The organism is Paenibacillus terrisolis, assembly GCF_056171975.1.
On sequence record NZ_JBKFGG010000016.1, the window covers coordinates 1 to 57,671 of the forward strand.

The 57,671-nt window shown below is 52.9% G+C and carries 47 protein-coding genes and 1 riboswitch (1 of these 48 running past the window's edge); of the genes, 18 read left to right on the forward strand and 29 right to left on the reverse strand.

The window, feature by feature from the left end; genetic code table 11:
* The first annotated feature begins 166 nt into the window (after window positions 1-166).
* Window positions 167-991: a TatD family hydrolase gene (locus ACI48K_RS14715; RefSeq protein ID WP_475028363.1), complete on the forward strand. Its 825-nt coding sequence runs from the start codon at window positions 167-169 to the stop codon at window positions 989-991.
* A 47-nt stretch (window positions 992-1,038) separates the two neighbouring features.
* On the opposite strand, the gene nfsA is transcribed toward ACI48K_RS14715, so the two are convergent.
* Together nfsA and ACI48K_RS14725 are read right to left on the reverse strand one after the other, a co-directional pair.
* Window positions 1,039-1,791, reverse strand: a complete 753-nt coding sequence (gene nfsA, locus ACI48K_RS14720; protein WP_475028364.1) for an oxygen-insensitive NADPH nitroreductase — start codon at window positions 1,789-1,791, stop codon at window positions 1,039-1,041.
* Between the two features lie 119 nt (window positions 1,792-1,910).
* The gene (locus ACI48K_RS14725) at window positions 1,911-2,582 is read right to left on the reverse strand and encodes a LysE/ArgO family amino acid transporter (protein WP_475028365.1); all 672 of its coding nucleotides are present in this window, start codon (window positions 2,580-2,582) and stop codon (window positions 1,911-1,913) included.
* A gap of 588 nt (window positions 2,583-3,170) precedes the next feature.
* Here ACI48K_RS14725 and ACI48K_RS14730 point away from each other — a divergent pair.
* The 4 genes from ACI48K_RS14730 to ACI48K_RS14745 all read left to right on the forward strand — a co-directional run bounded on the left by ACI48K_RS14730 (window position 3,171) and on the right by ACI48K_RS14745 (window position 6,482).
* Window positions 3,171-4,622 carry an aminotransferase-like domain-containing protein gene (locus ACI48K_RS14730; RefSeq protein WP_475028366.1) on the forward strand — a complete coding sequence of 484 codons (1,452 nt, stop codon included), beginning with the start codon at window positions 3,171-3,173 and terminating at the stop codon, window positions 4,620-4,622.
* 149 nt (window positions 4,623-4,771) lie between these two features.
* Window positions 4,772-5,626 (forward strand): SPFH domain-containing protein, encoded by an 855-nt coding sequence (locus ACI48K_RS14735; protein WP_475028367.1) that lies wholly within the window; start codon window positions 4,772-4,774, stop codon window positions 5,624-5,626.
* A gap of 18 nt (window positions 5,627-5,644) precedes the next feature.
* The gene (locus ACI48K_RS14740) at window positions 5,645-5,839 is read left to right on the forward strand and encodes a type II toxin-antitoxin system antitoxin (protein ID WP_475028368.1); all 195 of its coding nucleotides are present in this window, start codon (window positions 5,645-5,647) and stop codon (window positions 5,837-5,839) included.
* Window positions 5,826-6,482: a hypothetical protein gene (locus ACI48K_RS14745; protein ID WP_475028369.1), complete on the forward strand. Its 657-nt coding sequence runs from the start codon at window positions 5,826-5,828 to the stop codon at window positions 6,480-6,482. Before ACI48K_RS14740 ends, ACI48K_RS14745 begins: the two co-directional genes overlap by 14 nt.
* A gap of 95 nt (window positions 6,483-6,577) precedes the next feature.
* On the opposite strand, the gene ACI48K_RS14750 is transcribed toward ACI48K_RS14745, so the two are convergent.
* The 7 genes from ACI48K_RS14750 to qoxA all read right to left on the reverse strand — a co-directional run bounded on the left by ACI48K_RS14750 (window position 6,578) and on the right by qoxA (window position 14,388).
* Entirely contained in the window at window positions 6,578-8,803 is a 2,226-nt protein-coding gene (locus tag ACI48K_RS14750) for a heavy metal translocating P-type ATPase (protein ID WP_475028370.1), read from the reverse strand.
* 79 nt (window positions 8,804-8,882) lie between these two features.
* On the reverse strand, window positions 8,883-9,083 hold the full coding sequence (locus tag ACI48K_RS14755; RefSeq protein WP_475028371.1) for a copper ion binding protein: 201 nt from the start codon (window positions 9,081-9,083) through the stop codon (window positions 8,883-8,885).
* A gap of 36 nt (window positions 9,084-9,119) precedes the next feature.
* A complete protein-coding gene (locus ACI48K_RS14760) occupies window positions 9,120-9,533 on the reverse strand; it encodes a metal-sensitive transcriptional regulator (protein WP_475028372.1) in 414 nt (137 codons plus the stop codon).
* A 1,016-nt stretch (window positions 9,534-10,549) separates the two neighbouring features.
* Entirely contained in the window at window positions 10,550-10,840 is a 291-nt protein-coding gene (qoxD, locus tag ACI48K_RS14765) for a cytochrome aa3 quinol oxidase subunit IV (protein ID WP_475028373.1), read from the reverse strand.
* Window position 10,841: 1 nt separating this feature from the next.
* Entirely contained in the window at window positions 10,842-11,438 is a 597-nt protein-coding gene (gene qoxC, locus ACI48K_RS14770) for a cytochrome aa3 quinol oxidase subunit III (protein ID WP_475028374.1), read from the reverse strand.
* Window positions 11,435-13,408 carry a cytochrome aa3 quinol oxidase subunit I gene (qoxB, locus tag ACI48K_RS14775; RefSeq protein WP_475028375.1) on the reverse strand — a complete coding sequence of 658 codons (1,974 nt, stop codon included), beginning with the start codon at window positions 13,406-13,408 and terminating at the stop codon, window positions 11,435-11,437. Before qoxB ends, qoxC begins: the two co-directional genes overlap by 4 nt.
* A gap of 44 nt (window positions 13,409-13,452) precedes the next feature.
* A complete protein-coding gene (gene qoxA, locus ACI48K_RS14780; RefSeq protein WP_475028376.1) occupies window positions 13,453-14,388 on the reverse strand; it encodes a cytochrome aa3 quinol oxidase subunit II in 936 nt (311 codons plus the stop codon).
* 476 nt (window positions 14,389-14,864) lie between these two features.
* Here qoxA and ACI48K_RS14785 point away from each other — a divergent pair, with 476 nt between their 5' ends.
* The gene (locus tag ACI48K_RS14785; RefSeq protein ID WP_475028377.1) at window positions 14,865-16,568 is read left to right on the forward strand and encodes a copper resistance CopC/CopD family protein; all 1,704 of its coding nucleotides are present in this window, start codon (window positions 14,865-14,867) and stop codon (window positions 16,566-16,568) included.
* A 28-nt stretch (window positions 16,569-16,596) separates the two neighbouring features.
* Entirely contained in the window at window positions 16,597-17,307 is a 711-nt protein-coding gene (locus ACI48K_RS14790; protein ID WP_475028378.1) for a YcnI family copper-binding membrane protein, read from the forward strand.
* A 69-nt stretch (window positions 17,308-17,376) separates the two neighbouring features.
* On the opposite strand, the gene ACI48K_RS14795 is transcribed toward ACI48K_RS14790, so the two are convergent.
* The 3 genes from ACI48K_RS14795 to ACI48K_RS14805 form a co-directional block, all read right to left on the reverse strand.
* On the reverse strand, window positions 17,377-18,588 hold the full coding sequence (locus ACI48K_RS14795; RefSeq protein ID WP_475028379.1) for an SLC45 family MFS transporter: 1,212 nt from the start codon (window positions 18,586-18,588) through the stop codon (window positions 17,377-17,379).
* Between the two features lie 4 nt (window positions 18,589-18,592).
* A complete protein-coding gene (locus ACI48K_RS14800) occupies window positions 18,593-19,330 on the reverse strand; it encodes a glycerophosphodiester phosphodiesterase (protein WP_475028380.1) in 738 nt (245 codons plus the stop codon).
* 179 nt (window positions 19,331-19,509) lie between these two features.
* Window positions 19,510-20,055, reverse strand: a complete 546-nt coding sequence (locus tag ACI48K_RS14805; RefSeq protein ID WP_475028381.1) for a flavodoxin family protein — start codon at window positions 20,053-20,055, stop codon at window positions 19,510-19,512.
* 256 nt (window positions 20,056-20,311) lie between these two features.
* Here ACI48K_RS14805 and ACI48K_RS14810 point away from each other — a divergent pair, with 256 nt between their 5' ends.
* Both ACI48K_RS14810 and ACI48K_RS14815 read left to right on the forward strand, forming a co-directional pair.
* Window positions 20,312-20,536, forward strand: coding sequence for a PspC domain-containing protein (locus ACI48K_RS14810; protein ID WP_475028382.1), 225 nt, complete (start codon window positions 20,312-20,314; stop codon window positions 20,534-20,536).
* A 29-nt stretch (window positions 20,537-20,565) separates the two neighbouring features.
* A complete protein-coding gene (locus tag ACI48K_RS14815) occupies window positions 20,566-21,228 on the forward strand; it encodes a PspA/IM30 family protein (protein ID WP_475028383.1) in 663 nt (220 codons plus the stop codon).
* Between the two features lie 96 nt (window positions 21,229-21,324).
* Here ACI48K_RS14815 and ACI48K_RS14820 read toward each other — a convergent pair whose 3' ends face one another.
* The 10 genes from ACI48K_RS14820 to ACI48K_RS14865 form a co-directional block, all read right to left on the reverse strand.
* Window positions 21,325-22,257, reverse strand: a complete 933-nt coding sequence (locus ACI48K_RS14820; RefSeq protein ID WP_475028384.1) for an SPFH domain-containing protein — start codon at window positions 22,255-22,257, stop codon at window positions 21,325-21,327.
* Window positions 22,257-22,691 carry an NfeD family protein gene (locus ACI48K_RS14825; protein ID WP_475028385.1) on the reverse strand — a complete coding sequence of 145 codons (435 nt, stop codon included), beginning with the start codon at window positions 22,689-22,691 and terminating at the stop codon, window positions 22,257-22,259. The genes ACI48K_RS14820 and ACI48K_RS14825 overlap by 1 nt, the downstream gene beginning before the upstream one ends.
* Before the next feature lie 478 nt (window positions 22,692-23,169).
* Complete coding sequence (locus tag ACI48K_RS14830; RefSeq protein WP_475028386.1) at window positions 23,170-23,880, reverse strand: hypothetical protein; 711 nt, start codon at window positions 23,878-23,880, stop codon at window positions 23,170-23,172.
* Window positions 23,877-24,443, reverse strand: coding sequence for a hypothetical protein (locus ACI48K_RS14835; RefSeq protein WP_475028387.1), 567 nt, complete (start codon window positions 24,441-24,443; stop codon window positions 23,877-23,879). The genes ACI48K_RS14830 and ACI48K_RS14835 overlap by 4 nt, the downstream gene beginning before the upstream one ends.
* A complete protein-coding gene (pilM, locus tag ACI48K_RS14840) occupies window positions 24,440-25,405 on the reverse strand; it encodes a type IV pilus biogenesis protein PilM (protein ID WP_475028388.1) in 966 nt (321 codons plus the stop codon). The genes ACI48K_RS14835 and pilM overlap by 4 nt, the downstream gene beginning before the upstream one ends.
* Window positions 25,372-26,052 (reverse strand): prepilin peptidase, encoded by a 681-nt coding sequence (locus ACI48K_RS14845; RefSeq protein WP_475028389.1) that lies wholly within the window; start codon window positions 26,050-26,052, stop codon window positions 25,372-25,374. Before ACI48K_RS14845 ends, pilM begins: the two co-directional genes overlap by 34 nt.
* A 12-nt stretch (window positions 26,053-26,064) precedes the next feature.
* On the reverse strand, window positions 26,065-26,505 hold the full coding sequence (locus ACI48K_RS14850) for a prepilin-type N-terminal cleavage/methylation domain-containing protein (RefSeq protein WP_475028390.1): 441 nt from the start codon (window positions 26,503-26,505) through the stop codon (window positions 26,065-26,067).
* Window positions 26,506-26,529: 24 nt separating this feature from the next.
* A complete protein-coding gene (locus tag ACI48K_RS14855; RefSeq protein ID WP_475028391.1) occupies window positions 26,530-27,738 on the reverse strand; it encodes a type II secretion system F family protein in 1,209 nt (402 codons plus the stop codon).
* A gap of 1 nt (window position 27,739) precedes the next feature.
* On the reverse strand, window positions 27,740-28,789 hold the full coding sequence (locus tag ACI48K_RS14860; RefSeq protein ID WP_475028392.1) for a type IV pilus twitching motility protein PilT: 1,050 nt from the start codon (window positions 28,787-28,789) through the stop codon (window positions 27,740-27,742).
* On the reverse strand, window positions 28,786-30,474 hold the full coding sequence (locus ACI48K_RS14865) for a GspE/PulE family protein (protein WP_475028393.1): 1,689 nt from the start codon (window positions 30,472-30,474) through the stop codon (window positions 28,786-28,788). The genes ACI48K_RS14860 and ACI48K_RS14865 overlap by 4 nt, the downstream gene beginning before the upstream one ends.
* Window positions 30,475-30,748: 274 nt before the next feature.
* Here ACI48K_RS14865 and ACI48K_RS14870 point away from each other — a divergent pair, with 274 nt between their 5' ends.
* From ACI48K_RS14870 to ACI48K_RS14880, 3 genes are read left to right on the forward strand one after another with little or no spacing between them, the layout of a single operon-like run.
* The gene (locus ACI48K_RS14870; protein ID WP_475028394.1) at window positions 30,749-31,222 is read left to right on the forward strand and encodes a type IV pilus modification PilV family protein; all 474 of its coding nucleotides are present in this window, start codon (window positions 30,749-30,751) and stop codon (window positions 31,220-31,222) included.
* A complete protein-coding gene (locus ACI48K_RS14875; RefSeq protein ID WP_475028395.1) occupies window positions 31,223-31,720 on the forward strand; it encodes a prepilin-type N-terminal cleavage/methylation domain-containing protein in 498 nt (165 codons plus the stop codon).
* Between the two features lie 14 nt (window positions 31,721-31,734).
* Window positions 31,735-33,000, forward strand: a complete 1,266-nt coding sequence (locus ACI48K_RS14880; RefSeq protein ID WP_475028396.1) for a hypothetical protein — start codon at window positions 31,735-31,737, stop codon at window positions 32,998-33,000.
* Between the two features lie 778 nt (window positions 33,001-33,778).
* Here the strand turns inward: ACI48K_RS14880 and ACI48K_RS14885 are convergent.
* From ACI48K_RS14885 to ACI48K_RS14895, 3 genes are all read right to left on the reverse strand, one after another.
* Window positions 33,779-34,624, reverse strand: a complete 846-nt coding sequence (locus ACI48K_RS14885; RefSeq protein WP_475028397.1) for a sugar ABC transporter permease — start codon at window positions 34,622-34,624, stop codon at window positions 33,779-33,781.
* Window positions 34,621-35,919: a carbohydrate ABC transporter permease gene (locus ACI48K_RS14890; protein WP_475028398.1), complete on the reverse strand. Its 1,299-nt coding sequence runs from the start codon at window positions 35,917-35,919 to the stop codon at window positions 34,621-34,623. The genes ACI48K_RS14885 and ACI48K_RS14890 overlap by 4 nt, the downstream gene beginning before the upstream one ends.
* 106 nt (window positions 35,920-36,025) lie before the next feature.
* Complete coding sequence (locus ACI48K_RS14895) at window positions 36,026-37,348, reverse strand: sugar ABC transporter substrate-binding protein (protein WP_475028399.1); 1,323 nt, start codon at window positions 37,346-37,348, stop codon at window positions 36,026-36,028.
* A 968-nt stretch (window positions 37,349-38,316) separates the two neighbouring features.
* Between ACI48K_RS14895 and ACI48K_RS14900 the strand changes: the two genes are divergently transcribed.
* From ACI48K_RS14900 to ACI48K_RS14915, 4 genes are all read left to right on the forward strand, one after another.
* Window positions 38,317-40,062, forward strand: a complete 1,746-nt coding sequence (locus ACI48K_RS14900) for an alpha-glycosidase (protein ID WP_475028400.1) — start codon at window positions 38,317-38,319, stop codon at window positions 40,060-40,062.
* Window positions 40,063-40,350: 288 nt separating this feature from the next.
* Window positions 40,351-41,385: a LacI family DNA-binding transcriptional regulator gene (locus tag ACI48K_RS14905; protein WP_475028401.1), complete on the forward strand. Its 1,035-nt coding sequence runs from the start codon at window positions 40,351-40,353 to the stop codon at window positions 41,383-41,385.
* A 158-nt stretch (window positions 41,386-41,543) separates the two neighbouring features.
* A complete protein-coding gene (pgmB, locus tag ACI48K_RS14910; protein ID WP_475028402.1) occupies window positions 41,544-42,203 on the forward strand; it encodes a beta-phosphoglucomutase in 660 nt (219 codons plus the stop codon).
* A gap of 94 nt (window positions 42,204-42,297) precedes the next feature.
* Entirely contained in the window at window positions 42,298-44,622 is a 2,325-nt protein-coding gene (locus tag ACI48K_RS14915; RefSeq protein ID WP_475028403.1) for a glycoside hydrolase family 65 protein, read from the forward strand.
* A 662-nt stretch (window positions 44,623-45,284) separates the two neighbouring features.
* Here the strand turns inward: ACI48K_RS14915 and pulA are convergent.
* The 3 genes from pulA to ACI48K_RS14930 form a co-directional block, all read right to left on the reverse strand.
* Window positions 45,285-47,252 carry a type I pullulanase gene (gene pulA, locus ACI48K_RS14920; RefSeq protein WP_475028404.1) on the reverse strand — a complete coding sequence of 656 codons (1,968 nt, stop codon included), beginning with the start codon at window positions 47,250-47,252 and terminating at the stop codon, window positions 45,285-45,287.
* Between the two features lie 6 nt (window positions 47,253-47,258).
* Window positions 47,259-49,307, reverse strand: a complete 2,049-nt coding sequence (locus ACI48K_RS14925; protein WP_475028405.1) for an amylo-alpha-1,6-glucosidase — start codon at window positions 49,305-49,307, stop codon at window positions 47,259-47,261.
* A 1,097-nt stretch (window positions 49,308-50,404) separates the two neighbouring features.
* Window positions 50,405-53,884: a DUF6359 domain-containing protein gene (locus ACI48K_RS14930; RefSeq protein ID WP_475028406.1), complete on the reverse strand. Its 3,480-nt coding sequence runs from the start codon at window positions 53,882-53,884 to the stop codon at window positions 50,405-50,407.
* A 182-nt stretch (window positions 53,885-54,066) separates the two neighbouring features.
* On the opposite strand from ACI48K_RS14930, the gene ACI48K_RS14935 reads away from it, so the two are divergent.
* Entirely contained in the window at window positions 54,067-55,422 is a 1,356-nt protein-coding gene (locus tag ACI48K_RS14935; RefSeq protein WP_475028407.1) for a metallophosphoesterase, read from the forward strand.
* Window positions 55,423-55,555: 133 nt separating this feature from the next.
* Here the strand turns inward: ACI48K_RS14935 and ACI48K_RS14940 are convergent, their stop codons facing one another.
* Entirely contained in the window at window positions 55,556-56,992 is a 1,437-nt protein-coding gene (locus ACI48K_RS14940; protein WP_475028408.1) for an NAD(P)/FAD-dependent oxidoreductase, read from the reverse strand.
* A 59-nt stretch (window positions 56,993-57,051) separates the two neighbouring features.
* Window positions 57,052-57,151, reverse strand: a riboswitch (purine riboswitch).
* Window positions 57,152-57,430: 279 nt separating this feature from the next.
* Here ACI48K_RS14940 and ACI48K_RS14945 point away from each other — a divergent pair.
* A protein-coding gene (locus ACI48K_RS14945) for a hemolysin family protein (protein ID WP_475028409.1) crosses the window boundary here: on the forward strand, window positions 57,431-57,671 show its 5' portion. 1,088 nt of this gene lie beyond the right edge of the window; the window shows 241 of its 1,329 coding nt (coding positions 1-241); its start codon is at window positions 57,431-57,433; its stop codon lies off the right edge, out of view.

A 57,671-nucleotide genomic window follows, 5' to 3' on the forward strand; every position in this document is an offset into this window, starting at 1 on the left:
ATAATTGTTATTGTACGACACGAGTATAAAGGCCAATATTCTAATAAATCTCAACGAAAAAACAAGATCACACCTATACTCTAATCAACCGGATCACTGACGAGGAAACCGGAAAAAGATATAATAGAGACAAGAAGAAGCTTCTCGAAGGAAGAAGGTAAGGCTCATGGTCTCTATGCAGCTTGAAGTACCGCTTGGTTCGCAGCTCCCCTTGATCGACGCCCACATTCACCTGGATTTGTACGACGAGGTGACAAGGGAGCGCTTGCTGCAGGAATTGCCGGCTTGTGGAATTGAATCCGTGATCGCCGTCTCCATGAACCTTTCGTCCAGCCAAATCAACCTTGCGCTGGCAAAACGGCATCCGCAGCTTGTCCATCCTGCCTTCGGTTATCATCCCGAACAGCCCGTTCCGCCCGAGACGGAAAGAAACCGGCTGCTGAAATGGATGAGAGAGCACGCCGAAAACATGATTGCGGTTGGAGAAATCGGGCTTCCCTATTATTTGCGAAAAGCAGCAGCCGAACGGGAAGAAGCATTCGATCTGGAGCCTTATCTCCTTTTGCTGGAGAATCTCCTCCAAACGGCTAAAAGTTTGAAGAAACCTGTGGTCCTTCACGCCGTATACGAGGATGCCGATATTGTCTGCGACTTATTGGAGCGCCATCATATTACCGACGCCCATTTTCATTGGTTCAAAGGCTCCGATCAAACGGTTCGGCGCATGGCGGATCACGGATACTACATCTCTTTTACGCCGGATATTTTATATGAGCATGAAATTCAGAATCTCGCGCGGATGTATCCCGCGGATCGGGTGATGGCCGAGACCGACGGACCATGGCCTTTCGATGGACCATTTTGTGGTCAAATTACCCATTCCCGTATGGTTAGAAACGTCAGCGCGGCATGGGGAGACCTTCACGGCATTTCTACTGAAAAAGCCGTCTCCATGTTGTATTCGAACACCTGCCGTTTTTACGGACTATAGACAAAAAAAGAGAGCGCTAGCATTTCACTTTCGCCCCCTCTCATTATTCAATTTAAATCAAAACCCCGCCGCTTCAGAAACTCCCGCATATGAAGCCGGGACGGCTGGGTCAATTTTTCCCCCATCAATTCGGACCAAGGAGTATCTTTAACCCCGCCGGTTCGTTCCCTTAAATATTTCACCATGCGCTCATCGTAGCGCTCAATCGGTTGTTTCGTTTGGGAGTTATCGTAGGAATCCCAATGCAGCACGGCTTCCACCGGCAGTCTAGGACGTTGCCCCGGCTCTTGATCCGGGTAATCCGGGTAGCCCACGCACATGCCAAACGCCGGATATACCCACTTCGGCAAGCCGAGCAGATCGGCAACCTCTTCGCTCCGATTGCGAATCCCGCCGATATATACGATGCCAAGCCCCTGAGACTCGGCGGCAATCGCCGCATTTTGCGCCGCAAGCGCCGCGTCCACCGTCGCAATGATAAAATTCTCCGTCGTTCCCTCGTAAGATATAGCTTGCGGACGGTAGCGTTCCGCCGCATCCTTGATCCGGGACAAATCGCCGCACCATACTAAAAATACGGGGCATTGTTCCACATAAGCCTGGTTGCCGCATAGCTCAGCCAGCTTTTTTTTACGTTCGGGATCGATCACAGCAACGACGCTATAGGCTTGCATATTGCTGGAGGTGGAAGCCATCTGCCCCGCCGCTATGATCGCTTCTACCTGCTCGCGGCCCACCGGTTCCCCGGTAAATTTCCGGATGGAACGGTGAGACATGAGCAAAGACATGGTCTCGTTCATGAAATGTCACTCCCGCATTAAAATCTCTAGTCTTGTTTCTGGATTATTCTTTCCAGCGCACAGTTTCATTATGGGACATTTCATGACAAGTTGGCAAGGAAAACCAGTGCTTCTGTCGGCTATTGGCGCTCGGCTAAATTGCCATTTCCTTGGTTATTCTGAACCATGCCGAATGAATCTAATCCTTTAAACAACATATAAAAAGCCATAAACCAAACGATAAATGCGGACGCCTGGTTGATTCTTTTCAATACGGCTCCGCTCCGGTCAATGCTGCCGATGGTTCTTCCCGCCATCGCCAATCCGAAAAACCAAAACCACGACACCAGAATCGTAGCGGCCATGAACGCCCATTTGGCGTTTCCCGCATAGCTAAGCGAACTGGCTCCGATCACGCCAACCGTATCCAAAATGGCATGAGGGTTCAAAAACGTAACGGAAAGCGCAAATAGAACCTGCTTTTGGGCGGACATTCCGGATTCGGCGTTATCGCCATCGACCGCTTGCGGGCGGCTGCGAAAGATCGTCCATCCCATATAAATCATAAAACATGCGCCCAATACGAAAAACACCGTTTTGAGCCATGCCAAAGAAAAGACCACAAGCGAAACGCCCAGCACGGCAAGCGTAATCAATACCGTATCTCCAAACGCCGCGGCGAGGACGGCCGGCAAAAAGCCGAAAAGCGTTCTTTTCGCGGCCCCTTGATTGAAAATAAACACATTCTGAGCACCCAGCGGCAATATTAAGCCAAGCGCCAGCACAAACCCGTGAATGGCGGCGGTAAGCATGATGATTCCTCCTAAAAGTTTTGTGAGCGTTGCTTCTCCGAATGGGCTTCGAACAAAACTTGCTTCGAAAGTTGAATTAAAGAGGCTCAACTAAGAAATCAGGGCTTGACGGGGCTGATCGAAGAGGAAGCGTCTTCCTTTTTCGGCTAACGAACTGTAGGGCTCTTATTTATCTTAAAAGACAGAGTTTCATGTTCTAACGGACCCAGGAATCCTTATTCATCCCAAAACAGCACCAAATGCGTGCTTTCAGGTCAAATAAGGGCTGTGGGGTCCGTTACATTTCTCAAGCGCTTGATTTCGCCAGAATAACGGTATTTCAATTCGTTAGAAGGTTGACGTTCGCTGCATCTTCTTGTTAAGCACCGTTTTCGGTATGGAACGGCTGCCCCTGTACAAATTCAATCTTTATTCAACTTAAAAAGTTAAATCTTCGTACAGAACTTGCTTTGGAAGCATTCCGGAAGTTCTGTGAGTAGGTTTCATTGTAACCGCGATTCGCCAAATTGGCTCCATCCATTTGGATGGATGTTGAACCAACCAAACTGTATAATGAAAGACAATCAACCAAATCCCGGGAGGATTGTTATGGATAACATCTTTTGGCAGCCCAATCGCACCTCTCCGCTTCCGCTGCATCAGCAAATAACGGAGTATCTTCGCGATAAAATCGCCGGCGGTGAATGGCCCGTAGGCACACGAATTCCTTCGCAGCGCTCCCTTGCGGCCAGCTTTGGCGTGAACCGCAGCACCGTCGTCGACGCGCTGGACGAGCTTACCGCGGCCGGGATGATCGAAGGCAGCAAAGGCGGGGGCACCAGGGTCGTCAATCAGACCTGGGGCGTCCTTGCCTCCACGCCACCTCCGGATTGGAGCGCCTATGTTAGCTCCGGCATTCACCAGCCCAATCTGCCGGCCGTGCAAGAGATCAACAGAGCCGAATTCCGACCCGGCATCATTCGACTCGGAACGGGTGAGATATCGCCCGAGCTGCTGCCGCAGGCAGAAATGGGCGAGCTGCTGCGTCGCATGGCCGACAATGTGCCCAGTCTGGGCTACGGAGAACCAAACGGCGACCTAAGGCTGAGAGAGCTACTCTCCGCGCGAATGGAATCCCTGGGAATCGCCGCTTCCCCCTCCTCCATCCTCGTCGTTTCCGGCGCGCTTCAAGCGCTGCAGTTGATCTCGGTCGGGCTGCTGCAGCGGGGCTCCACCGTACTGCTTGAGCGCCCGTCATATTTATACTCGATTCCCGTCTTCCAATCGGCCGGAATGAAGCTCAGAGGGATTCCGATGGACGAAGCAGGACTACGGGCCGATCTTGTAGGCGCATATGCCAAACAGTACGCGGGAGCGCTTCTGTACACCATTCCTACATTTCATAATCCCACGGGCACCGTGATGAGCGAAGCTCGGCGCGAAGCGCTGCTGGAGGCCTACGAGGGCGCCAGACTGCCGGTCGTCGAAGACGATGTTTACCGCGACTTGTGGCTGGACGCTCCGCCACCTCTGCCGCTTAAAACACGGGATTCCAGCGGCAGCGTGTTGTATGTCGGCAGCCTGTCCAAAACGCTTAGCCCCGGGCTCCGCATCGGCTGGATCGCAGGGCCTCAGCCCGTCATTGAAAGGCTCGCCGACATCAAAATGCAAAGCGATTACGGCTCCAGTGCCTTATCGCAACAGGCTGCCGCGGAATGGCTCGACAGCGGCCTTTACGACAAGCATTTGGAATCCTTGCGCGTGCAGCTGCGATTAAGGCGGCAAACGGCTCTGGATGCGCTGCAGGCTCATTTTGCCGGGCTCGCAAGCTGGTCCGCCCCGCAAGGAGGATTTTACATCTGGCTGAAGCTCAATAAAGCTCCCACTCCAAGAGGACTGTTCGATGCCGCGCTGAAAGAAGGAATCCTGGTCAATCCGGGACACTTGTACGACCGAGAAGCCAATGACCGCCTGCGTCTATCGTACGCCTACGCAACCATCGACGAGCTTAAAGAAGGAATCGCCCGGCTGGCCGCCGTCGTCAAATCTTTGGCGGAATAGGCCATAAATTGGGCTTATCTCCCGCTGCATCCGTCTTACGGCTCTCAAAATTTTAGGAGCCTCGTTTAACGCAAAACAATTTACAATTAATTCTAATAGTGATATCATAAAAATATCAAATAAATATTGCTTTTAAGGAGTGTTCCGGTATGTTTAAAGAAAAAGAATTATCGTATCTGAACGGGTTTGTCGCATTTTTGTTTATGCTGGTTTTCGTGGGGGGAGGTATATATCTCATTACGCTTGTAGACGCTCTTCCGCTTACAATTGGGATCGTTGCGTGCGTCATTGGGTTTCTCATTCTTACGGGCCTGACGATTGTACAGCCGAATCAAGCCTCGGTCGTCACCTTCTTCGGACGGTACCTTGGCGTAATTCGCAAAAGCGGCTTTTATCTCGCCGTTCCTTTTTCGAACCGAAAAAAAGTTTCGCTGCGCGTCCGCAACTTCAACAGCGCCAAGCTAAAGGTTAATGACGTGAACGGTAATCCGATCGAAATCGCCACCGTTGTGGTGTTTGCGGTCATCGACTCGGCCAAGGCCCTCTTCGAAGTCGACGAATATGAGACATTCGTTGAGATTCAAAGCGAAACCGCGCTGCGCCATGTGGCAAGCAAGTACGCTTACGACCAGCCGGACAACAGCGGGTTCTCGCTGCGCAGCAACACGGAAGAAATCGCCCTTGAACTGACGGAAGAGCTGCAAAAACGCCTTGCCATCGCCGGTGTCAAAGTAATCGAGTCACGCTTGACCCATTTGGCGTACTCCACGGAAATCGCCAGCGCGATGCTGCAGCGCCAACAAGCCGAAGCAATCATTGCTGCCCGCGAAAAAATCGTCGACGGCGCCGTAACGATGGTGCAAATGGCGATTGACCGCCTGCAAAAGGATCAAGTCGTCGAGCTTGACGATGAGCGCAAAGCCGCCATGATCAACAATCTCCTCGTCGCCGTCGTATCCGACCGTTCCGCCCAGCCGGTCATTAACGCCAGCACGCTGTACTAATAAGGAACGCCATTCACGATGGCCAGCAAGAAAAGCTTTCCTCTTCGTCTTGACCCGGATCTTTATAAAGCTTTGGAACGCTGGGCAGCGGACGAATTCCGAAGTGTGAATGGTCATATTGAATACCTGCTGCGCGAGGCGCTGCGCAAAGAAGGCCGCTTGCCTTCAGTACGGGGGCCTGGCAGGGAGGAGGAAAAGCATGACACCGACTAAAAAGACCGAGAAACATTGGTGGGTGCCTAAAAAGACGCTCCTGCTACAGGATTATGCGAATCATTGCGGGGGAACTTACGTACCTGCTGTTTTTCATGGCTGGAAGTACACCGATCAGCATGTTCGCGTTGAGTTGGGGCATGACATGGGGACATGTTACGTTACGGTCACGGCTGCCGATTCCGGTTCCGGCAGCCAGGCGCTTGTGATCGGCATCAAATATATCTATCGTCCCCGCCGCAAGCTGGAATTCGAGCTATTTTCGGCAACGCGGCCCATTTTCGGTTTGTTCCGGCGCAATCTGCGGCAAGTAACGCTGCCTCATTCCGCCATGAATAAACGGTTTCGGGCCAAAGCTTCCCAGCCCAGCCTGCTGCGGACCATTCTCAAATTGGAAGGGCTTCCGGAGGCGCTGGATCAGCATCACGGGGTTTATGTCAACGTTCGTCTCAAAGAACTCAGAGCAACTTTGAGTTTAAAAGAAATCAGCAAAAAGCCGGATGTGCAATCTCTGATATCCAACATGGAATTGATGAAGCTTTTCATCAAAGCGCTTCAGGAACAAGGCATCATCTACGAGCTTGCGCAGCCCGCCATCTCCAAAACGGGGGCATCGGCAAGAAAACACGGCAAAGCCAGATAATTCGCTTATAGCAAAAAGCCCTCGGCGAGACGCGTTAAGCGACTCAGGTCCGAAGGCTTTTCTTTTTTTTCATATATGGTTTTACAAGGGTCCGATTACAATTTTACCCGCTGCAAGCGAAGCGCGTTCAGGACGACGGATACCGAGCTTAGCGCCATAGCGGCCCCGGCCAGCCAAGGAGCCAGGAAGCCCGCCGCTGCAACCGGAATGCCGACGGTATTGTAGGCGAGCGCCCAGAACAGATTCTGCCGGATGTTCCCCATCGTGCGTTTGCTCATCAATACCGCGTCCGCGACGCCGTTCAGGTCGCCGCGCATCAAGGTCACGTCCGCGGCTTCCATCGCCACGTCCGTCCCCGTGCCGATCGCGATGCCGACGTCGGCAACGGCCAGCGCCGGCGCATCATTGATGCCGTCTCCGACCATCGCAACCTTGCGCCCGCTTTCCTGCAGCTTCTTCACTTCCGCGGCTTTGCCTTCCGGCAGCACTTCCGCCAGCACCTCGTCGATGCCGACTTCAGCGGCGATCGCTTTGGCGGTCCGTTCGTTGTCGCCGGTGATCATCACGACGCGGAGTCCCAGCGCTTTAAGCCGAGCAACCGCATCCCGGGACGTGTCCTTGACCGTATCGCTGACTGCGATCATTCCGGCGAAAATACCGTCCAGCGCCACCAGCAGTACGGTCTGGCCGGCAGCCTCCAACGCCGCCATCTCGGCGAGAGCGGCGGACGCGTCCACCGCCTCGCGCGCCATCAGGCGCCGCGTGCCGGCGAGCACCCGGCGACCCTCCACGGTCGCCGCAATGCCATGCCCCGGCACCGCCTCGAAGGCGGAGGCCTCGGGCAGGTCCAGGCCGCGTGCCCGCGCCCCGGCAACGACCGCATCCGCAAGCGGATGCTCGGAGCCGCGTTCGGCCGCGCCCGTCAGCCGGAGCAGTTCGAGGTCATTCACGCCTGTGGCGGGAATGACGCTGCGCAGCTCCGGCTGCCCGCGGGTGATCGTGCCGGTCTTATCCAGCACGATCGTGTCCAGCCCTTGGGCGGCTTCCAGGTGCTCGCCGCCCTTAAACAGGATGCCGTATTCCGCGGCGCGCCCGGAACCGGCCATGATCGAGGTCGGCGTCGCCAGACCCAACGCGCAAGGGCATGCGATGACCAGCACCGCGATCGCTTTTTCAAGCGCTTCGGCGAAGCTTCCCGGATCGACCAGGAAGAACCAGACAAGAAACGTCACAACGGCGATCCCTACGACAATCGGAACGAAAATGCCGGAGATGACGTCCGCGACCCGCTGGATCGGCGCTTTGGAGCCCTGCGCTTCTTCCACGACGCGGATAATTTGCGCCAGCGCCGTCTCCTGCCCCACCTTGGAGGCCCGGATGCGCAGTACCCCGTGCTTGTTCACGGTTGCGCCGATCACCGGGTCGCCTTCCTTTTTCTCCACGGGAATGCTCTCACCGGTCAGCATCGACTCGTCTACGGACGAGGCCCCGCCAACTACTTCGCCGTCAACCGGAATCTTCTCGCCGGGTTTAACGATAAGAAGGTCTCCCGGTACGACCGATTCAATCGGTACGACTGTCTCCACGCCATCTTCGAGAACCAGCGCCGTTTTCGCCTGCAGACCCATCAGCGTTTTGATCGCCTGCGAAGAGCGCCCTTTGGCCAGCGCTTCAAACCATTTGCCCAGCAGGATCAGCGTGATCAGGATCGAGCTTGTTTCATAATACAGCTGGGGGGTATGCCCATGCGGCATTGACAAGGAATCAAGGCTCAAATATAGGCTGTAAAAATACGCCGCCGACGTCCCAAGCGCCACCAGCACATCCATATTGGCGCTGCGGTTCCGCAGGGCTTTGTACGCCCCGACGTAAAAACCGCCGCCGATGATAAACTGAACCGGTGTCGCCAGCACGAGCTGGAACCATGGGTTCATGAACAGCTCCGGCGTCCAGATCCATGACGTAAACGAGAAATGCCCCGCCATGGCCCACAGCAGCGGCAACGACAGTACCGCCGATATGATCAGCTTGTTTCTTTGCTTAACGATTTCCCGCGCGCGGATGTCCTCCGATTCTTCTTCCGACGGTTTGGGAATCGCCCCGTAACCAAGCTGGCTTACTTTATTTAAAATCTGCTCGAGCGACACTTGACCCGGGTCGTACGTTACCTGCGCCGTTTCCAGCGCCAGGTTCACGTTTGCCTGCGCCATGCCGGGGAGGCGGTTAAGCCCTTTTTCGATCCGGTTTGCGCATGCCGCGCAGGTCATCCCGGTAATCTGCAGTGTCATCTGATCGCTTGGAGCCGATAGTGCTTTTTCCATGGTAAAACCTCCAGTCACGCATTAATACCCCTTAGGGGTATATTCGAGACGGCAGAAAACGGCGTTTCTGCACGGCCTATTAAACGACGTCATACCCTTGGTCTTCGATCGCTTCTTTGATTTGTTCCACCGTCAGTTTGCCTTCGTCATAAGTAACGTCCACTTTCTTGGCGGCAAGATCCACTTTGCCCGTGGCGCCCAGTTTGGATACGGCTCCTTCTACGGATTTCACGCAGTGATCGCAGGACATGCCTTCTACGTTTAAAGTAATATTTGTCATTTTTTTCTCCTCCTAAAAATAGTTGATTTGAGATGGTTATTTCATCAATTTATTAACGGTAACGAGCAGTTCGTCGAGGACTTCCGTCTCGCCCGCTTGAATCCTTTCGACAACGCAGCTTCGCATATGCCCTTCCAGCAGCAGCCTTCCCACGCTGTTCAGCGCGGATTGAGCGGCGGCAATCTGGTTCAGCACATCGTCGCAATAAGTATCCTTCTCGATCAAGCCTTTGATCCCGCGAATTTGTCCTTCGATCCGGTTCAAGCGGCTGATCAGATTATTTTTCGTCGCTTCCGAATGGTGGCTGTGCCTTTCCTGCTTCGCGCTTTGGACATCGGCACCGTTGTCGCCGCTATTATCATGGCCCGCATAGCCAATCCCGCCGCTTTCGCTGCTGCCGCCAAACGTCAACTCATGACTGGTTTTATGATCATGTACCTGCTCCGGCATCCTTATCACTCCTTCCCGGAAGGTATATCGCCTTCCTGATGAATTTATTATAATATACCCCTATAGGGTATGTAAAGAGAATCTTTCTCACTTTAGTATTCAGCGCCGATCATCGGTGGAGAATTGCCGAAACGGACCGGGTGGATCCGGCTTAGATCGGGCTTGACCGGGTCGCTGCGTACTAACGAATCTGAGAGACGCTATTTCGCGTTTATTCGCAAGTTTCAAACTCTAACGGACTCAGGAATCGTTATTGGGCCAGTTTGCATCAGACGGAGGCATTTTTATGCCAAATAAGGTCATCTCGATTCGTTACATTTCTATTATCCGCATTTTGGGCAAAATAACGCATATAGGATTCGTTAGAATGTTTTTCGTGCAATGTAGCCGAGCAGTTCGCTCTACAGCATTCAGTTCAACAGCATTCAGTTCAACAGCATTGGATTCTGTAGCATTGGATTCTGTAGCATTGGATTCTATAGCATTGGATTCTATAGCATTGGATTCTATAGCATTGGGTTCTATAGCATTGGATTCTATAGCATTGGATTCTATAGCATTGGGTTCTATAGCATTGGGTTCTATAGCATGCGGTTCTATAGCATTGGGTTCTATAGCATGCGGTTCTACGGCATTCGGTCATACACAGTATTCAGCTCTTCTGCATTTTAATCTTCTGCATTCAGCTCTTCTCCATTCAGCTCTTCTGCATTTGGCTCTTCTGCATTCAGCTCTTCAGCATTTGGCTCTTTTGCATTTAGTTTTCCCGCCTCCCTTCCCCTATCATCGCGTCATCATTCGAACCTCCCGCACTTTATCTTCTAACCTTTATTTCCATCCCCCATCTCCATACCCCACTTCCATAATTCATTTCCATTTACCGTCCCCACACTCCATCCCATGCGCCACAAGCTCCGTGCCGGTGCATGCCGCTCAGCCGGCAGCGCAAAAACCCGCCGCCACTTTCGTGACGACGGGTTTTGCCGAACTCCGGCCCACAATATGCCGGCCGCTATTTATTTGAGCTGATATCCCCAGATCATGGTAAACAATGTCCCGAACACCGTAATCAACCCGACGAACAGCGCATAGGCCAGATTGGTGTACAAAGCGGTTTTCGTGCCGCCTTCGCCGATGTGCATGAACAAAAACAGCTGCAGCGACATCTGAACCACCGCGCAAAGGATCAGAATGACCAGTCCCGCGGTCAGAGACAAGTCAAAGAAAATGACGGACAATGCGACAACCGACAAAATCAGGGAAAATACATATCCCATGACGTGCTGTACAGGGAACAGTTTTTTCATGTCACATCAGTCCTTTCAAATAAACAAAGCTGAAGATGAAAATCCAGACAACGTCGAGGAAGTGCCAATACAGCGAGAAAATGAACGACTTGTTGGCCGTGGCCGCCGTAAAGCCCTCGCGTTTGATTTGGATCGCCACGCCGCTGCCCCACAGGAGGCCCATCGTTACGTGCGCTCCGTGCGTACCGAGCAGAACGAACAAGCTGGACAGGAACGCGCTCGTTTGAATTGTGGCGTCTTCGCCCACATAAGTCACGAACTCGCTGATTTCCACGCCCAGGAACACGAGGCCAAAGGCCAAGGTGATCAGGAAAAACACCACAAACGGTTTGCGCAGGCCCAGCCGCATGGCATGGATCGCCAGCCCGCAGGTGAAGCTGCTCGTCAGGAGCACAAAGGTCTCGATCAGCACCGGTCCGATTTCAAAAATCTCGTGTCCGTCAGGACCGCTGCCCGTTCGATTCCACAGCGTCAGGTATACCGCGAACAACGTGGAGAACAGGACGATTTCCGCGCCCAGGAAAAGCCAGAATCCGAAAATCTTATTGCTGTTTTCTTCCGTGCTGTATTCAAGCGGCAGCGTATGATCTATTTTCATGCGTGTTCACCCCGCAATTTCGTATCCGAATTCATCCGGCTCGCCAAGGCGTTTTCGGTTTTGATGATTTCGCTCACCGGAATATGATGTCCGTGGTCGCGTTCAAACGAACGCACCGCCAGCATGATAATCACGCCGAGACCGGCCACAATCGCCGGAATCCACCAACTGAACACCATGAAAAATCCAAAGAAGAAGAAGATTCCGCCCAGAATAACCGGCTGCCCGCTGTTGTTCGGCATATGGATCTCTTCGTATTTCCCCTCAAAAATCGGTTCTCCGCCTTTCTTGGCCTCCCAAAACGGATCCAGTCCGCTGACTTTAGGAGTGATAGCGAAGTTGTATTCCGGCACCGGACTATGCGTGCTCCATTCCAGGGTACGCGCGTTCCAAGGGTCGCCGGTCGTATCTCTTTCCGCATAGCGGAAGCTCCAATAGATGTTGTAAACCAGGTAGATGAAGCCTACGGCCAGACCTACCGCGCCGATCGAAGCGATCAGGTTAAGCGGTCCGAATCCCGTGTCCGCGGAGTAGGTATACATCCGGCGTGTCATGCCTTTCAGTCCCAGGAAGAACAGCGGCATAAAGGTCACGTTGAAGCTGATCGCAATGATCCAGAAGGCGATTTTGCCCTGTTTGTCGTTCAGCCTGAATCCGAACAGTTTCGGGAACCAGTAGTAGAAGCCGGCAATTACGGCAAATACGGTACCCGGAATCAGCACGTAGTGGAAGTGAGCGACCAGGAACATCGTGTTGTGGTACTGGTAATCGGCGCTGGCCATGGCCAGCATGACGCCGGTCACGCCGCCGATCGTAAAGATCGGAATAAAGGCAAGCGAATACAGCATCGGCGTCGTAAATTCGATCCTGCCCTTTTGCAGCGTAAACAGCCAGTTGAAGATCTTAACCCCGGTAGGCACCGCGATCAGCATAGTCGTAATCGAGAATACTCCGTTTACCATCACGCCATGACCCATCGTATAGAAGTGATGCGCCCATACGAGGAAAGACAGCAGCGAAATGACGACCATACTGTAAACCATCGACCGGTAGCCGTACAGGTTTTTGCGCGAGAAAGTCGCAATGATTTCACTGTAAATCCCGAAGGCCGGCAGAATAACGATATATACCTCCGGATGGCCCCAAACCCAAAATAGGTTGGCCCAAAGCATATCCATCCCACCGTTCGCCATCGTAAAGAACTGTGTGCCGAACAGCCGGTCGAACATCATCAGCGCCAGTGCGATCGTGAGCGCCGGGAAGGCAAACAAAATGATGACGCAGGTAATGAGCACGGACCAGGTAAACATCGGCATCTTCATCAGCGTCATGCCTTTCGCCCGCATCTTGAGGATGGTGACGATGAAGTTCACGCCGGTCATCAGCGTACCGATCCCGGCGATTTGCAGCGCGATCGTGTAATAATTGTTCCCTACCGTCGGGCTGAACTCGATGCTAGCCAGCGGGAAATACGCCGTCCAGCCCGCGTCCGGAGAACCCCCGATGACGAAGGAAATGTTGAACAGCATCGCTCCGGCGAAAAACAGCCAGAAACTGACGGCGTTCAGCCTCGGAAACGCCACGTCACGGGCACCGATCTGCAGCGGAATGACCACGTTCATAAGCCCGATGATAAACGGCATCGCCATGAACAGGATCATGATGACCCCGTGCGTCGTAAAGATTTCGTTATAGTGCTGCGCGTCGAGCAATCCGTTCTCCGGTATTGCCAGTTGAGCCCGCATCAGCAGCGCATCCACGCCGCCGCGGAACAGCATCAGCAGCGCGGAAATGATATACATAATACCGATTCGCTTATGGTCAACGGTCGTTAACCATTCGCGCCACAGGTAGCCCCATTTTTTAAAATAGGTAAGTCCGATGAGAATCGCCAAGGATACGACCACGATGCTGACCATCGCGCCATAGATCATCGGTTCTCCAGTGACGAAAAATTCGTCCCATTTCATGTCAAGCTGCTCCCTTCTTTATTCCTAAGGTTACGATTGGTTTGTTATTTGCCGTCTTCGGAACTCATGTCCATTTGCGAATGGTCCATGCCTTCCATATCATCCCCGCCGGATGAGCCGTCAGCTTCCGTTCCGCCGTGGTTATGCCCGGCATTTTCTCCTTCCGGAGCGGGTCTGAAGTCAAGATGCGTCGAGGTGTAGGTTTTGCGGCCGACGAATTCGGTGTTCAGCAGCTTGTCGAATTCCTCTTCCGTAAGTTTAGGCGCCGAGCCTTTCACGTCTTTCACCCAATCGTCGTAATCTTTCTGTTTCATAGAGAGAACCTCAAACTCCATCTGAGCGAAGCCTTTGCCGGAAAAGTTCGAGTTCTTGCCCAAGAATTGGCCTTCATTCTCGGCAACAAGATGAAGCGTGTTCACCATGTCGCTCATTGCGTATTTCTGTCCGCCCAGCTGCGGCACCCAGAAGCTCGTAATCGGTCCAAACGAGTACAAACGGAATTCAATCGGCCTATTCACGGGAATGTTAACGTAGTTAACCGTCTCGATTCCCTCCTCCGGATAACTGAAATGCCATTTCCAGTTGGAAGAAGATGCGTAAATGACCAGCGGTTTCTGATTTTCATAGCCATCCGGCACTTTTTCTACCGCGTAGGTGCTTCGAACGGTAACGACGGACAGGACCGCCACGATAATGACCGGAATAATCATCCAGGTGAATTCCAGCCATTTGCTGCCCTCGATATGAGGCGGTTCGTAATCCGGAGCCGCTTTGGAAGCGCGGTACTTCGTCAGCATGTAAATGTACAAAACGTAAACAACCAATAGGATAAACGCCATTACCAGGATAGAGAAAATAATGACGTTAGATTGGGTCTTGGCCACCGGACCTTGCGGATTCAATACGGTCAGCGAATTACAGCCGGTCAAGAGGACAAGAAGTGCTGAAAATAGTGCTAGCAGCAACCCTTTCCTTTTCATAGGATACCGATACCCCTTTCTCAATTGTGAACATCATCCGGTACAAGCCGCGGATGAATTCGTTTTCCAGTTAAGAATTATGTTAGGTAAGCCTTCATCGAATAACAATTCATAGACAATGTAATTTATGTAAATATTTACTAATTGATGATGTGATAATTGTCCTATTCGGCATGCAATATGGTCAAAATAAGCCGTTTAAGTCGGAATAACGGCAAATAACGCGATTTTGATAAATGTTCACAAAAGCTTTCGCGACATGATAGTTCGCAAAATCGTCATATTTAATCCTCTTTTTTGTGATTAAATTCACTTTTTAATGTATGTTTTCATTCATTTTTAATAATTCACGATTTCGTCATATTTCACATGATTTGTACATTTATCTTCCGAATAGTCATGTTCATAAAACAATAATCATTGTAAAATGAGATCGATTATCAATAAATGGCGGATGCGCAAAAGGTGGGATCAACATGAATCGGCGTTTGCCCAAATGGCCTAAATGGATCGGTATGCCGGTTCTATTCTATATCTTGATGCTGGTATGTTCCGCGTCCGTATCCGCCCATGCCTACGTCGTTTCTTCTTCTCCTGCGGCGGATGAAATTGTTGAAGAATCTCCCGGCAGCGTTTCCATTCTGTTTAATGAACCGATCGAGACGGCCTTCCATTCGCTGACGGTTACGGGCCCAAGCGGCAAATCGGCCGATATGAATGACGCCGGGATTGATCCGGACAATCCTTCCCGGTTAGTCGTCCGTTTACAGCCGGATTTGGCAAACGGGATTTACAGCACCGATTGGAATATCGTTTCCGGAGACGGTCATCCGGTGTCGGGAACGTTTGCGTTTCAAATTGGAGACGGGCAATCGGGCACAGCTCTCTACCATTCCCCCTCCGGCAGGGATGAAGGATTCCCCGGATACGGACTAATCGCCGTCCGTTTTTTGTTCTACGCCGGGATCGCCATATACATCGGAATGCTTCTCTTCGAACCGGTTCTTCTTCCCGAGTATAACCGGAATGAAGACGGACAATTGCGTCGGCGCAGTCTTGGCGGACTCTGGCTGGGGTTCGTTATGACGACGGCCGGTATATTGTTTAGCCTGCCGCAGCAAACCGCGGACGACGCGAGAATCGCGTTTAAGGATGCCTGGAGTTCGGACTTACTGCAGGAAACGCTTAGATATACCACCTTCGGCGAGGTATGGAAATATCAGGCCATGATTCTCCTTGTCATGCTGGGAGTTACCGTTTTTCTACCCTTTATTGACGTTGAAACGGCTGAAAACCGGGGAAAAAGGATTACGGGAGTGCTCTTACTGAGAGGCTCGGCGCTGCTGGGCGCCGGAGGTCTGCTGCTGTCCAAAGCCTTTATCGGCCATGCGTCGACATCCGACTGGAAAAGCTTCACCGTGACGGCGGACTTTCTGCATCTGGCCGCATCCCTGACATGGGTTGGAGGTTTGCTTGCCTTGGCATGGCTGCTCCCGGCGGCCGCAGTTACCAGGCCGGATCCGGCCCCAAAAGCGGTGTATTGGCAAGCCATCCGCCGGTTCTCGATGCTGGCCTCGGCTTGCGTCACCGTCCTCCTGTTGACGGGCCTCTTCGGAAGCCTTATGAATGTTCCTACCTGGTACAGTCTTTTTTCTACGACTTATGGACAGGTGCTCTTGGCCAAAGCGGCTTTGACGCTGGTCATGCTGGCATTGGGCTTTTCCGCTTTTCGGCGCGGACGGAAGCAATCGCGGCCGCTTGGCCCCGGCATATGGGTAGAGTTCGCTGCCGGCATCGGCGTGCTGCTGCTCGCAGCGCTGCTCGCCAATTTGCCGACTGCGGCGTCGAACCCGGGGCCGGCTCATTTGACCGGCTTTACCGCCGGCGGTTACCGGATTCACGTTGACATTACCCCAAACCGGCCGGGGAACAACCTTTTCACGGTAGGCATTGATGATCCGGCCGGACATCCACTTAAGGAGTACGAGCAGATTACGCTAACTTTGACCTCGAAAGACATGAATATGGGGAAAATCGAAATCATACTCCCGGGAAGCAAAGCGCCTCAGATCGAGGAACTGCTAAACATGGGCGGACGCTGGAATGTTCACGTACACGTCCTGCTGAAATCCTTGGATGCCCTGGACCTGGATTTATCGCTCAGAGCCGGTTATTCATAACAAGATTATATGAGGGAAGGAGATTTCCATGTCCAGAACGAACTTATTTTCCCGTTTCGCAGCCATGAGCGCCGCCGCAATAGCCGGTTTGCTGCTGTTTGCCGGAATCGCATCCGCTCACGTCACCGTATCGCCGGGCGAATCCGCTCCGGGAGCTTGGGAAACGTACTCTATCAAGGTTCCCGTGGAAAAGGACATTTCGACCGTCAAGGTTACGCTCAAAATGCCGGAAGGCTTGGAATTCAAGCAGTACCGTCCTATCGCGGACTGGGATATTCAATTGACCAAGGACGAAACCGGGCTGGTTACGACGGTGACTTGGACGGCGGATGGGGACGGCATCGCTCCGGGTGAGTTCCAGCAGTTTGATTTTGTCGCCAAAAATCCGAACGAGGAAGTTAAGCTTGCCTGGGACGCTTACCAATACTACAGCGACGGCAGCGTGGTGGAATGGACCGGCGACGAAGGCAGCGACGCGCCCCATTCGCTGACGGAGCTTACCGCTAAAACGGGCACCGGAGAAACGGCCTCGGAGGGGCATGATCATGACGGCGAGACGGGAACAACCGGCAGTGCTGCTGTAGAGACCGGAAATAGCGGCGCCGGAGACCCCGTTGCGGCGCAGCCAAGCGGCTCCACCGCGAACAGCGAAACAGGCGTTATCCTGTCGGCCGCCGCTCTGCTCGTATCGCTCGGGGCGCTTGCGATTTCCGTGCGAACCGCGCGAAAAAAAGCCTAAACCAAACCTCCGGGCACCCGCAGCCTTAGCTGCCGAATGCTCGGAGGTTTTATTATTTACAGGCGTATGCTACTCCGCCGTCAGCGCCGATGTATCCTGCGGATCCCGACCGGCGGTTTTGGACTCCGGGGCAACGCCCAAAAGACACAGAAACGCAAGAAGCATTCCCAGGGACGCGCTGATAAACAGCGCCGAATAACCGAAAGTATCGATAAGCAAACCGAGGAGCGGCGGAGAAGTGATGGCGGCCAGCGAGGATACGAAATAATAGATGCCGGTCCGAGTGCCGATGCTTTCCTCCCGCCCCGTTGAGACAATCCAAGGATAGGAATTAATGTTGATGCAAGCCCAGAAGACCCCGCCGATGACCAGCAGAACGCGAAGCAGCGGAATGGATTCCACGAAAATCATCACGCCGAAAATCAGGACCAAGCCCACGAGCCCGGTCGAGATGACCGCCTTTTTGCCAAAGCGGGCACCGAGCCAGCCGCTGGGCAGTGCGAAAACCAGAAACGCCAGCGAAAAAAACGTAAGCGAGAAAGAAGCGGCGCTGTCGCTCATGCCGAGATGCTTCGTTCCGTACAAGGTAAACAGCGCCTCTACCCCCTGATAGGCTACAAACCAGAAAAAGATGGCCGCAAGGATCAGCGAAGTCGTTTTGTCCAGCTGTTCCTTGATCCGTACCGGTTTTTTCGGTTCGGCGGTTTCCTCGCCATATTCCTTCGCCGCCGGCTCCTTAATGACGAGCTTCAGGACGACAAGAGAAATCAGCATGATGATGCCGGCAAACAAAAACGGTACGTAAGAGCCGATTCCGTACAGCATCGAACCGACGCCGAAAGCCAGCACCGAGCCGATTCCGCCCATAAAGTTGATGACTCCGTTTGCTTTCGTCCGCTGTTTTTCCGGGGTAATGTCCGGCATCAAAGCGACGGTCGGAGCGCGGAACACGCTCATCGACAAATTCATTAATACCATAAACAAAACTAGGGTAACAAAACCCGTATGTAAAGGAATCAAGGCGGCAAACACGGCCCCCAGCGGCATGCCGATCAGCAAATAAGGCATTCTGCGCCCGAATCTGGTGTTTGTCTTGTCGCTGCGGTGACCGATCCATGGCTGCAAAATAAGGGCAAAATAATTGTCAATCGTCATCATAAACCCGATCATGGCGGCGCTTTTCAAATAATCTTCCAAGAAGAGCGGAACAAACGCGTTATATAACGCCCAGGTCAAGCTGATGCTGAAAAACCCGAGTCCCAGCAGCCATGTTTTTTTCATCCGCTCACACTCCCTGCTTGGCGATCAGTTCGGCGAGACGATCCGGATAATCGGTAATAATTCCGGCAACCCCGGCTTTGATCAGCGCTTTCATAACGCTTTGTTCGTTGACCGTAAAAGGATGATAGACGATTCCATGCTGCGCCGCTTCGTCGACCAGTTCCGGCGTCAAAGCGTATTGGTACGCATGCAAGGCGCCCGCTCCAACCTTTTTGGCGTATTCCCACGGCTCGTACAAGCCTTCCATATACAAAATACCGGTGCGAATATCCGGCGCCAGCTGTTTGCATTCGACCAGAGAATAATGATTGAAGCTGGATAAAATAATTCGATCCTCGATGCCGAAGCGCCGTACGGTTTCGATCACCTTTGCTTCGATGCCGGGGTATCTGACGATTCCGTTTTTCAGCTCCACATTGACGATCGTATCCTTGCCTTCTACAAGCTCAAACAGCTCTTCCAGCGTGGGGATCCGGGCGCCTCGAAAATCCTCATGGAACCAGGAACCCACTTCGCAATTTTTCAATTCCGCCAGCGTCAGGTCTTTGACCCATTCCGGCGTTCCCCCGGTGCGAGTCAGCGTCTCGTCATGGATCAGCACGAGCTGCCCGTCCTTGCTCATCTGCACATCCGTTTCGATCCCGGTGGCCCCAAGCTCCAAAGCCCGGGCAAAGGAAACTGCCGTATTTTCCGGACAGTGTCCCGCCGCTCCCCGATGCGCAAAATTAATGATCTCGCTCAAAGAAACAACCTCCCTCAATTTATTTAAAATTAGTATTATCCATCCCTCTACTATATTCCTTCAATGTTAGGGCAAAATAAAAGACGTCCCGTGAAACAATGACGGATGCCCGGAAATATTGCCCCCGCCAATATTTTCACAAAGACGTCAAAGGAGAAACGGATTCTCCGCCGTTTTCATTAAAGCTGCTTCCTTAACTCCACATTTAGCAATTCAGCTTCCCGGATCGCCATGGCATCCTGAAAAATGTCCCCCGGTTTGCTGGCTTTCCCGATCACATATCCCGCCAACGGCATGCCGACAAAATCAAATGCATACTGCAATTGTTGAATAAGGGGAAGCGCCTTGATTCGAGGGTTGTCGCCTCCGACAATGATTGCGTAAGCCGTTTTTTGTGCAATGGCTTCCTTGAAGTTATACCCGGGGTCCCGCAGACTTTGTGACCAGCGGTCCATGAAGTTTTTCAAAAGCCCCGACGTCCCATACCAATAAACCGGCGTAGTAAAAATCAAAATATCATGCTCCAGCACTTCCTGGATCAAATCGTCATAATCGTCTTCGACCGGATCAAATCCACCCTCGTCATGCCTCTGGTCATGAATCGGGACGATACGTTTCTCCCGCAGGAAAAAGTCCGTGTGAGGGATGCCGTCCAAAGCCAGCTTGGTAAGCTGCTCCGTATTCCCCCCTTCTCGTGAGCTGCCGTGCAATATCGCGATGGTCATGTCGCCACTTCCTTTCTTTAATGTGTTCCTCCGTTAAACGGCTGCCCTATTGTTATACTATGCACTCCGCCCGAAATGCTACCCTCAAGTGTCCGTCCCCCCGACTTCCTGACGAGGAAGCAACCCGACCAAGGTCCAGTTCACAAACCGTCCCAAGCCCGTTATGCGCCGCCATTAATCCAGCTACAATAAAACCATGAACAGCAAACCAGATCGTAAACACGATTACAAATAAAAGAAAGCGAGTGGATTCTACATGAAAAGATTATTTCGTTCGGCAACGGACAAACAAATCAGCGGCCTGTGCGGAGGTATTGCCCGGTACCTGGGACTCGATTCGACCTTGGTCCGCCTGATCTCCGTAGTCGCCGTATTCATCAGCTTCGGGACTGTGGTTGCCCTGTACATCATCGGCAGTATCATCGTACCGAAGGAAACGGTGGGCACTTTCGGTTACGATGATCCTTTTTCAAACTTCTAATTCATTATTCACCAAAGGAGAGAAAAAAAATGAGCCTATTTGACAGAATCGCCAACTTAGCTAAAGCCTCGATCCATGAAGTCCTGAACAAAATGGAAGATCCGGTGGTTATGACCGGGCAGTATTTGCGAAACCTGGAAGATGATATCAATACCCTGGAAAACCTGCTGAAAGAACAGAAAATGACTGTAAGCGTCAAAGAACGCAAAAGCGCCGATATCGCCCACCTGTCCAAACAAAGCGAGGTTCGCGCATTAACCGCCCTGGAAAGCGGAGATGAAGCTACCGCTCGCCACGCGGCGGCGGAGAAAATCCGCTACGAGGAACAGGCAAATCAATACGAAGCGGAAGCCAAAGCCGCTCGCGATCATGTTCTGGAGCTCGAACTGCGCCTGAAGGAAGCCAAAGAAGAATATGCGAACTTGAAGGAAAAAAGAAATGAACTGGCGGCCCGCGCCCGCAAAGTAAGCGAGCACGCTCAAGCCGAACGGCCAAACGTCAGCCGCGGTATTGAAAGCGGCGCAGCCGCCCGCGGATTTGAACGTATGGAAGAGAAAATTCTGGAGTGGGAAGCTGGCGAACAAGTTCGTTCCGGTGCCGCCTTCGGCAGCGGAACCAATTCCACAGCCGATACGCCGGCCGTTAACGCTGAATTAGAGCGGCTGAAAAATCAGCTGTCGTCGCGGGAATAACTCCGGTAGCAATCCAGGTTATCCATAAGAAACGAAAAACCAGCGAGTCCCCGGCCTAAACCGGAAAGGGACTCGCTGGTTTTTATTTTAAGAAGGTTACTTGCCTTCCTTGGTTTTGAAAACTTCTCCGATCGCCCCGAGCGTACCCAGCGTTTCGATCGCGTTCGATGGAATAAACACCTTGTTGGCAGGCCCTTTCGCGACTTCTTTCAAGGCCTCGAAAGATTGGTAAGCGAGTACCTGTTCATTCAACGTAGCTTCGCGCAGGAACTCGATCCGCACTTTCTCGGCTTCAGCTACGGATTGAATTGCCGCCGCTTTACCAAGCGCTTCAAGCTCTTGCGCCTGACGCAAGCCTTCGGCTTCGCGAATACGCGCTTCCTTGTCGCCTTCCGCCTTGAGGATTTTACTTTGCTTATCCCCTTCGGCGCGAAGAATCATATCCTGCTTAGCGGCTTCGGCTTCAAGGACAATGGCCCGTTTGTTCCGTTCCGCCTTCATTTGTTTGTCCATCGCTTCCTGAATATCGAGCGGCGGTTTAATGTCGATAACTTCCACGCGCTCGATCCGAACGCCCCATTTTTCCGTTGCTTCATCGAGCGCAATCCGGATTTCCGTCGAGATTTTCTCCCGGCCGGACAGTGTTTCGTCAAGCTCCAGTTTACCGATGATTTGCCGCATGGTTGCGGTGGAAATGTTGCGTACCCCATAAACGTAATCGGAAATCCCGTAAGTCGCTTGTTCCGGCCCGACAACCTGATAGAAAATGATCGAGTCGATCTGTACCTGAACGTTATCCTTCGTAATTACCGTTTGCGGCGGAACATTGGCTTGTTGAATCCGCAGATCATGATACAAACGCACCTGGTCAATCACCGGAATCAAAATGTTCAACCCCGGATTCAGCAGCCGGTGAAATTTCCCGAGCCGTTCAACAACCCCAACCCGCTGTTGAGGTACGACCTTGACCGTAAGCGAGATAAAGACGACGACAACGATAACAATGACGGCGATAATTGCCCATTCCATTAAGAAATTTCCTCCCATCGTTCTACTTCGATAATCGTACTGCTTCGGTGAATCACCCGGACCAGATCATCCTTCAGGAGGGAACTCGTGGAGGTCGCACTCCAGGTATCCCCGCCGACCTTCACGATTCCGAATTGTCCCGGCTCGATCGGTTCGACGACCACGCCTTGCTTTCCTACCAGTTCGGTACCGGTATCTTTAAATCCTTTGGATGCCCGAAATTTTCTTACGAGCGGTTTGGTAAATACGGTCAGAACCACGGCCACCAAACAGCCCGCCAACACTTGCAGCAAAAAAGCGTCCGGAGCCGCAAGCGCGATAATCGCCGCTACTCCCGCACCAATTGCCAGCCAAAGGAGATAAAAAGTAAGCGACATCATCTCAAAGACGAGCAAAACGCCCGCGATGATCAGCCAAACTACCCATGCATCCATCCCAGCAGATGCACCACCTTTCCGCATTATACTAATATATACGGTGACCATACCAAAAAGTATCAAACAATGAAAGCTAATTGTTCATAAGACTCTTCAAATGACGGGGGATCCGGTTCCCCGGTGTTCCGAAAAACGGGTGCTAGTCACTGCTGCTGTTTGTTTTGTCCTTTGAAGCTGGGGCTCGAACCGATTAAGGGCAATTATTGGCGCTATTTTGCCGTTTTGGCATATGTTCAAAAAAATAAGGGACTTTAATATCGCTATTCTTCGCATTTCTCGCAAAAATCGTCTGTTTGAGACAGTCTGGCCTGGAATAGCGCCATTTTGTTCCCCTATTTTCTCAATTCGGCTGTTCATTTATGAAATAACGCCCTTATTGTCCTCTATTGGCGGCCGGGTTTATTCCGGAAATTTAAAAACCGGCATCTACGCCGGATGCCGGTTTATTAATGGGATACTTTAGCCGCAGCAGCCATTAGGATTGGGATATCGGCCGATAAAACGCAACTAGTTTTAGGAGAGCCGCCGACCCGCCGGCGCTTGGATCCTCCCCGAACTGGAAGGCGCTAACGATGTACAGCCGTCCCGCCTGCTGCAGATTTGCGGCAAAACGTTCGAGATTCGGCAGCGTGCCCCCAAGCTTGATGTCCAGCCATATCGGCGTAAGTCCGCCGGCGGCCCAATTCGCCTCATTCCATATATCGGTTATCCCTGGTGAATTCAAGCCTGCAGCGTTTCCGGTTCTGTCTTGCGCTACCTCCGAAGCAGCCCCAGAGGCCGCACCATCGTTGAAGCCAGCAGGATTTGTTACGGTTGGAGCCGCGCCTTCTCCCAGACTTAAACCGTCCGAAGCGGCAAAAGAAACTTCCCGGAGCTGCACACCCGCACCCTGTGCCGCCGTTCCGAGATCGCCCAAGATCCCCTCCTGATCCGGCGCCCCAGGGGCCGCGATCTTTCCGGTCTCATTCCTATTGGCGCGCCCGGCCTCCTCCCGTTTGCTCTGAACGATCACTTCCGTTTTATGCAGAAAATCGAGTTTCGCCGAATTTTCCGTCGTCAATTCTTTGGACGCGTCCAGTTCCGGGCGATAGACGAAAAAATAAAACAATCCGGCGAGCAGCACCACCACGGCGGCAACGATCATCCACCTCGCAGCCCATGACGCCGATGTTGGCTCTTCGGTCATTTTCCCTCACCCGCTTTCTTGTCCACGGCATCCCGCACGCTTAACTGAAATGTTCCTATGTATCCGACTTGGCCCGATTGGCCGGTTTGACCCGATTGGGTTATCGTTTGAATCAGCAGCCCTTCTTTTCCAAACTCGCCGCGGATGGCTGTCAAATACAAGCTGGCTTGACCGAGGTTTTGAAAATAACAGGTCCAATTCAGATTATCCGCATTTAATTGTATCGTCTGAATTTTGCTCCCGGCTTGAAGCGGAATCTGCATACGGTCCAGCAGCAGCTTCAAATCCGGACGCAGCCTCTGCAAGGCGTTGATCATCATTTCCGTTTCCCCGCCAAGACTTTGTCCCTGCGCAAGCGCCTGAAGTTCCTTTTGCAGTTCGGCCTGCCGGCGCTCCGTTTCGGCGAGGGCCCGGCGCATGGAAGCCGACGAATCCCGAGCGTCCAAAAATCCCAAGACCAGATAAGCGGCCAAGGCGAGTCCGATTACGAGAAACCCCAAGGGAAGCACCAGAGGAGTAGATGACGGCTTTTCTTTTCGCGGAACCAGATTGATGTCGATCATCGCGGGTCAGCCCCTTTCATGGCGAGTCCCAGGGCAATCGCGTAGCTGTCCCGCTCGTTCGAATACTCCCCGCCAAAATAACGGGATAAATCGACCTCCGACACGGCAGCCTGCTCGAAAGCGGCGGAGAGCTGCATCAAGATGGCTTCTTTATCGGGAGCTGCTCCGGCGATAACGATGTTTTGCACCCGTTCGCTTCCGTCGTGCAGCGTAAACTCGTAAAAATTCATGATCCGCGTGACCGAAGACACGATTTCCTCATACCGCCAGGTGCTCGAGCTGTCCTCCGACATCGGTTCCAGAGAGAAGGTGCGGACAAAATCGGGAAGCCCTTTGTGATACAAATAAACTTCCGCTTCCTTCACCTTGAAATGAATGGCCATGACCATGCGTTCATCGTCTAGGAGATGCTGGTGTTTGAGGATGCGTGCCAGCGAAATGGTGGCCAAATCGACCGATTCAGTACGCACCTTGGCCTCCTCAAGCGCGGCAACCATATCCGCGATAACCGGCCTCGGCACCGCCGCCACAAAGGTCAGAAACGAATCGGTGTCTTCCCCGTCCTCCATCCAGTAATAATCGATAACCGGATTTTCAAACGGCATTCGGATGCTGCCTTCGACCTCCAAATCGGTGACACGTCGAAGCTGCCTTCTTTTGACTTTGGGAACGCGGATCAACCGGATGAACGACTGGGAAGTTGGAGCTGCCAAATGGATTTTACTGCCGGACAATCCCCGGCGTTTGGCCCATCTTCTCAGGGCTCTGGTCCATCTGGACAAATCCGGAACGCCGTCCTCGTTAAGCACTTCCTCCAGCGCGAGCAAGCCGGCCCGCTCCACGGTTCCCCGTTTCGGATTGTATTTTACGTAACGAACGCCGTCTTCATCGATGGTAACCCCAATCGCAGGCGAGCGTTTCATGCGGCTTAATAAAGAGGAATGACGTTTGACAGGTACCACAGCATGATCTCCTTTCCGTACATGTAAACCAGCAAGGTGCCAAGCGCTAAAAAGGGACCGAAGGCCAGCGGCTCGCGGCGGCTTCTGCGGCCCAAAGCGCGCTGCAGTAAACCTGTCGCCGCGCCTGTGAAACTGGCGATAAACAAAGCCAGGAAAACGCCGGGGAAACCAACGGCGAAGCCAAAAACGGCGAACAGCTTCACATCGCCGAATCCCATTCCCCGGCCGGAGGTCAGCACGGCCAGCAGCAAGAGCACGCCGCCCCCGCAGGCTGCGCCTAGCGCGTGCGTCCAAAGCGGTTCGCCGCTCGACAGCGGAACGGCGAACAGCAGCGCGGCGCCGAACCCCAGGACGGCGCCGTTCGGGATGATCTTCGCGGTCAAATCGGTGACCGCGATCAGCACGGCCAGGGCGGCGAGCAGCAGCCCGGTCGCCCCCGCGCCCGATGCACCGAAACGCAGGTGCATCAGGGCGAACAGCGCCGCCCCCGCGACGGCGGCAGCGGCGTCACCGGCCAGGCGCAGCCGGGCGGTGGCGGTTTCGGGCGCGGCGGGCGGCAGTCCGCGCCGCGCCAGCATCCGGCGGCCGGCCCGCGCCAGGCCGAAGCCGGCCGCGAGGCCACCCGCGAAATATATAGCCGTTATCATTGGCATTATTCGTTAAGACGACGTTGTGCCCTTGCCGCCGTCCTTCAAGTCTTGCAAAGTGAAGTTGATGGTGTTGCTGCCCACCACTAACGAGACAACAGTCGCATTGGCAGTATTGATGTTGCCGAGATTTACGTGCGTTTCATCAGCCAGATCCTCTCCCGTAACAGGATCTGTAATGCCATCCTGTAGGTATTGGCCACCTACCAAGTCCCCCAAAGTTATATCCCCCGACAACTGCCCGTTATGGATCGCAATCGATCTCAGCTTGGCCGCCTCGTAGATCTGATTGGCCGTGGCCGAGCGGGCATTTTCCTTCGTATTGGTAATCAGCCCGGTCACAATAGGCACCGCGATGGCGGCGATAACTCCGATGATCACGATAACGGCCAGCAGCTCGATCAGGGTAATCCCCTTTTCCTCATTTCGCAAACGTTGAACCAATGCTCTCATAAATAGTTACCTCCTTCATATTTTTTAACTGATGTTGCTATAAAGCGTCAGCATCGGAATGATGATTGAAGCGATGATGAACCCAACCACGCCGGCTAAAATGACGATCATGACCGGCTCGATCAACTGCTTCAGCTTGTCCACCGTATTTTCGACGTCCCGTTCATAGAAGTCCGCCACCTTGCCGAGCATCGCGTCGATAGAACCGGTCTCTTCACCGACCCGAACCATCTGGGTCACAAGCGGCGGAAACACCCATGACTGCTTCAATGGCTCGGACAATGGCCGGCCCTGCCGCAGCGAAATCTGGCACGCCTGAAGCGTGGCGCCGATCACCCGGTTGCCGACGACCTTCTCGGCGATGGACAGCGCCTGCAGTACCGGAACCGCGCTGGCGTACAGGGACGACAACGTCCGCGTCATTTGCGCGATCGCGCTTTTCCGGTTCAGCAGCCCGAACACGGGTATCCGCAGCTTGATATAGTCCCAGGCGTACGCGCCTCGTTCCCATTTAAGCAGCAAGTAAATCCCGGCAATGACGAGTGCAGCGATCAGCAGCCAGACCGGCCAGTGATTCTCCACGCTCCGGCTTAACGCCAGCGTAAATTTCGTGATGGCGGGCAAATCGCCGCCAAGATCGGCGAACATGGACTGGAAGCGCGGAATCAGATACTTCAGCAAAAAGATGACGACAAACACCGCCATAATGCTGACGATCATGGGATACGTCATGGCGGACTTTACTTTTTCGCGGGTGTAATGCGCCTTCTCAAAGTAGATGGCCAGGCGCTCCAGCGTCTCCTCCATCCGGCCCGACTCTTCCCCGGCCCGGATCATATGTACGAAGATGGAAGGGAAAATCCTTGGATACGCCGAAATCGCTCCGGAGAACGTGCTGCCTTTGCGGAGTTCCGACGTTACTTCGGCCAGCGTCTTTTTAAGCGGTTTGCTTTCCGATTGCTCCGCCAGCACCGCGGTCGCCTCCACGATCGAAATGCCGGCCCGGATCATGGTGGAGAACTGCCGGCAGAACACGACGAACTGTTCGTTTTTGACCGGACTGCCGAAATAAAAATCCTTGTTCCAGATGTTGTCGCGCTGCTCCCGCAGCCCGGTAACTACCATCTGCTGCCGCTTCAGCTCAACCAGCGCCGCGCTGCGGTCGGCGGCCTGAATAACGCCGCGATGAGCCCGGCCGCCCGGCTCTTTGGCCTGATATTTGTACTGCGGCATCTCACATCTGTCCTTCCGATAAATAAAGCTTGGCGGCGGCTTCGTCGACCGCTCCCTGGCGCAGCAGTTCCCGCAAATTCATCTCCAGCGTATGCATGCCCTGCTGGAAATTCGTCTGCATCACGTTTTTGATCTGGTGCACCTTCTCCGAGCGAATCAAATTGCCGACCGCCGGCGAATTGAGCAGCACTTCCGTTGCGCATACGCGACCCCGGCCGCTGCGGGCGGGCAAAAGCCTCTGCGACAAAATCACGAGCAGCACCGATGCGAGCTGAACGCGAATTTGTCCCTGCTGGGCTGGCGGAAAAGCATCGATGATCCGGTCGATCGTCTGCGGCGCGTCCGCGGTATGCAGCGTCGCAAATACGAGGTGCCCGGTCTCCGCCGCCGTAATCGCGGTCCGGATCGTTTCCGGGTCGCGCATTTCCCCGACCAGGATGATATCGGGGTCCTGCCGCAGCGCAGCCCTGAGACCGTTATCGAACGATAGCGTGTCAAGCCCGACCTCGCGCTGGTTGATCATCGACAGATTGTGGCGGTGCAGGTATTCGATCGGGTCCTCCAGCGTCACGATATGCTTGCGCTGCGTTTGGTTGATGTAATCGATCAGAGAAGCAAGCGTCGTCGACTTGCCGCTGCCCGTCGGTCCGGTCACGAGGAACAGGCCCTGCGGTTTTTGCGCCAGCTTCGGCAAAATTTGCGGAAGCTTTAGCGAATCGAACGAAGGCACTACCGGAGAAATAACCCTCGCGGCAATACTCATCGATCCCCGCTGCCGGAACGCGTTAATCCGGAAACGGGAAACGCCCGGAACGCCATACGAGAAATCGAGCTCGCCTTTTTCGGCAAATTTTTCGTATTGCGGCTTACTCATGATGCCCGCGACGAATTCCTCCAGCTTGGCCGGCGACAGCACTTCATCCCCAAAGGGATGCAGTTCCCCGTCAATCCGCAGTACCGGCGGCGAATTGACCGTGACATGAAGATCCGAAGCCCCCGCGTTGAATGCCTGCCGCAGCAGTTCGATAAAATGCTCTCCCGATTCCTTCAACTCTGGATCACCTGTCCTTCCTGGTCGGCTTCGCGGAGAATTTCCTGAAGGGTGGTCTCCCCCTCCGCCACCTTTCGAATGCCGTCCTCAAACAGCGTCTTCATGCCCATATCCAACGCTTTTTTGCGGAGCTCATGAACGGATGAGCCCTTAACGATGGCCGTGCGAAGCTCATCGCTTATCAGCAGCACCTCATGAATAGCCATCCGGCCGCGGTAACCGCTTTTGCCGCAGGTGCCGCAGCCGGTTCCGCGGAATAGCTTCCCGGCCTTAACCCCCAGCTTCTCCAAAACCAGCTTCTCCTGAAGCTCCGGCGTATAAGAGGTTTTGCAATCGGGGCAAATACACCGAACCAGTCTTTGGGCTACGATACCGCTTAGGGAAGACGCGATCAGATAAGGCTCGATTCCCATGTCCCGCAGCCGGATCACGGTGCTGACCGCGTCATTGGTATGCAGCGTAGAAAATACGAGATGGCCTGTAAGCGAAGCCCGGATAGCGATTTCCGCCGTTTCCAGGTCCCGGATTTCCCCGACCATAATAATGTTCGGGTCCTGGCGAAGGATTGACCGCAGCCCCTTAGCAAAGGTTAACCCGGCCGCAGGATGCACCTGCATCTGGTTAATGCCGTCGATCATATATTCCACCGGGTCCTCGACCGTGATGATATTCGTTTCTTCGCGGTTCAAATGCTGCAGCGCGGAATAGAGCGTCGTCGTCTTGCCGCTGCCCGTTGGACCCGTCAGCAGGACGATCCCGTGCTGTTTGTCGATCATTCGCCGGAAATGGCCCAGATTCCGCTCGGTCATGCCGAGCTTGTCCAGCCCTTTGACGCCGCCGCCCATGTCAAGCAGCCGCATGACGATTTTTTCTCCATGCACGGTTGGCAGAGAAGACAAGCGGATATCGACCGATTTGCCGTCGACGTTCATCTTGATGCGCCCGTCCTGCGGCAGCCGGCGTTCGGCAATGTTCATATTGCCCAATATTTTCAGCCGTGCAATAATGACCCCTTGCATCGACTTCGGAATCGCCCGCTCACTCCGCAGCATGCCGTCGATCCGGTAGCGGATCCCCAGCTCCGTCTCCATCGGATCGACGTGGATGTCGCTCGCTCCGAGGCGGACCGCCTGCTCGATCATTTGCTGCACGAGCCGGACAACCGGCGAATCCTCGCCGATGATCGAGGCCTCTTCCGCCTCCAACTGGCCGGCGGCCCCCAGATCCCTGATCATTTCGTTCATGGAGTCCTGCAGTCCGTATAGACGGGCAATCCCCCGCTGCAGCTCCCCCCGCGAAATAATCGCCGGTTCGATCGTAAATCCCGTGCTCATCCGCAAATCATCGATGACGAACAAATCCAGCGGATCCGCCATGGCTACCATCAGCTTCCGCCCGTCGATGCGAATCGGCAGCACTTGATACCTTTTGGCGACTTGCTCGGGGATGATTTGGCTCAGTTTGGCGTCGATCTGAAACCTCGACAGGGTCACATGAGGAATACCAAGCTGAAATTCCAACACTTCGATGAGCTGGTGCTCCGTCAACACGCCTTGGGCTAGCAACACGTCGCCAAGCTTTTTTTTGGTGCGCTGCTGCTCTTCAAGCGCGTTCCGCAGTTCGGCTTCCGTAATGATCCCGGATTCCAGCAGAAGCTCCCCGAGCCTTTTCTTGGTCGTGTACATGAGGTTCACCTCGTCAACATTCACTAAAAATAGCCGTTGCTTTCGGATAAATGACTGAGAGATTTCGAATGGAGTACGTTTCAAAGATGCCAAAGAGAGTGTGTAATCTGAGGAATAAGTTATCACAAATTTGTTTTGCTAGTTTAAAAGAACTATTTACACAGAAATTATAACCTTTTTAGGTATTATGCGCTATTATTTTATAGTATAATATACCCAGTTATCAAACGGCCGGCCTCCTACTATTTACTTAGAAAGCGAGGGGAGCAACAAAATGAATCTATTTTTTCGCCGCCGCAAAATCTCCCTTCGCGACATGCAAAATAGAGAAAACGGGCTTACGCTCATCGAAGTGGCCGCGGCATTAATTGTGCTTTCCATCGTCAGCTTGTATTTTCTCTCTTTTTTTACGAACAGCGCCGCCCAGAGCAGGCTGACGAACGAACGGCTGTCCGCAACTCAACTGGCCAACGCGAGGCTGCACGAGATTCAGTCGCTGCCGTTCGATGATTTGCTCGGGAAAGCAACCTGTGCGCAAAGCAACATTCCCGACACAACTACGGATATCTACCTCACTAAAACTACAATCTGCGCTACAAACTCCAAGTACCCGGCCGATCCCGACATTCTATACATCACCGTTACGACTTATTGGCTCCCGGATAAAGACCACCCCGGAACTTACCGGCATCATGTCCCGATCACCGGCGCCGCCAAAAGGGAATATAAGGCTGCAGGAGGAAACTGAATGTTGTCCAAGCCGATTGCGATTCAAAAAGAGGACGGGCTGACCCTCGTCGAGCTGCTCGCCGCCCTGGCTTTGACCGGGCTTCTGCTTATTCTGGTCTCCACTGTCCTGACGACGTCGATTTTTGCCTTTGTCCGCATCAATCATGAGACGGAGCTTAGAAACGAAGCGATCACGCTCAGCTCGGCGTTACAGGCCGAACTGCAAAATGCGGTTTCGGTCTCTCCTTCCGGAGGCGGTTCGGGCACATTTACCGCTTTTCAAGCTCAGATTGCGACCGACGTCCTCAGCGAATCGACCCGCCCGCTTGCCGTCAGCCTGGCGAATGGCCGGCTGCTCGTGAACGGGAGCCCTTTGGGCGACGAACGTCTTGTTCTTAGCGGCTCTTATTTCACCAAAGGAACGAATGATCTGCAGCTTCATCTGCAGTTTGGGCTTGACGGCGAAGACAAGGTGGAGCCTTTGTACTTATTCTTCTCCATTAAATTATTATCGTGAGGTGCATTCGGTTGATGGTAAAACCTGCCCGCCATGAACAAGGGTACGCCCTGCTGTCCGTGCTGCTGCTTGTCGTCCTTCTGTTTGTCATCGGCACGATCGTGATGGAGAACGTCACGAACTCCCAGGGAATGGTCAATGTTTCGCAGGATATCGTCTCCGCCCAGGCCGACGGGGAAACCAAGTTAATGATCAAGCTGTCCGGGGTTCGCGAGGCCATTATTTCACTTAAAGACAAGGATGGGATTACTTTGGAGCAAATCCGCGATGCGGCGGCCCCCTTTGTAGATGAAAGCAGCGTGACCCTCGACCGGGAGGCTAAAAAATACACCGCCGTGGTATCTGCCCAAGGTGTATCGAACAAGGTAACCCAAATGTTTCGAAAAAGGATCAGCGTACGGCTTACCGGAAATCCCTCGGAGCCTCCGCCTCCGGGGAGCGGCACGGGGGATTACGCCGTAGTCAGCCAAAGCATGGTCAATCTCTCTTCCAGAACGACGATCATCGGCCATTTGTACGCCGGGTCCCTTTTGAACCGCAATGGGGCCAATATTCAGGGCCAAATCGTCACGCCGTTCACGCCTAAAAACGATCTTGCTCCTCCCGCCAGGGTTAATATCGCGAATATTTTGGGGAATATCAGAAATGAGGCGGCCGCCGTCAGAAGCACTCTGGTGAGAAACGGCAACCCTACGGATCTCACGATCAAGGACGGCACGAAAACATACGCCTCCTCGATTGCGGTCAGCAATATCATCATGCAAACGGGAACCGGTCTGGTCGTGAACGGAGATTTGCTCGTCACAGGCTCGATTAATATGAACGGCGACAACACCATTCGGGCAACCGGGAATATTTACGTGCTTGGCTCGCTCTCCGGGAAAGGAACGCTGATTCAGTCCGGAGAAACCATCTGGATTGCCGGGTCGGCCAATCTGGACGATCCTCACTCGGAAGGCATCACCCTTGTAGGGACTTTTTATGCGGGCGGTTCTTTGGCTGTCCACACCAAACTTACGGCGGGGAACATTTACGTCGGCGGATCTACTAGCGGAAATTTGCGGGACGACAACCGGTTCGCATTGTACTCGGACGGAGACGTCGCGATTAACGACAGCTCCAGCTCAACTTCATTAACCGGCTATTTGTACACCAACAGCAGCATCAATATTAACGGGAACAACGGCTTTACGATCCGCGCCGCGAACACGAGCCAACCCGAGCAGCCCGAGGAGTCGTCCGACATTGAATTCAGCGAAGAAACGATGATCATCGAATAAAATGCTTTGCATTATTCAGTGGCGGCTTTTTCCACGACGGCAGTCCAATTGCCCCTTTTTGACGGGGAGCTACGAACTGACGTCTTTTTGTCGAGTTTAGTGCAACGTTTGCACTTAAGTTTCCTATGCATATGGCCTTAAAATTAGTCAAAATCAGATTGATTCAAACATATTGGATGGTCGTTGGCTACCACATTAATTGGCTTGCTGGCTGCTCTTGATTGGTATAGCTGGCTGCTCATCAAATAGTTGCTGACTACTCAGATTATTGAGCCTTCCTCGCCCATCCCGACAGTTCCGAATTGATTCCGAGTGCTAAAAAAGTCGCCCTAAATTCACGTCCATTGCATATTTGCGCCAAAAGTTCAAGTACTTCGGTTCATTTGCGATCAGAGGAGCATGATCTGCGCTAACCCTTTTTAGTTAACTGGATTTCCTCCCGCTAATATTGCACTCCCCTGCACTTTCAGAGTTTTAACTGGAAAATCTCCAGCTATTTTTCGGCATCTTGCTCTTATTTCCCTAAAGTGCCGAACTTAACAGGAGGATTTCCAGCTAATCCTGCAATTCTCTCCGATTTCTCCATTTTAACTGGAGGTTTTCCCGTTAATCAGGGTCCACTGATTCATGAATCGGTGGGCCAAGCAAGGCACTTTCCGCCTCCGCCATCCCCACTGCCCGCTGCTTTAAAACCGAAGCTCTCCTTTTGCAAACTCACGTATGTATAAAAAAAGGGTATAACCGCTCAGAAAAACTGAGGCTATACCCATTTGCTTTTTTATCCTTTGCTGGCGCCCGAAGTGAGGCCGTCAACCAGCAGCCGCTGCAGAAACATGAACAAAATCGTGATCGGCAGCGCGATCAGAACGGCTCCGGCGGCAAACAAGGTGAAGTTCGAGTTCTGGTTGCTGCTGACCATGTCCCACATGCCCACGGCCAGTGTCCAATTCTCTTTTGTCCGCAACACCAGTCTGGCGAAGATGAAGTCAACCCATGGACCGACAAACTGGGTTAACGCCATATAGGTCAGCATCGGCTTGGACAGAGGGAGAATGATGCGTCTGAAAATCGTAAAGTTGCTCGCTCCATCGATCCGAGCCGCTTCATCCAGCGAACGGGGGATCGTGTCGAGAAAACCTTTGGCGATAAACGTCCCGCCCAGCGGCGCCCCCGCCGCATACACGATAATCAAGGCGATATGCGTATCGAGCAACTGCAGCTCGCGCAGCAGCAGGTAAATGGCGATCATGCTCATAAATCCCGGGAACATGCCGAGAACGAGCATCGTCGAAAGCGCCGTTTTCCGTCCGCGGAACCGGAAGCGGGAAACCGCGTAGCTGGTGAGCATCGTTAGAAGGACGCCCAGCACCATGGAACATACGGCAATTTTGAGTGTATTCAGATACCACTGGCCAAACAGATAACTTTTCGAAGTGAACAATTCATGGTAATGGTCTAGCGTGTATTGTTTCGGGAACAAGGTCTTGCTGTATAACGATTTGCCTGGCCGGAAAGAGCCGAGCACGACCCAAAGCGCCGGGTAAACCGCGGCGATGCACAACATAATAAGTACAATGTAACTGGCTGTAAGCCGAACCGCATCTCTAGCTTTACGTCCGCTCATTGGATCATATCCTCCTCTGTAAACGACTTGGTTCTGCGATAGTTGTATATCGAGAACGAGGCCACGATCAAAAAGATAATGATCCCGATAGCCGATGCCATGTTGTACTTGTTCTGATTCAGCGTCAGCTTATATAGCCAAGTTACCAAAAGGTCGGTAGATCCGGCATATTGGTATTTCCCGTTCACGGGATCGCCTCCCGTCAACAGGTAAATCGCGTTAAAGTTGTTGATATTGCCGGCGAATTGGGTTATTAACGTAGGCGCAGTCGTAAACAGCACCATGGGCAGCGTGACGATTTTGAATTTTTGAAACCCGGTGGCCCCATCCACCTCGGCGGCTTCATACATATCCTTCGGAATCGTGGTCAGTACGCCCAAGATCAGCAGCATGGATACCGGAATACCCACCCACATGTTAACGACGATGACCGTAACCTTCGCCCAGAACGGGTCGGTCAGCCACGGCAGGCCATCCAGGCCAAAATATTTGAAATATTGATTAATCGGGCCGAACTGGCCATTGAACATGTTTCTCATGACCAGCAGCGAAATCAGCTGCGGAATTGCGTATGGAAGGATCAGAACCGTTCTCCACAACCCTTTAAAGCGAATGTCTTTTTGATTGATGAGCAGGGCCACAAGCAGACCGCCGAAATACGTCGTAATCGTGGACAAAACCGCCCAGATGATCGTCCACGTCAGCACGCCGTAGAACGTATGACTCCAGGTCTTCAGCGCCACGAGATCGTGGAAGGTCTTGAATCCGACCCAATCGACCAGCATGGCCGGCGGGATGTGCTTCGGTGCGGAATAGTTGGTAAACGCCAGCATGATCATGAAGATGATCGGCATGACGGTGAAGAACAAAATCCCGATAGCGGGTATGGTCAAGAACGCTACGGCAAATTTATAATCCAGCACATAGCGGACCGACTGCTTGAAGTTGTTTGGTTTCTTGCCTTTTTCTCTTTCCTCCCCGATTCTACGGGCATCCCTAACGTTCATAATGTAGACGATGATGCATATCGCCACAAACAGCAGCGTAATCAAGCTCTGGATCATGATGAAGATGGAATGATCCCAGTGTCCATTCATATTACGTGCGTTTCTTGGCGTTTCCCCGAGTGTAACGATCCCCCAAACCGCATATCCCAAATTGTTGATTAAATAAGTGAGGCTTAAAGCTTCAAAAAGCAAAAAGAGCAATCCCTTGATATATTGGCGATTATATATTTGCCCTAGTCCCATGCACAGTATCGAAAGCACAGTTGCGTTACTTTTGTGTCGGTCCATTTCCCTTCCTTCTCCTCTCCCTTGGGAAATCAAGGAATTACCCGCCGCTCTGGGAGCGGCGGGTAAAACTCGTTTCTTCAATGATGCCGAGAAATCTAGCCTCTATTTACTCTTCGGCCCCATTGTTCAGGTCCGTAATTTGTTTGACCGCGTTATCCATGGCCGCCTTCGGATCAGCATTTTTGTTCCAGATTTCCGGCAAAGCCGCGTTCACAGGAGACCAAACGTTGGCCATTTCCGGAATGGAAGGCATCGGCTGCGAGTTTTTCGCCTGTTCCGCAAAGACGGAAACGTATGGGTCGTTTTTGATTTGGTCGGATTCCAGAGCTTCCAGGTTCGTCGGCACGGCTCCAACCTTTTCGTTCAGAAGAAGCTGGGCATCCTTTGAGGAGGCGAAGTTAGCGAACAATTTGGCCGCATTCGGATATTTGGTAAAGGAGTTAACGACCCAAATCTTGATGCCGGAGAAGGTGATGGCCGTTTTGCCGTCCACCGACGGATATGGAGCCAGTCCCAGATTATCGCCAAGCGCCTTTTTATAGCCTGCCAGTTCCCAAGGGCCGTTGATATCCATTGCCAAATCGCCTTCGTTGAACAAGCTGCGTTTAATGTCAGGATTGATGTCGCCGCTGTTGATCGGAAGGATTTCTTTCAGGCTTTGGAATACTTTCAGACCTTCGATTGCGCCATCGTTGGCCAGACCGATATCGTCCTTATTCGTCCCGTTGTCGCCGAACAGATAACCGCCGGTCGAAGCGATGAACGGATAGTTAAAGTACAGGTTGCCGGTCTCCCACATAATGCCGTATTTGTTTTTGGCTTTGTCCGTGAACGTTTTGCTGAAATCGATGACATCTTTGAAGTCTTTTGGCGGATTAGGCAGCAAAGACTTGTTGTAGAAGAGCGCCATTGTTTCGGCCGATCTCGGATAGCCGTACAGTGTGCCGTCATAGGTAGCACCTTGAACCGATGCTTCCGTGTTGTTCTTTGTCGTCTCATCGGCAAACACGTCATTGGCCAGAAGTAAGCCGGATGACGCTGCGTTGCCCAAATTATCGTGAGGGATGATCAGCACATCGCCAGCCAGCCCGGAAGGACCGTCTTGCGTCAGCTTCCCGACTTGGTCCGGTGGAGCCACTTCTTCGATTTTTACACTAACGCCGTATTTTTCGGTAAATTGCTTGGCAATTTCGTCCGTAAACACTCTCTCTTCCTTGCTTTCCCATACCACCAGCTCAGCGCCGTCTTCTGGGACGATTTCCTCCGCATGTGCGGCGGAATTATTTCCGGTGTTTTCCGTAGTAGCATTGTTGGTTGGTGCCGGCGCGTTGGCGCTGTTGTTTCCGCTATTGTTGTTCGAAGCGCAGGCCGTGATCGATACGACCAAAGACAACGCAGCGAACAGGGTCAATAGTTTCTTGGACTTCATAATACGAACCCCTCCTTGAATTTGTATAAAACGCTTGTCCCGAATGTTGCGCAAACGATTTCAGAAAAAACGGAGAAAATTTCCCCAATGTTTGTTTCTTACGTGTTTCATTCGGATTTTTCTATTCGTAAGCGCTTTATCTCTGAAAACATCATACAACATAGGCGATGTATTGTAAAAACGTTTGCACTTGTCGTATTCCGGGATTATTCTCTGATTTACCTTAATAATCTCTCAAATTCTCCACCTAACGCAAATTAACTCCATTTCACACATTTGCGATGTCCGCACCAACTTGAGAGATTGTGCCTTTTTTCTCTAAGTGACGGGCCTCCCGGGGAGTTGACCCAAGGGGGGAAACCAGTCTTGGGCAGGAGACTTACGGCCTTGATTTGCCCGACTTGTGCAATGGTTTGAACAGTGCTATAATCCGGATTAAATGAACCTGCTTCCTTTGGTTCACCTGAAAACTCGAAGGCAATGTTATCGGTAAGGTACATCCTCGGCTTGGTTTTGGCCCGCCCGGATGTGCCTTTTTTATGTTATCCGGGCAAATGAAGCTTGCCAAGCAACTTTGGTACTAAGGCTATGCTTCATACATAGAAGTTTGGCCTTAGCGGGCAGGGTGAATGCTTGTCGGATAACGGTCTTTAGGTGATGAAGCTCCATATTATGAAGTTGAACTTTCACTGAAGGAGTTAAGGCAAGAGTGCAATATGTTCCGAAGAAGCGGAGCGTTCGCCTTTGTTCCCGGATTTATTCCATAATTGAATTCGCATAATCAAAAAATCCGGGAACAACAGCGATCGCAGGAATATTTGCACGGCTGCCAAGCGCCTCAGTTGATCATTTCAACTCATATTTGAGGAAGCTGTGCTCACAAAACTTAAGTCCACGCTTCCGAAGCGAGTTTTGTTCGAAGCCGGTTCAAGGAAGTAACGCTCACAAAACTTTTAGGAGGAATCATCATGCTGCTTGAAGCGATTTATCATCGTCCTAAACTGAACTGGTCTTACGCTTATGATCTGAAAACCGTGCACCTTCGCTTGCGCGCGAAGAAAAACGATCTGACCGAGGCATACGCTTATGCGGGAGATAAATATGCCTGGGATCAGACCAAAGAGCTCGTCCCCATGACCAAATTGGTCTCCGACGAAATGTTCGATTATTGGGAATGCGCCATTCGGCCGAAGCTGCGCCGGTTGAAGTATGGTTTTCTGCTCAAATCCGGCGAGGAACAGATCTGGATGACGGAAAATGAATTCACCCGGGAACGCCCGCCGATACCGGACCGCTTGTTCGAATTTCCGTTCATTAATCCCGTTGACGTGTTCACTACGCCGGAATGGGTAAAGGACACGATTTTTTATCAAATTTTCCCGGAACGGTTCGCGAACGGCGATTCCACCAATGATCCGGAGGATGTTCTGCCTTGGGGCGGGAAACCGGAACGCGACAACTTTTTCGGCGGCGACCTGCAGGGCGTCATTGACCATCTCGACCATTTGAGCAAGCTGGGGATTACCGGAATTTATTTTACCCCTATTTTCGAAGCGACAACCAACCATAAATACGATACGGCCGACTATATGAAAATCGATCCGCATTTTGGGGACATCGTTACGATCAAAAAACTCGTCGGCGCCTGTCACGACCGCGGCATCCGTGTTCTGTTCGATGCGGTTTTCAATCACTCCGGCAAAACCTTCGCTCCATTCGTGGATCTGCTCAAAAACGGCGAGAAATCCCGCTACAAAGACTGGTTCCATGTACGCGAGTTCCCGCTGGGCGTCAAAGATGGAGTTCCTACTTACGATGCCTTTGCCTTTGAGCCTCATATGCCGAAGCTGAACACCGAGAATCCGGAAGTAAAGGAATACCTGCTCAAGGTGGCCGAATATTGGATTAAGGAGATCGGCATCGACGGCTGGCGCCTGGACGTCGCCAATGAGGTCGACCATCAGTTCTGGCGCGACTTCCGCAAGGTTGTCAAAGCAGCCAATCCCGAGGCTTACATTCTCGGCGAGATTTGGCACGAATCCTCTCCATGGCTGCAGGGCGACCAGTTCGACGCCGTGATGAACTATCCGTTCACGGATGCCGTACTCGACTTTGTGGTGCGCGAGAAGCTGGATGCGGCCGGTTTCGCCCATGCCATCGGCAAGCAAATTTCGCGCTACCCGCTGCAGGCCACCGAAGCGGCTTTCAATTTGCTGGACAGCCACGATACGGCCCGCCTGCTGACGCTTTGCGAAGACAACAAGGATAAAATGAAGCTGGCGGCTTTGTTCCAATTTACGTACAGCGGCACGCCCTGCATCTATTACGGGGACGAAATCGGCCTGGACGGCGGACCGGACCCGGACTGCCGCAAATGCATGGAATGGACCCCGGAGCGTCAGGATCATAAGCTGTTCGAATTCTACCGGAAGCTGATTGCCGTCCGCAAGGAGCTTGCGCCTCTGCGAACGGGTTCGATCCATTTCCTCTGCGCGGAAAAGGGCGGCTCCAAGCTGGCTTATGAACGCCGGCTAGACGGCAAGTCCGTGCTGGTTCTGCTGAACAACTACGATGCCGGTCAACCCATCGAAGTCACTGCGGAAGGCCAAAGCTGGCGCGACGCCATGAGCGGCCAAGCCTTCAAAACTTTCGGCGGGAAATTGACCGTCAAGCTCCCGGCTTACGGTTATGCCGTATTGACGAAAGAAGTTTAATCTGGGGGCTGCGAGAAAAGGTTCGACAGCGCCGGCTTGTTATCAAACGTTTGCACAGTCGGGTTCTTGCTGTTTTCGGCTAAAAATTTCGATTTTTCTTTGATATCCGCTTAATTTCTCCCGTTTCCTTGCACTATCCGAAATCAAGTTAATATATGCCATATATGAGTAACAATAGGCGATTGGACGTGAATAATAACGCTTTCTTGGGCATTGCTTATTTACTTTACTCTATCTTTCGATTAAGATTACAATGTAAAGCAAACGGTTCCACAGAGGAGGTTTCTTATGGCTGTTACAATAAAGGATGTTGCCAAAAAGGCCGGAGTATCGCCCTCTACCGTGTCCCGGGTGCTGTCCAACCATCCGAGAATTAGCGCCGAAACATCGAAAAAAGTCAAACTCATCATGGAACAGCTAGGGTACCATCCGAATATGATGGCCAAAAGCCTGGTGTCCAAAACAACCAACAGCATTTGCATTATGCTGCCGAAATCCGCGGAAGAGCTGTTCTCCAACTTCTTTTTCATGGAGCTCATTCGCGGGATCGTCACCCAGGCCAGCCGTCTGGGCTACGATGTGCTGATCAGCTCGGGCGCCAATGAAAAGGAAGAAGTCGAAGGCGTATCCAGGCTGCTGAACGGCCGCCGGGTTGACGGCGTGATTTTGCTTTATTCGAGGGAAAACGATCCGGTGATCGATTTTCTGCACGATGGCGGTCATCCGTTTGTCCTCATCGGACGCAGTGAACTATATCCGGATATTTATTCGGTAGATAACGATAATGTCCAGGCTTCCTACGATGCCACGAAGCATTTGATCAACCTCGGACATGAGCGCATCGGGTTCGTCAGCGGCCCTCCTGAGCTAGTGGTGTCCAAAGACCGGCTGAAGGGTTATCTGGCTGCGCTGAAGGATTCGGGACTGGAGAGCCGGCAGGAATGGATTGTAGAAGGCGAATTTCTTCAGGACAGCGGATACCGGGCCATGTCGTTTTTCATGAATCTCCCGGACCGTCCGACAGCACTCGTCATGATCGATGACGTAGTTGCTTTTGGCGTTCTGCGGGGGCTGCATGAACTGAAATACCGGGTTCCCGAAGATCTGGCGCTGGTCAGCTTCAACAACATCCCGCTCTCGGAGCTTTCGACGCCGCCGCTGAGCAGCATGGATATCGGGATATACAACATGGGATATACCGCTTCCCAGGTGCTTATCCAAGCGATCCAGAACAGCCGCGACAAATCATATCCGAAGCGGCAAATTATTCCGCATCGGTTGATCGTGCGCGATTCTTCCATGTATTCGGTACCGAAAAAATAACGGCCTGAAGAGCAAAAATAAATGAAGCCCATAAGCTTCTTTTATTTTTTACCGTTTGTTCAAACGTTTGCGCTAATTGTACAGATGTTTACGGTGCAGGTTTTGCGCGAAGTTGAATCGTGGAGTTCATGCTTACAACACTTGTAGGAGGAAAAATAATGTCCCTCATCAAAGCCTGTTTATTCGATCTGGATGGAGTGCTCGTGGACACGGCCAAGTATCATTACCTGGCCTGGAAGCGCCTGGCCGCCGAACTTGGCTTCGAGTTTACCGAACTGGGTAACGAGAAGCTGAAGGGCGTCAGCCGCATGGCTTCCCTGGATATTTTGCTTGGCGTCGGCGGGATTGAAGCCGATGACGCAACCAAGCAAGAAATGGCCGTCCGGAAAAACGGCTGGTATGTCGAATTCATCTCGGCGATGGATGCTTCGGAAATATTGCCGGGCGTTCTTGAGTTTTTACGGGGATGCCGGGAACGCGGCCTGAAGCTTGCTCTCGGGTCGGCCAGCAAAAATGCGATGACGATTCTGAACAATACGCAGCTTGCGCCGTATTTTGACGCCATCATCGACGGCACCCGGACGTCCGGCGCCAAGCCGGACCCGGAGGTTTTTCAGCTCGGCGCCCGTGAGCTGGGCGTTTCCCCGCAGCAGTGCGTCGTCTTCGAGGACGCCGAGGCGGGGATCGAAGCCGCACGCCGCGCCGGGATGTGCTGCATCGGTATCGGCCGGCCGGAAATCCTGGCCCAGGCCAATTTCGTGGTGCCTTCCCTTGCCGCCATGACTGCAGAACGCCTGCTTGAGCTGTTCCCCTCCTGAAAAAATAAGGTATTTCCAGCGACAAGTGACGAATAGTTATCTTCCTTTTTTTATAAAACTATTAACAGAGAATGACCTAAAGGAGCCGGTTACCGTGAAACAATATTTAAAACTGGATGAGTGGTCTATCATCGAGGAATCCTTTGATCCCGCCACGCATGAAATATCCGAGAGCGTTTTCAGCATCGGCAACGGATTTATGGGACAGCGCGCCAACTTCGAAGAGCAATACAGCGGTCCCTCCCTCCAAGGAAGCTACATGGCGGGTGTCTACTACCCCGACAAAACCCGTGTTGGCTGGTGGAAAAACGGCTATCCCGAATATTTCGCCAAAGTGCTGAACAGTACGAATTGGATCGGAATCAACGTCGAAATCGACGGGATAACCTTGGATCTGGCCAAATGTGAGGTAAAAGACTTTGTCCGGGAGCTCAACATGAAAGATGGCTACCTGTCCCGGAGTTTTACGGCCGTTCTTGGCGGCGGCAAAGAAGTCTCCGTGAAGTCGGTTCGCTTCGTCAGCGTAACCCGTCGCCAGATCGGCGCGATCCGGTACGAAATAACGCCGCTCAATTTTGACGGAGCGATCGCGCTTATGCCTTATCTTGACGGCGATGTGCAGAATAAGGACTCCAACTACGAGGAGAAATTTTGGCTTGAAGTGGAAAAGGTCGCCGCAGCGGATCAATCCTATCTGACGGTCAAAACGAAAAAGCTCGATTTTCATGTGACTTCCCTGATGGCCTTTGACGTGTTTAAAAACGGCGAGAAGCTGGAGCTTCAGCCTGCTTTTTCCGAGCAAGAGAAATACGTCGCCGCCCAAGTCGGCGTTGAGGCCGGCCGCGGCGAGAAAATCGCCTTCTACAAATACGTCGCTAATGTCACTTCCCGGAATCACGAGCTCGGCGAGCTTGTATCCGCCGGTTCCAAGACGCTGGCTGATGCGAAGCGGGTTGGGTTTGACGCGCTGCTCCGCGAGCAAGCCGAGGCCTGGGCGGAGAAATGGAAAGAGAGCGACATTATCGTCGATGGGGACGTGTCGGCGCAGCAGGCGATCCGCTTTAATATTTTTCAGCTGAATCAAACTTACAACGGCGAGGATGACCGGCTTAATATCGGTCCGAAGGGCTTCACCGGGGAAAAATACGGCGGCAGCACCTACTGGGATACGGAAGCGTACTGCGTGCCGTTTTACCTCAGCACGGCGGAATCCGAAATTGCCCGCAATCTGCTGATCTACCGCTACAAGCATCTGGAAAAAGCCAAGGAAAACGCCCGTAAACTGGGCTTTACCAAAGGCGCGCTGTATCCGATGGTGACGATGAACGGCGAGGAATGCCATAACGAATGGGAAATTACGTTCGAGGAAATCCACCGCAACGGCGCGATCGCTTACGCGATATATAACTATGTGAATTATACAGGTGATAAAGCATACCTCGGCGAATACGGCCTTGAAGTGCTTGCGGAGATTTCCCGCTTCTGGGAAGGGCGCGTGAATTATTCGGCGTCCAAAGGCAAATACGTCATCCTGGGCGTAACGGGTCCGAACGAATACGAAAACAACGTGAACAACAACTGGTACACGAACCGGATCGCGGCCTGGACGCTGGAATATACGCTGGAATCGCTGGAGCATCTTAAGGAGAACGACGCCGGACATTATGCGGTGCTGGTCGACAAACTGCAGCTTCAGGACTCGGAAACGAAGCAGTGGCGGCACATCATCGACAACATGTATTACCCTTACGACGAAGAGCGCGGTGTGTTCCTGCAGCAGGACGGCTTCCTCGACAAAGAGCTCATCGCCGTGAAGGATCTCGCGCCGGGCAATCTGCCGATTAACCAGAACTGGTCCTGGGACCGTATTTTGCGTTCCTGCTTCATCAAGCAGGCCGACGTGCTGCAGGGTCTTTATTTCCTCGGCGACCGCTACGATCTAGCAGCGAAAAAGCGGAATTTCGATTTCTACGAGCCGATGACGGTGCACGAATCCTCCCTCTCCCCTTGCCTGCATGTGATTCTCGCCTGCGAGCTCGGGTATCAGGAGAAGGCCTACGAGATGTACCTGCGTACGGCCCGTCTGGACCTCGACAACTATAACAACGACACCGAGGACGGGTGCCACATTACCAGCATGGCCGGCACCTGGATGTCGATTATCCAAGGCTTCGGCGGCCTGCGCGTTGATGGCGGCGAGCTCGTGCTGCGCCCGTTCATCCCGTCGCACTGGAAATCCTTCTCGTTCAAAGTTATGTTCCGCGGCTCGCGCCTGCAAGTCAACGTTACGGAAGAAGGCATCCACGTAGCCAACGAGACGGAAATCCCGGCAGCCATCCGGATTTACGACCAAAGCTACACGGTTAGCGGACTTGGCGAAGTAAAAGCCACTCGGGCTTCGTCTGTGACGACAATTTAACGCTCCCCCTTTCGCGGTACTTATTTATTTATGGAAAAGCCGTTCCCTGGCCCATATAGGCTGGGGAGCGGCTTTTGGGTTTGAGCTTTGAGCGTTGACGGGGAGCGTTGATGGAAAGCGTTGAACGGAGAGCCAGGCTTTTGGGGGATTGACCCGTTCACTATTAACTCGATGAAACACTGTAAGTTGGACTGATGTTTTCGCTCCCCCTTTCGCACCCCACGCGAGCTCCCAGCATACGGGATTTCGCTGTATGGCGGGTGATCGGCGACTACATGCTTCTTTTCTCCAAACTTGCCGGTCTGCCGGATACAGGCTTCTCTCCTTCAACCTTACCGGTTGGTCGACTACCTGCTTCTTTCCTTAAACCTTACCGGTTGGTCGACTACTTGCTTCTTTCCTTCGACCTTGCCGGAAATAGCGGTAAATCGTGACCTTAATTTGGGCTTTGGGCTGAATAGTTGAAAAATAGCGCCTAAAAAGGGCGTTATTCTTCTAAAAAGGACGGAAATCGGCTATGTTTGAGTCACTTTGGCGGAAAAAGAGCCATTTTGTGCCGCTATTTAGCAAAAAAAGGGGCCATTCACCGGAATAGCGCCCTTTTGTACCGTTATCGTTTTCGCGAATTGCTTTATTAGTCCACTCTCCCGCAAAATCCTCCGTCAAGGAGCGACGCCCAGCACCACCATGCCGATGCCTTGAACCTCCAGGTAGCACGAGTAAGGCTCCAGTGTGCGCACATGCTCGCTGCCGAACCGCGTTTCCCAATGGCCCAGCGCGGGGAGCGTCAGCGATACCGTACCGGGGTTCGCGTTGTACAGCACGTAAAGATGGCGATCCTCATCCTCTCCGGCATGGCTCCGCAGCGTATAGGCCACCGCATGGCCCGGCGCGGCCTCGAACCGCAGATGGTCGCGAATCTCCTGCGCCGTCCGCATGCGAAACGCCGGATGCGCCTGCCGCAGCCGAGTCAGACTGCGCATGTACGATACGTCGGCCTGATGCCCGGCGCAGCGCTCCCAATCCAGCCAATTAATCTCCACGGGCGATTTGTAGCTGTTTTCGGTGCCGTTTTTCGTCCGCATAAACTCTTGCCCGGCATGGAGAAACGGAATCCCCTGGCTGGTCAGCACGATGGCCGAAGCCAGGCGGTGCATGTATCTGCGCTGTTCCTCGGATGCGCCAGGGGTGGAAAAAACGATTTTGTCCCAAAGCGTATGATTATCGTGGCACTCCACGTAATTCACGCATTGCACGGGCTCCGCCGCAAATTGCGAAATGGACCCGCCGTAGTAAATGCCTCCGGCCACGCCGCGTTTTACGCGCTCCTCGAACCCGTCGCCGCCGCTGATGAACCCTCTATGCTCCGAGTGAAAAATATCCCCTTTCACCGCATCCCGCAGCCCATCGTTAAAGTGCCCGATCCGCGGCAGCTGCCAGGCGTGGTTCTGGTTGGACCGCCGATCCTCCGGCAGCACCGTATCCATGATCCATCCCTCGCCGACCATCATGATCGAAGGGTCGATTTCATCCAGCCGGCGCCGGATTTCGTTCATCGTACCGATGTCGATCAAGCCCATCAGGTCGAAACGGAAGCCGTCGACGTGATACTCGCGCGCCCAATGCAACACCGATTCAACGATGTACTTCGACATCATCGGCCGTTCGGATGCGCATTCATTGCCGCAGAAGGCCCCGTCCGAAAAAGTGCCGTCCGCTTTGTAGCGTAAATAATATCCCGGCACGAGCTTCGTAAAATGAATCAGGTAACCGTCGAAAACATGGTTGTACACAACGTCCATGATCACCCTGAGGCCGCGTTTATGCAGCGCCTGTATCGCCCGTTTCAGTTCGTTGATGCGAGTAGCCGGAGAATAAGGATCCGTTGCATACGAACCTTCGGGAACATTATAGTTTTTCGGATCGTATCCCCAGTTGTAGTGAGGCTGATCCAGCTTGGTTTCATCCACGCTTTCCCGTGAGTAGTCGAAGACCGGGAGCAACTGGACATGCGTGACGCCAAGAGACGAGATATGATCGAGTCCCGTAGGAATTCCTTCAGGTCCGCGCGTGCCGCTCTCGGTCAAGCCAAGAAACTTCCCTTTGTGCCGGATGCCGCTGTCCGGATGAATCGATAAGTCGCGAATATGCAGCTCATAAATGACCGCATCCGTTAGCGATTCCAAGGGAGGTTTTTCGTCCTCGTCCCAATTTCCCGGGTTGGTTCCGGACAGGTCGAGCACTACCGTTTTGTCTCCGTTAACCCCAACCGCTTCGGCGTAAGGATCGGCCGCTTCATTCCACTGCGATCCGATTCTGACGCGATACGTATAATAAATATTTTGGCAGTCCTCAAACACGGTTAACACCCAGGTTCCCTGAACATCCCTCCGCATGGGAATCTCCCGGGCCGGCGCCGCATTCCACGCGTCGTAAAATACGACCCTTGCCTCCGAGGCCGTCGGCGCCCACAGCCGAAACGCCGTGCGGTCAGGGCTATAGATGGCCCCCAGGTCGCTGCCTTCATAATAAAATTTCACATCGAATTCCTGCGCAAATACAGAAATTCCGTCTGTTGCCGCCAAATCTCCATAATCAAAAACAATATCGTTTTCCTTTTGTACTGACAAACGGATTCACTCCAATCCCTTCATATTCGGCAGTACTTCTTCCGTGTACGCCCGCAGGATCTCTCCGACACTCCAGGCTTGAGTGAAGCAGCCTCTCCCGGTACAAGCGAACTCCCCGTCAAAAATCTCGGCAATTCCGCCGATTCCCCCGTCGTAAAGATGATCCTCAAACACCTCGCACATGTCCTTGGCGTCCGCCACAGCCCGAGCGCTGTAACCGTTTACCTTACAGTACGCCGTGATAAATGCGCCTAGCGGAAAGGCCCATGCCGTTCCCATATGGTATGCGGCATCCCGATCCATCAGTTTCCCGATGTACCTGGCTTTGTATTCCGGGTCGCGAAAAGACAGCGAACGCAGGCCGTATGGCGTGTAAAGCTCCTGATGCACTGTGCCGACCACCTTAGCCGCTTGCTCCAAAGGCAGCATCGTAAACGGCAAAGACACGGCCCAGATCTGATTCGGTCGGATCGCGGCGTCGTCCGCATAACTTCCGTCCGCCTGCTTCACGTCGACGACATCGTACAAGCAACCCGCTTCGGCATTCCAGAAACGCCGGTTAAAGGATTCATGGACTTTTTGTGCCAATTTATCATATGGCGAGGGTTGCCCGAAATGTTCCGACAGCTCTGTCATGACACAAAGCGCGTTGTACCACAAAGCGTTGATCTCGACCGGTTTGCCGTGCCTCGGCGTAACGACCCAATCCCCGACCCGCACGTCCATCCAGGTAACCTGATCAAGCCCGCTTCCCGCGCGGATGAGCCCGTCGTCGTCCATTCCTATGGAAAAATCGGCACCATCCCGGTAAGCGTCGATAATCTCAAGCAGCTTCGGAAAAATATTTTCGCGAACGAACCTATAATCATCTTCCCCACCCGTATGTTTCAAATATTCATAGACCGCCTCAAAATACCAAAGCGAGGCGTCCACCGTGTTATAATACGGCTCCTGACCGTCGTCGGGAAACATATTCGGAATCAACCCGCCACGCACGTACTTTGAAAAAGATTGCAAAATTTCGCGCGCTTCGCCGTATCTTTTGGTCGATAACGTGAGTCCGTGCATCGCGATCATCGTATCCCGGCCCCAATCGGTGAACCAGGGATAACCGGCCAAAACGGTCTTCAGTCCCGTCGATTCCCGGTCGACGATAAAATGATCCGCCGCCTCCACAAGGCGGTCGGCCAGGCGGTCGCCGTATCCCGCCGCCCGGACCAGCCCGTTCATCCGCTCTTTATATTCGCGGACAATCGTAAATCCGTCCTTTTCGTCCAGCGGCTCGGTGGAGCATTTGATATAAAAACGTTTGCTTTCATAGGGCTCTACCGTCAGATGGATTTCATACGGCGTATAATGGCAGTCCACCCCTAGAAAACCGTTCCGGTTCTCAAACGAGTAAAAATGCCCTTCATCGTACACATGAGTCGGCGTCGCCATAGTGGTGGGCAGTGTAGAGCGGTCCAGGTAGGTCCCCGCCGAGGTTATAAAGGCAATCGTCGTCTTCGGGCTGCTCACCGGCATAAGCTGCAGCAGGTTTCCGTTCAGACGCGTCTCAAACCGCAGACTTCCCTTCTCCGACACCGCACCGGCCGATCGATAATTGAACAGCGGCAATAGCTTCACCCGGGTTCGCTCCTTGCCGCCGGTGATGTCATAGCATACCGTGACCGTATTATGCCCATATTCCAGGGCGATCGTTTTGCGGAGACGTACATCCTCCACCTGATAATCATATTCCGGCACCGTATCCAGCTTGAAACGCCGTAAATACTTCTGGCCGTTTTTGGCCCAATTCATATATTGCTGGGAAGTCAGATCATACTCTCTCCCCCCGATTTCAAGCTGCTCCTGCGTTCTTGTAAAAACCAAAAACCGGTTTACCGGCGCTTTGGCCGAAGCGACCAAGTATCCGTGCGACATCCGGTATCCCCCGCCGGGAACCGAATGGTTGGCATACCCGCCGATCCCGTTGCCAATCAGCCACTCGCGTTCATTTCCTTCCTCCATCGTACGCCAGGCGCTGCGTCCCAAAATGTATGCTCGGTGTTCCATGCCTTTTCCCCTTTCAAAGCCAGAGAGCAATCTCCGAATAATCCCTTGGTTAAACGTTTACGTTCCTATCTGTGGTGCATTATATCACCGTTGCTTCTTTGAGGTCAATCGTTTGCACAAAGTCGGATGGATGGGGCGCCGATGTTTCGATTACATTGTTCTCCCCTACTCTTACGGCCATAAATTTTGACCATTTTGACGCCGCTAATCACATGGCCGGGGTAGCGAATGTTGCACTTTATACAACAATTTGGGCATGAACCAAACGATGCGGCTCAAATGTTGTATTTTATGCAACAAATTAGCCTTAAAGGCCATTTTTACGCTGATTTACTGTGTTTTTTGTGCACTTTATACAACAATTTGGACTTTAACAACCTGGAATGCTCAAAAATGTTGCACATTATACAATATTTCAACTCTTTAAATGGCTACCCGCCACCTCTTTAAGCAAACGCAAGCCCTCTATTGGAAAATTAGCAGCAAAGGGGTAGTGAGAAGGACGGTTACAGATGAATATCCAGATGGGAGTGAACGTCGAGCGGACTTCCCCTCCAGGGCGTGTAATGGTTTGTGTTGAATTTTGTGTGCGGGTTACGTGCCGGATCGTGTGCGGGGCGGGTGTTTGGGTGTGTACGGGTAGTATGCCCAGGTCATGTACGGAGCCTGTGTTGGTTATATGTTGGGTCATATGTTGGGTCATATGTTGGGTCATATGTTGGGTCATATGTTGGGTCATATGTTGGGTCATATGCCGGATCGTGTATCGGTTGTGTGCCGGGGGTATTTGCCAGAGCGTGTACCGGTTGTATGCAGGGTTATGTGTTGGATTTGTGCAAGGCGTATACGGGTCATGTGCCGATTGTATGCCGGGGTCATGTGCAGAGCGTGTGCGGTATTATGCATTGTTGTACTATGGTTTGTGCGTGCGGGGGTAATGTAGGGGCGTGCGTGACCGCTAGGGGTGCGGAGGGTGGCGCAAAGGCCGGTTCGGGGTTTAACTGTTCACAAAAACAAAAAAGAGGAGCGACTCCGTCGCCCCTCCAAAAATACTTGCCCTTGCGTCCATGTGCCAATCTAGCGTGCTCGGATGCGGATTAGCTCGCCTTTTTGCTGATGTAGTCCAGGTCATCCGCCAGCAATTTGGCAAAATCTTTCGCGATGCCAAGTCCGGACTGCGCTTTGATGGTAGTCTTTAGAGCCGTGATTTTGATGCCGCGCTCCAGCTTGAGCTTGGATTTTTGCAGAGAAGCGACCTGAGCCTCCAAAGCAGTGGCAATCCCCTTAACCCTGAAGTAGTGCTTAGCTTCGCCGAGGTCGATCAGCTCATCCAGATGCGCGATGTCGATCGTGACTTCAAAGGTGAGCTTCGCCGATGATTTAAGTCCGGCTGCGTCCTCCGCCTGTACGATCAGCGTGTGCGGCCCGGCCGATTGGGAGAATGGAACGATGCCGGCCGTACCGGCGATGCTTTTACCATCCAGCGTATAGGTAGTCTTGGCGATACCGCTAACTTGATCTTCCGCGCTGACGGTAAAAGGAACGGCTGCATCGGTCTGCAGCACGGTCTTCTCTCCAGCAAATGCAACCAGTGGCGCCGTTTGATCAATGTTAATGTAAAGCAGCTTGGCGGTCTCCGCGTTTCCGGCCTGGTCCAGCGAACGGTATTCAATGACGTATCTTCCGTCCGCGATAAGCGTAACCGGAGCGGAAGTTTCCGTCCAGCTTCCCTCGTTCACCCGGTACTCGGTGTGAGCAAGCCCGCTGCCGCCGCCGTCTTCGGCGCTAAAGGAAATCGACACCGCCGACACGTTGTAGACGGACGGTCCTTCTTTGCCGGCTACAATAGCCGTCGTGACCGGTGCAACTTGATCATACAGAGCAAAATGCTCCAGCTTCAGCGGCTTTAATTGGAACGTGCCGCGGAAAACGGAAGAAATGCCCGTTACGCTGATCCGCGATCCTGCCGGAAATGCAGAGTTAAACGCCGTAAGATTAATGCCCGTTCTGCCGTCGACCCGGATGCGGGTTGAGACTCCGTCTCCACGAACTGCGTCAAATTCGAACGATCCCGCAGGCGTGGCCTGAACGACATTCCGGATTTCCACGTTTTGCAGCGAAATCAGGCGCCCTTGGTTGCTGTCGTCGACAGCCGCCTGAACTTCCGGCTCGGGAAGCGGCGCCGTCCCCAGATCTTCGATCACGATCGGGTTCTCCAGCTCGACTTCCCCGTTGTACAGCGTTTTGCTTGCGCTGATGCGAATCAGATCTCCGGCATGGTAACCGGCTGCCGTCTGATAAACATAAATTCCGCCGGTTTCATCCTGCACGTAAAACCCTTGGCCGCCAAACAATCCCGGTTCGGAAGTAACGACGCCTTCCACCGTAACCACCGTACCGTCCGCAGCTTGTCGGGCATCCGCAATGGATACCGGATCCGGCACCGCCGGATGGTCGCCGGGAAGCGGCTCCGCGTTAACGTTCGCAATCGTCACCGTCTTCGTGTTGACGTTGGCGCTGCCGCGTTTGAGCCGCAGATTCGCGCTGCCGGAAAGCCCCGGCTTGAACTGAACGGTCAGATCCATAGCGGCGTGCCCTTGAGCATTGCCCGTGACTGAAAACGTCGGGCTGTAGTTGTAATCGGACCAGCCGCCGCTGCCGTTGTTAAATCTGGCAATTTGCTCTCCGCCGTTCAGATAGAAGCCGACTCTAAGATCCGTAACCGTCTGCCCCGGCGTTAATCTGTCTACGGTCAAACGGATTTGGAATTCCTGAGCGCTTGGCAGCTGCGCCTGATGAACGAAAGCAAACACCGGATCCGTCGTCGGAGCCTGGGTCGAACCATAAGAGCCCGGCTTAAACGTCGCCGGATCATACCATTTGTACCCGGCGGCCGGCGCGGACCATGGTTCCGGCTGCGGCTCGGTCGTTAGCTCCGGCTCCTCGCTGGCGCCAAGCTGCGTTGGCGTATCGAGCTGCAGACCCGGCACTTGATCGAGCGATGTGTAGCTTTCATCGTAAGCGAGCCATTTCACGATTTGCACCAGGAACAGCCCGTCATTGACTTCTTTGAAACCGTCGTATGTTGTTTTCGTTTGTCCGGTTTCCTCCCGGACATATTTCGGCGTGATATCCTCAACCGGTGAGGAGTCGCCGATGAAAGCGGCTTTGCCAAGTCCCAGTTTGGAGATCGCGGCAAACGGACCTTCCGGCCGTCCCCCTCCGTTATACACGCCGCTGTCCACCGCGCTGCCCCATGCAGGGGCGCCAGTAGGAACATAAACGATGCCTTTGGCTTTTTGCGGATCCAGGATGGCCAGCGTGGAGCCGGCATGAACGGCTACCGCTTGCACTCCCGTCGTGATGCCAAACGATTGGCTCGGACTCACGATGTCGGTCGCGTTGACGTCGCCGAGCGCGTTGTAGCGGAATCGCAAGCCGAAATTGTCCGCCAGCCAGTCCGAGCTGGAAAGGCCTTGCATGGCCGGAGATGCCGCTTCCTCCGCGCTCATGCCTTTGACCGGATTCTCGAAAGCGCCGCGGCGAAAGCCGTTGAACGCTTCGGAAGCATCCCAGCGGTTTTTGTTGCGGTCGGAGTTATAGTGGTCCGCAATAAAGAACACGGCCCCGCCGTTTTGTACATACTGCACCAGAGCCTGCTGCTCCGAAGCTTTGAACGGAATATCGGCCTCCGGAATAACGAACACATCATAATTATGCAGCACATCGTAAGTGATCGCCTGCTCCCCGAACGTGTACGGAATCGGGCGGTCCAGCGAATCTACCGTGAACAAGGCGGCGCGCAGACCATCGGCAAAGTCCGAGAAGGCTCCGTCGATAACCCAATCCGCAGCGCCAGCCGTTTGAGCGTGACTGTTGTCAAACAGTACCTTTTTGCCGGTTCCGTCAGGCAAGGTCGGCGGCTGTCCCGGATCCGGATTGCCGCTGCCAGGGTCCTCACCCGGGTCTTGTCCGGGATCTTCGCCCGGATCGGGGTGCTGCGCGGACAGCTCAATGGCCGTCACGCTTTTCAGGCCGGGAAAATTGTTGTACGCGGCCAGCGAACCGGATACGGTAACCTGCTTCCCGATTAAATCAGGATTGCTCTGCAGGCCAAACTGTGCCCGAAATCCCGCAGGGACCTGAACGTCTACCAGCTTTGTTTTGTCCCGTTCTCCCGCCGTGTCGGCCATCAGGAAGTTAAAATCATTGGTGAACGGCGGATCGAAATCGGCGGTTAACGAACCCGTTGCATGACCTGCGATATACCCCGTTACGCTGACGACTTCTCCATTGTTTCCTTTTGCAATCGTGTCAGCCACGGTTAAGGAAGTTGCCTCCGCTGCCGCTGACGGAGCAATCTGCGTCTCAGATGACTGCAGCGCCGGCTGATCCGCCGGAAGGGTCTCACTTAAAGCGTCTTGCGCCAAACTTGGCGCTTCTGCAGAAATCTCCAGTTGTCCTCCAGGGACAACGTCCTCCGCCGCAGCGAACGACGTGCCGCCCGGAATGCCGGTTGCCGCCAAGGCACCCGCCAAGGCCCAACCCAGCAGCTTATTTTTCCATTTTGCGCTCATCAAAGATCCATTCCTCCCCACAACTTTATAATAGACTACTTAACTATCATATTTTAAAATAAATTGTTTATTATTGGCTGACCGTTAAAATAATGTAAAATCGTATTTTCATAGTTACAAACAGCACAGCTTTTTCCCTTTGACTCCATATAAAGTGGAAGGACAACAGGAGGAATCTATGAATGAGACAAAAACATCTATTCACTTTAGGACTGCTCACCCTATGCCTTTTTAGCCTGATCATCCTCGGCGGCTGTGAAACCGCCTCGAACCATAATGCGGATAAACCCGCCAAACCGGTAAAGGGGCAGCCGCTGGATATCTTTGTGGCCACCGACGTTCATTACCTTAGCCCCAAGCTGCATGACAGCGGCAAGGCATTTCAGGATTACGTCAATTTGGGCGACGGAAAGCTGCTGACCTATATCGATGAGATCAGCGATGCATTTGTGGCGGAGATCGCGGAGAAAAAGCCTCAGATCCTTATTCTCAGCGGAGATTTGACGAACAACGGCGAAAAAGCGAGTCACGAGGGCCTTGCCGCCAAATTGAAGAAAATCGAAGCTGGCGGAACGTCCGTATACGTGATTCCCGGGAATCACGATATCAATAATCCTTGGGCGCGCAGAATACAAGGGGACGCGCAGTACAAAACGGACTATATTTCTCCAAAAGATTTCCGCAAAATTTACGGAGATTTCGGGTATAACGAGGCCGTTTCAAGCGACTCGGCCACTTTGAGCTATTTGGCAGCCGCTTCCGACGACCTGTGGCTGCTTATGCTCGATACGAGCCAATACGACAACAACGAGCTGTTCGGGTTCCCTCAAACGGATGGAGAGATTCCGGCGTCCACGCTGAAATGGATTGCGGAGTGCTCCAATAAAGCCCGGCAGCAAGGGGTTCGCGTCCTGACCGTCACGCATCATAATTTGATCGATCACAGCGGGGTGGCAAACAAAGACTTTACGCTTAACAACAGTCAGGATGTCGTTTCCTCGTTTGAGAAGGACGGACTAGGTCTTGTCTTGTCGGGGCATGTTCACGTTCAAGATATCCGCGAGACGAACTCCGGCATTTACGACATCGCCACCGGCGCTTTCAGCGTAAACCCGCATCGTTACGGAATGATCCGTTACAATCCGGCGGATCATGCGCTGGACTATACGGCTACCCAGGTAGATGTTGCAAAATGGGCCCGCGAAAACAAGATCAAAGACGACAACCTGCTCCATTTCGAGACATACGCGCGGGAATTTTTTGAAAAAGTATCCTACGCGAAAACCTCCGGCAGATTGAACGACGATCCAAGCTATACCGAGGCGCAAAAAAAAGCCATCGCTCAGACCATGGCGGACCTCAATGTCATGTATTTCGCCGGAACGGCCAACCAGCACCGGGACGAGTTGATCCAAAGCGAAGGGTACAAGCTGTTGCAGCAAGCCAAATCGTCGTTTCAGCAAAAATACATGCTAAGCATCCTGGAGCCTAAAGCGCTGAACAACACGGCTTTGCATATGATTCTACAGGGGCCTTGAGAAAAAAATTCGAAAAGACCCGCTCCGCAACTTCATAAATGCGGAATGATTTGCTGTTTTTCTATCATCAAAAAAAGGTTATTGTCCGCAAAAGGGCAATAACCTTTTTTTATATTACTTCGCTGCAGCCTGTTTACTCTCCGGCTTTTGCCAGCATGCCCCGGGCGATCCAGACTCCCGCCGCCCCGGCCTGAGCCAGGCCGCGGGTGATCCCCGCTCCGTCTCCGCCGCAGAACAAACCTTCGATTTCCGTTTCCAGCGATTCGTTAAGCTTCGGACGGGCGGAATAAAACTTGGCTTCCACTCCGTAGAACAGCGTATGCTCCGAAGCAACGCCCGGCGTCACTTTGTCGAGCGCCTCCATCATTTCGATCAAGCTTTTCATCGTATTGTACGGGAGCACAAGGCCTAGATCTCCAGGGACCGCTTCTTTTAGCGACGGCTCCAAAAATCCTTCGGAAATGCGTCCCGCCGTAGACCGCCGGCCGCGAAGGATATCGCCGTATTTTTGAACAATCACCCCGCCGTTCGACAGATCGTTTGCTCTTTGGCAAATTTCCCGCGCGTATTCGTTGGGTTTATCGAACGGATCGGTGAACTTGTGCGAGACCAGCAAAGCAAAATTGGTATTGGACGAGCCCAATGCCGGGTCCTTGAAGGAATGGCCGTTAGCCGCCATTACGCCGCTGTGGTTCTCCACCACTACATGGCCTGACGGATTGCTGCAGAAGGTGCGGACGCGAGTGCCAACCGATGTGTTGTAAATAAATTTGCCTTCGTACAGATGCTCATTGATTTCCCGCATAACTACATCGGAGGTCTCAACACGAACGCCAACATCCACCTGGTTGTTTGCCATTTTCAGGCGCCGTTCCTTCAGAATTTCCGTAAGCCAAGCCGAACCGTCCCGCCCCGGGGCGATCATGACCAGGTTCGCCTCGTGCTCTTCGCCGGATTTCAGCCGGATGCCGCGCACTTGGTGGATTCCGTCTTTTTTAACCGTAATGAGATCTTCGACCTCAGCCTTATACATCATATCGACCCGGGGGTTTAAATACTCGTAAATCGACTTCAAAATCTCCAGGTTTTGCTCGGTTCCAAGATGACGAACCTGCGCCCGGAGCAGCTTCAGTCCCGCGGCATAGCCGCGCTGCTCAATGCTGCGGACGGCTTCCGTCATCGGATCGGTGATGCTGGTTGTCGCCCCGTGCTCCAGATTGATGTCATCCACGTATTTGATCAGCTCCAGCACCTTGGAAGGAGCGATATAATCGGTAAGCCAGCCGCCGAATTCCGTTGTGATGTTGAATTTCCCGTCGCTGTAAGCACCCGCCCCGCCAAACCCGGCGGTAATCGAACATGCGGGCAGACAGCCGGCAAATTCCTTGCGTCCCGCGGCCGGAGGACAAAGCGTGATTTTCCCTTCCAAAATCGGACAACGGCGACGGTAGATATCATGTCCTTTGTCGACCAGCAGCACTTTCCAATGAGGAGCTTTCCGGGTTAATTCGTAACATGCAAAAATACCGGCCGGCCCCGCTCCAATCACGATAGCATCATATTTGCTCATTGGTTTTATTTCCTCCCAAGGTTTTTCGAGTTAAATAAAAAATCCCGCCTATGAATAGGTATGCCAATCCACCTATTCGTAGCCAGGAATTTATGGTCCCTTGTAGAAACCCCCAAACCTTATCTTTGAGGATATACGAATTTCAAAAATCCTATTCGGTTATTTCGCAACAACAGAAGTATATTCCAAGAATAACGTATGTGTCAATCGCTAAACCCACAAATATTCGTATTTATTTGTAATAAAGACGTAAAACCAGAAGAAAATTAACTCTATGTTCGTCTAAATCCGAACATTAATATGATGAACAAAAAACCAAATCATTTAAAAAATCCTCGCGGCACGCCCGGATGAATCGATTTTCGATGTTGCTTCGTATATACTAAAGGTATCTTTATTTTAAATTTTCTTTATACGGAAAAGGAGTAGATGTTCGAAATGGACAGTGACAGGCTTTTGGTATTTTACTTGGTTTTGGTCGTGATTTTGATCGCGCTGACGGCATTTTTCGTGGCGGTAGAGTTTGCGATCGTTCGTGTTCGGGGAAGCAGGATTGATCAGCTGATTGGTGAAGGGCGCAAAAACGCGCTTGCCGTCAAACAGGTCACCTCCCACTTGGACGGATATTTATCCGCATGCCAATTGGGGATTACGATCACTGCGCTCGGACTCGGCTGGC

What these genes read in the sequence shown, in the direction of transcription:
- ACI48K_RS14930 (WP_475028406.1), bottom strand. Translation starts at nt 53,884, where the DNA reads ATGAGCGCAAAATGGAAAAATAAGCTGCTGGGTTGGGCCTTGGCGGGT.
- ACI48K_RS14905 (WP_475028401.1), top strand. Translation starts at nt 40,351, where the DNA reads ATGGCTGTTACAATAAAGGATGTTGCCAAAAAGGCCGGAGTATCGCCC.
- ACI48K_RS14880 (WP_475028396.1), top strand. Translation starts at nt 31,735, where the DNA reads ATGGTAAAACCTGCCCGCCATGAACAAGGGTACGCCCTGCTGTCCGTG.
- ACI48K_RS14790 (WP_475028378.1), top strand. Translation starts at nt 16,597, where the DNA reads ATGTCCAGAACGAACTTATTTTCCCGTTTCGCAGCCATGAGCGCCGCC.
- ACI48K_RS14875 (WP_475028395.1), top strand. Translation starts at nt 31,223, where the DNA reads ATGTTGTCCAAGCCGATTGCGATTCAAAAAGAGGACGGGCTGACCCTC.
- ACI48K_RS14750 (WP_475028370.1), bottom strand. Translation starts at nt 8,803, where the DNA reads ATGGAAAAAGCACTATCGGCTCCAAGCGATCAGATGACACTGCAGATT.
- ACI48K_RS14890 (WP_475028398.1), bottom strand. Translation starts at nt 35,919, where the DNA reads ATGGACCGACACAAAAGTAACGCAACTGTGCTTTCGATACTGTGCATG.
- ACI48K_RS14845 (WP_475028389.1), bottom strand. Translation starts at nt 26,052, where the DNA reads ATGATAACGGCTATATATTTCGCGGGTGGCCTCGCGGCCGGCTTCGGC.
- ACI48K_RS14730 (WP_475028366.1), top strand. Translation starts at nt 3,171, where the DNA reads ATGGATAACATCTTTTGGCAGCCCAATCGCACCTCTCCGCTTCCGCTG.
- ACI48K_RS14850 (WP_475028390.1), bottom strand. Translation starts at nt 26,505, where the DNA reads ATGAGAGCATTGGTTCAACGTTTGCGAAATGAGGAAAAGGGGATTACC.
- ACI48K_RS14885 (WP_475028397.1), bottom strand. Translation starts at nt 34,624, where the DNA reads ATGAGCGGACGTAAAGCTAGAGATGCGGTTCGGCTTACAGCCAGTTAC.
- ACI48K_RS14755 (WP_475028371.1), bottom strand. Translation starts at nt 9,083, where the DNA reads ATGACAAATATTACTTTAAACGTAGAAGGCATGTCCTGCGATCACTGC.
- ACI48K_RS14785 (WP_475028377.1), top strand. Translation starts at nt 14,865, where the DNA reads ATGAATCGGCGTTTGCCCAAATGGCCTAAATGGATCGGTATGCCGGTT.
- ACI48K_RS14715 (WP_475028363.1), top strand. Translation starts at nt 167, where the DNA reads ATGGTCTCTATGCAGCTTGAAGTACCGCTTGGTTCGCAGCTCCCCTTG.
- ACI48K_RS14805 (WP_475028381.1), bottom strand. Translation starts at nt 20,055, where the DNA reads ATGACCATCGCGATATTGCACGGCAGCTCACGAGAAGGGGGGAATACG.
- ACI48K_RS14895 (WP_475028399.1), bottom strand. Translation starts at nt 37,348, where the DNA reads ATGAAGTCCAAGAAACTATTGACCCTGTTCGCTGCGTTGTCTTTGGTC.
- ACI48K_RS14900 (WP_475028400.1), top strand. Translation starts at nt 38,317, where the DNA reads ATGCTGCTTGAAGCGATTTATCATCGTCCTAAACTGAACTGGTCTTAC.
- ACI48K_RS14745 (WP_475028369.1), top strand. Translation starts at nt 5,826, where the DNA reads ATGACACCGACTAAAAAGACCGAGAAACATTGGTGGGTGCCTAAAAAG.
- nfsA (WP_475028364.1), bottom strand. Translation starts at nt 1,791, where the DNA reads ATGAACGAGACCATGTCTTTGCTCATGTCTCACCGTTCCATCCGGAAA.
- ACI48K_RS14855 (WP_475028391.1), bottom strand. Translation starts at nt 27,738, where the DNA reads ATGCCGCAGTACAAATATCAGGCCAAAGAGCCGGGCGGCCGGGCTCAT.
- ACI48K_RS14835 (WP_475028387.1), bottom strand. Translation starts at nt 24,443, where the DNA reads ATGATCGACATCAATCTGGTTCCGCGAAAAGAAAAGCCGTCATCTACT.
- ACI48K_RS14735 (WP_475028367.1), top strand. Translation starts at nt 4,772, where the DNA reads ATGTTTAAAGAAAAAGAATTATCGTATCTGAACGGGTTTGTCGCATTT.
- ACI48K_RS14725 (WP_475028365.1), bottom strand. Translation starts at nt 2,582, where the DNA reads ATGCTTACCGCCGCCATTCACGGGTTTGTGCTGGCGCTTGGCTTAATA.
- ACI48K_RS14825 (WP_475028385.1), bottom strand. Translation starts at nt 22,691, where the DNA reads ATGGATGCATGGGTAGTTTGGCTGATCATCGCGGGCGTTTTGCTCGTC.
- ACI48K_RS14865 (WP_475028393.1), bottom strand. Translation starts at nt 30,474, where the DNA reads ATGTACACGACCAAGAAAAGGCTCGGGGAGCTTCTGCTGGAATCCGGG.
- ACI48K_RS14935 (WP_475028407.1), top strand. Translation starts at nt 54,067, where the DNA reads ATGAGACAAAAACATCTATTCACTTTAGGACTGCTCACCCTATGCCTT.
- pgmB (WP_475028402.1), top strand. Translation starts at nt 41,544, where the DNA reads ATGTCCCTCATCAAAGCCTGTTTATTCGATCTGGATGGAGTGCTCGTG.
- qoxD (WP_475028373.1), bottom strand. Translation starts at nt 10,840, where the DNA reads ATGAAAAAACTGTTCCCTGTACAGCACGTCATGGGATATGTATTTTCC.
- qoxC (WP_475028374.1), bottom strand. Translation starts at nt 11,438, where the DNA reads ATGAAAATAGATCATACGCTGCCGCTTGAATACAGCACGGAAGAAAAC.
- ACI48K_RS14940 (WP_475028408.1), bottom strand. Translation starts at nt 56,992, where the DNA reads ATGAGCAAATATGATGCTATCGTGATTGGAGCGGGGCCGGCCGGTATT.
- ACI48K_RS14925 (WP_475028405.1), bottom strand. Translation starts at nt 49,307, where the DNA reads ATGGAACACCGAGCATACATTTTGGGACGCAGCGCCTGGCGTACGATG.
- ACI48K_RS14830 (WP_475028386.1), bottom strand. Translation starts at nt 23,880, where the DNA reads ATGACCGAAGAGCCAACATCGGCGTCATGGGCTGCGAGGTGGATGATC.
- ACI48K_RS14740 (WP_475028368.1), top strand. Translation starts at nt 5,645, where the DNA reads ATGGCCAGCAAGAAAAGCTTTCCTCTTCGTCTTGACCCGGATCTTTAT.
- ACI48K_RS14760 (WP_475028372.1), bottom strand. Translation starts at nt 9,533, where the DNA reads ATGCCGGAGCAGGTACATGATCATAAAACCAGTCATGAGTTGACGTTT.
- ACI48K_RS14870 (WP_475028394.1), top strand. Translation starts at nt 30,749, where the DNA reads ATGAATCTATTTTTTCGCCGCCGCAAAATCTCCCTTCGCGACATGCAA.
- ACI48K_RS14815 (WP_475028383.1), top strand. Translation starts at nt 20,566, where the DNA reads ATGAGCCTATTTGACAGAATCGCCAACTTAGCTAAAGCCTCGATCCAT.
- ACI48K_RS14795 (WP_475028379.1), bottom strand. Translation starts at nt 18,588, where the DNA reads ATGAAAAAAACATGGCTGCTGGGACTCGGGTTTTTCAGCATCAGCTTG.
- ACI48K_RS14820 (WP_475028384.1), bottom strand. Translation starts at nt 22,257, where the DNA reads ATGGAATGGGCAATTATCGCCGTCATTGTTATCGTTGTCGTCGTCTTT.
- ACI48K_RS14810 (WP_475028382.1), top strand. Translation starts at nt 20,312, where the DNA reads ATGAAAAGATTATTTCGTTCGGCAACGGACAAACAAATCAGCGGCCTG.
- qoxB (WP_475028375.1), bottom strand. Translation starts at nt 13,408, where the DNA reads ATGAAATGGGACGAATTTTTCGTCACTGGAGAACCGATGATCTATGGC.
- qoxA (WP_475028376.1), bottom strand. Translation starts at nt 14,388, where the DNA reads ATGAAAAGGAAAGGGTTGCTGCTAGCACTATTTTCAGCACTTCTTGTC.